The sequence below is a fragment of the Novosphingobium sediminicola genome, assembly GCF_014196525.1.
Lineage (GTDB): Bacteria > Pseudomonadota > Alphaproteobacteria > Sphingomonadales > Sphingomonadaceae > Novosphingobium > Novosphingobium sediminicola.
This window is the reverse complement of record NZ_JACIDX010000002.1, coordinates 171,910-229,580: the sequence shown is the minus strand read 5'-3', so window position 1 is coordinate 229,580 and position 57,671 is coordinate 171,910. Positions and strand designations below refer to the sequence as shown.

Sequence of the window (57,671 nt, the reverse complement as noted above, 5' to 3'; positions counted from 1 at the left end):
CTTGCAACCGGTGATGGGGGGGCTCTCTGATCGGATCGGGCGGCGGGCCAATATGCTGATCTTTGCCATTGGCGGCGCGGTGATGACGGTGCCGCTGGTGGGCGCGCTGCACCGGGCCGATGGTCCGTTTCAGGCGGGCGTCCTGATCACTCTCGCGCTGGTTGTGATCAGCTTTTACACCTCGATTTCGGGCATCATCAAGGCCGAGCTGTTCCCGACGCAGGTACGCGCGCTGGGGGTGGGGTTCGCCTATGCGCTGGCCAATGCGATCTTTGGCGGGACGGCGGAATATGCCGCGCTCTTTGCCAAGAGCATCGGCCATGAAGGCGCGTTCTATTGGTATGTCAGCGCGATGATGGTGATGGTGTTTTTCGTAAGCTGGCGCCTGCCCCGCCGCGCGCCCTATTTGGGGGAAGCGGCATGATGCGGCTGGACAGGCGCGCGGCTCTGGGCGCTCTGGCGGCGCTGCCTCTGGGCGGGGCGCTGGCGGCGGAGCGTTCGGACATTACCGGCATTCTGGCCCGCCATATGGTCGCCTCGCGCGCTGCGGTTCTGCCGCCGGCGGTGATGGAGGCGGCGCGGCATCGGATCCTCGACACGCTGGGCGCGATGATTTCGGGCGCGCGGATGCGCCCCGGCCTTGCCGCCCTGCGCTATGTCCAGGGCCTGGGCGGAAAGGGCGAGGCGGGGGTAGCAGCCTCCTCTTTTCGCACCAGCGCGGTCAACGCGGCGCTGGCCAATGCCATGTGCGCCCATGCCGATGAAACCGACGATTTCGAACCTGTCACCAAGGCGCATCCGGGCTGCTCCGCCGTCCCCGCCGCGCTGGCCATAGGCGAAAAGAACGGCGCCAGCGGCATGGACCTGATCCGCGCGGTGGTGCTGGGCTATGACCTGGGGTGCCGGTTGCTGATGGCGCTGGGGCCGGACAGCGTGCGCGCCGGGCATCGCAGCGCCGAGGGCACATCCTCGACCTATTGCGCGCTGGGCAGCGCGATCCTTGCCCCGCTGGACGAAACGGGGATGCGCTATGCCCTGTCCTATGGCGCGCAGCAGGTTTCTGGCCTGTGGAGCTGGGTCGATGATGAGGATCACATTGAAAAGGCCTTCGACTTTGCAGGGATGGGCGCGCGCAATGGCGTGATGGCGGTCACCATGGTCGAGGCCGGGCTGACGGGGGTGCATGATGTGCTGGACGGCACGCATAATCTTCTTCGTGCGCTTTCGGCGCGGCCCGATCCGGCCGCGATGGTGGCGGGGTTGGGGCAGGACTTCTTCATCACCCGTTCCGCCATCAAGACCTATACCGTGGGCTATCCCAACCAGTCCGCGCTTGACGCGCTGCTGACGCTGCGGCGGGAACATGGGTTGAGCGCGGAAAGGATCGCGGCGGTGCTGGTCCATCTGCCCAGCGATGCGGTGGGGATCGTCGGGCAAAGCGCGATGCCCGATGTCAATTGCCCGCATCTGGTCTCGGTGGCGCTGCTGCGCGGGGGTGTGTCCTTTGTCGATGCCCATGATGCGGCATTGATGAAAGACCCCACCGTTCTGGCCATCCGCGCGCGGGTGAAGGTGGTGGGCGATGAAAGCCTGATGGACCCGGCAGCTCCGCGCGGGGCGATTGTCGAAATCACGCTGAAGGACGGCACGGTGCTGCGCCATCACACGCGCTTTCCCTCGGGCACGCCGGAAAACCCGCTCTCGGCGCAGGCGGTGGAGGCCAAGGTGATGGATCTGATCGTGCCGGTGCTGGGGCGCTCGGCCTCGCAACGTTTGGTCGATACTGTTTGGGCGCTCGAACGCCTTGATAATGTGCGAAAACTGGCCGCCCTGATGCGGGCCTGATTGGGGGAGAAATGTCGTGAAGGTTTTGAACCGGCTGTTGGCCGCCAGTCTGCTGTCGTTGGGGATGGCCACCAGCGCCCATGCGGCCACTTCTTGCGATGTGGCGGTCAAATCCGCGCTGCCCAAAGGCGAGATCCTCTCCGGCGTGATCGTGGCCAAGGGCGGCTTTGTCCCGCCCGCAGGGGCGGGGGGCAATCCGGCAGCATTCCGCGATCTGCCCTCTTTCTGCCGGGTGGAGGCGCGGCTGTTTCCATCGCCCGATTCCGACATTCGCGTCGAACTCTGGGTTCCGCTCGATGGCTGGAACAACCGCCTGCAAATGCTGGGCAATGGCGCCTATTCGGCCAATATCCAATATGGCGATCTGGCCATCGGCCTTGCCAAAGGCTATGCCGTGGTGGCCGGCAACACCGGCCATACCAATGATCATAATGGCGATTTCTGGGTCGGCCACCCGGAAAAGGCCACCGATTGGCAGACCCGCGCGGTGCATGAAACGGTGGTGGCGGCCAAGCAGATCCTTGCCGCGATGGCCGGGGCGGCCCTGCGTTTCACCTATTGGAATTCATGCAGCACCGGCGGGCGTCAGGGCTGGATGGCGGCGCAATATTTCCCCGATGATTTCGACGGTCTGGCCATCGGCGATCCGGCCAATCCGATGACGCGGCTTCAGGCCAATTCGATCTATATCACTCAGGCCCTGAACAAGACCCCCGAGAGTTTCATCCCCGCGCCCAAGTGGCAGATGATCCATGATACGGTGCTGAAAGCCTGCGACGCCAAGGACGGTTTGGCCGATGGTTTGGTGGAAAATCCGCTGGCTTGCGGTTTTGATCCCAAAAAGCTGCTGTGCAAGGCGGGCGATGCCGAAATTTGCCTGACCGCGCCGCAACTGGCCGCACTCACCGCCATTACGCAGGGCAGCCGCAATCCAAGAACCGGCGAGCAACTCTATCCCGGCTATCCGCTGGGTGCGCGCCTGTTGCCCGGCCCAATCGCGGGCAAGACCCCCGATACTTCGGCGCCGATCACCTTTCGCATGCTCTTCAACGACCCTTCGTGGGATTATCACAGCTTTGATTTCGACAAGGACACCGCCCGCGCCGATGAATTGGGCCGGGGCCGGATGAATGCGGTGGAGCCGGAGCGGCTTGCGGCGCTCTTTGCGCGCGGGGGCAAGATCCTGACCTATCACGGATGGGACGATTCTGCGATCAGCCCGCTGATTGCCATCAAACTGTATCAGGACGCGCTGGCCGCCAATGGGGCCAAGGCGGTCGATGGCATCCGCCTGTTCATGATCCCGGCCAAGGGCCATTGCGGCAATCCATTCGATCAGATGGAGCCGCTGGTCAAATGGGTTGAACAAGGCATCGCGCCCCAGACCATCACGGTCAGCTATAAACAGACCGGGCCGGACGGGCAGGCGCAGGAAAGGCTGCACCCGGTCTGCGCCTATCCCAAGGTGGCGCATTATACCGGCAAGGGCGGCCCTGATGATGTCGCCAGTTTTGCCTGCGTGGCCCAGAAGAGTTGAGGAGAAAAGCCATGAAGCGCATATCCATCGGGGCGCTTTGCGCTTCTCTCGCTCTGGCCGGACAGGGCATGGCCCAGTCTGGACCAGGGCCGGGTTTGGGGCCGGGCGCGCCCAAAACTCTGACGGTGGTCAGGCCGGTGTCCGCTTGCGGGCAACTGGCGCATCTGGGACTGGAGGGCGTGACCGATGCGCCCGCCCGGATCACCTCGGCCACGGAGGTGGAGACGGAAAAGGGCCGCTATTGCCGCGTCGAAGGCACCGTCGATCCGGCCATTGCCTTTACCGTCTCGCTGCCCATGGAGCGATGGACGCAGCGTCTGCTGGAAAATGCGATGGGGCGCCAGACGCCGTCGCAGGCGGGGGACTGCGCGCCTGCGCTCAATGGCGAGATGGCGGTGGCATCGGCGCGTTCGGTGGCTTCCTCGGGCATGGGCGATGCGGCATGGACCGACAATGCCCAGATGCGGATCGATTATGCCTATCGCGGCAATCATCAGACCGCGCTGGTGGCCAAGGCCTTGATCCGGGCCTATTATGGTCAGGCGCCGCGCTATTCCTATTTCATGGGCTGTTCGGAAGGCGGGCGTCAGGCGCTGATGGAGGCGCAGCGCTATCCCGATGATTTCGACGGGGTGAGCGCGGGCGCGCCGGTGGCCATCGACAGCATCCACAATGCCTTTTACCACCCGTGGGAGGACCATGTGAACCGCCGCGCCGATGGTTCGCGCATTCTGGCGGCGGGGCGTCTGGGGCTGCTGCATGATGCGGTGATGCGCCATTGCGCGGCCGTGTCCGGGGTGATTGACGGCACGTTGCAACAGCCCACCGCCTGCCATTTCCAGCGTGCATGGGTCGAATGCGGCAAGGGCGCCGATCCCGCCGCCTGTCTGACGGCCGAGGAGGTCGGTGTGGTCGAGCGGCTCTATGCGGGGCCATCGGATGGGCAGGGGCATTATTTCGAGATTTCGGGCTGGCCGCTGGGGTCGGAGAAATCGTGGAAATTGTCCACAGCCACGCAATTTGGTGATCGCGAGACGAAGGAAGGTTTTGCCCTGCGTCGCCTGTTGTTTGATGCCGACAGCATGAAGCCTGCGAGCCAGCTCGACAGTGAATTTGCCTATACGCAAGGCTGGTATGACAGGCTGCTGCCTGCCGCCGGACTGTTCAACGCGGCCAACACCGATCTGGCCCCGTTCCGGGCGCGCGGGGGGCGGCTGATTCTGTGGCATGGGGCGCAGGACGTGACGGTGCAGCCCGCCATTTCCATCGCCTATTATCAGGGCGTGCAGCAGGCCATGGGCAAGGTGGCGGCCGATGAGGTCATGCGCTTTTTCCTGTTTCCGGGTATGGCGCATTGCGTGGGCGGCGAAGGGGCGACGCAGATCGACCTGCTCAGTCCGCTGATGGCATGGGTGGAGGGGGGCAAGGCGCCTGACAGAATTTTGGCCGATGCGGTGGAGAGCGGCCCGATGGGCGGCGGCGGGCCGCAGGCGGGGCCTGCGCTGCCCTATGCGCCCGAGGGCAAACCTGCGCTTTTTTCGCGCCCGGTTCCTGTCTTTCCCGATGTGGCGCGCTATGATGGCAAGGGGCCGGTCAAGGATGCGGCCAGCTATGGCGTGGCCCGCTCCACGCTGCGCCTGCCCCAGACCTTTCCTCAGCCGGCCGCATCGCTGATCGCGCCGAATAATCAACCCGCCTATCGCGCGGGTGAGAAGGGCATACCGGTCATCTCGACCCGCTCCTAATTGCGCAGGCGGATGCCCAGCGTGAAATAGCGGCCCACAATGTCGTCGCCCTGCGCAAAGCCGCCCAGATAGTTCATCTGGGCCGAACCGCCCGAACTGGCAAAGGGCGGCGGGGCGGCGTCGAACAGATTTTTCACATTAAGGAAGATGTTGAAATTGGACGATAGCTGGCGCGATACGGTGATGTCGGTATAGCCGATGGGGGCCACATTTACGTCGACGAAATGCAATGCCGGATTGCCGTTCTGGCGCAAGGCGCTGCGCCAGCGCTGGCGCAACCGCAGCGAGGTGCCGCGCCACGGCTCAAGGCTGAGGCTGGCCAACAGCTTGACCGAGGGCAGGGGCGGCAGGCCCGGCATGCCATCGGCCGCCCCGCCCACATCGACCCAGCCCCCCGGCCCATTGTCAAAGATCACATGGGGCTGCCAATTGGCCAGAAACCGCAGCGAGACGGGCATGGTGCGGATGCTGGCGACATAGTTCAGCTCCAGATCGACGCCCCATGCCCGCGCCCGCGCGACATTGAGCGCCTCGGACAGCAATTGCGTGGGGAAATTGGCTGCGGATGTATCGGCATAGGGCAGCGGGCGCAGGATCAGCGAGCATATCGAGGCCGCTCCGCCTGATGCATCGCAAAGCGCGCTGACCGAGGGTTGATAGCCATCGACCTGTGCAATCGCATTGCCGATGGCGATGTTGTAATAATCCACCGCCACGCTAAGCCCCGGTGCGAAACGCGGCGTATAGACCGCCCCCAGCGTCCATGTGTCGGCGCGTTCCGGTTTCAGATCGGGATTGCCCTGCGTGATGAAGGTGACAAAGCCGGATGTGTTGGTGTGGGTGTCGATGAAATTCTTGCGGTAATAGGTGCCGGGGGCAAACAGGTCGGCAAGGCTGGGCGCGCGAATATCGCGTGATCGGTTCATGCGCAGGCGCAGATCCCGGCTCACCTGCCAACGGGCCGAGATCTTCCATGTCAGCGCATCGCCGCTGGTGTTGTAATGGGTGAACCGCCCCGCCAGATTAAGCCCGAAAACCTGGCCCAGACGCGATGAGGCCATCAGCGGCAGATCGAGTTCGGCGGCTGTTTCGGCCACAATCTGGCTGACCGGTTCGCGCACCGAATTGGCCCCGCCCATATAGGGCGCAGCGCCGGAAAAGCAGTTATAGGCAATGCCGGTGCAATCGACCTTTTCATTGCCCGAAGCATCGCTGCCCACGCGGTAATGCACCCGCCGCCATTCGCCGTTCACGGCCAGTTCGACCGGCCCCGCCCCGGAATGGCCCAGCGTGCCCTTCACCGTGGCGCTCAGATCGTCCATGCCGACGCGGGTGGTGGCGTGGGTGGCCTGTTCGATATATTGGACGGCGGCCTCGCTGGCCGAGGCGGTGCCAAAGATGTTGAGCGGCACGCAGCCGCCATAGGCCCCCGGGTTGAGCAGGGCCGCCCGGCACACCGCTGCGCCACGGCCATCGTCGACCGCATCAAGCGCGGCAAGCAAGCGGCCCGTGTTGATATTGTTGTAATTGGTCGTGGTCATGCGCGAATCCGATCGCGTGTAATCCACGCTCCACCGCATGCGCCCCAATTCCCCCTTCGCGCCCAGCGCGGTCTGGCCATAGCTCTCATCAAAACCGAAATGGTAATTGGGCAGGTCGGTGGCGATCTTGCCGATGCGCATGCTGGCCCCGGTGGGCTGGGCGGCGATGATGCCCTGATATTCGGGTTGGATGCTGGCCAGAAATGGATTGGCATAGCCGACGGCCAGCCCGTTCAGGAATGGGTTCTGTCCGGTATAGGTCTGGTGAAAGCGCGATACGGACAGGCTGGCATACAGCATGAGCCGGGGCGAAAGGGCAAGTTCCGCGCGGCCATATCCGCTTTGCAGATCCTGCGCAGGGCTGAGCGAGCCATTGACGAAATGGGCGCCATCGCCGCCGATCTCGATGCCCGGCGTGCCGGTGGCGGCGCCATGCGCAAAGGGGATGAGTTGCCCGGTGCTGTTGAATTGCAGACCGGCCAGCGGCCCCGAATTGATCAGCCCGCCATAGGAGGCCGTGCCCAGCACCGCCCCGCGCACCAACTGATAAGGGTTGCCCGCTGTGCCCGGCGTTCCGCCGCCCGGCACCGATCCCTGTTCGGACCAGAGTGCTTCGGACAGCAAGGGCCGCCGGTTGCGGTTGCTGATCCCTTCGGAATCGCGCCATTGGATGCCCGCGACAATATGTCCCCGGTCCCCCGCGAAATCGCCGCCCCATGCCGCGCCTATGTCGAATTTGCTGTCATCGCCATATTGCGAGAGGCCCCGCTGCAAATGGGCCTTTACCCCGCGAAAATGGGTGTCGGTGATGAAATTGACCACGCCCGCCACCGCATCCGATCCATAGATGGCCGAAACACCCCCCGTCACCACGTCGACCCGTTTGAGCAGGATTTGCGGGATGACATCGGGGTTGACCGTATTGTCGCCCGAGGCTGGTCCGGCCCTTTTGCCATCCACCATCAGCAGCGCCCGCGTGACCCCGATGCCGCGCAGGTTGATCGCGCTCAGCCCGCCAGTGCTGATATTGCTGCTCGATGTGATCGAACCGAGCAGGGCGGGAAGCTCGTACATGCCCGCAATGATGCTGGACGGATCAGAGGCCAGCAATTCCGTGCTGGTCACCACGGTGACCGGGGTGGGCATGGTGTTGCCATTGGTGATGAGGCGCGATCCGGTGACCAGAATGGCGGAATCGTCGACCCGGGGCGGCAAGGGGACGGGCGACGGGCGTCGGCGGGTTTCCTGCGGCTGGGGCGGGGTCGGTTTTGGCGGTCGCAGCGCGGCTGGAATGGGGCGGGTGTCGATGGTGATGATATAGGTTGCCGGCGAAATCTGGCGGAACGTCAGGCCGGAGCCGGAAAGCAGCCGCTCGAAGGCCTGTTGCAGGCTCATCTCGCCTTCGATGGCGGGCGCATTCTTGCCCGCGATCATCCGTTCGGGCGCGACGATCTGGACATGGGCGGCGCGGCCAAGTTGCACCAGCGCCGAAGCAATCGGTTGCGCCGGAATGGAAAAGCGGGCGACCTGTGCATGGGCAGGCATCGCAAAACCCATAACCGATAAGGCCGCCCCCCATGGAGCGACCAACCTATTTCCCATCCCTCACCCAAATCTTTATCTATCCCCGCCGCCGGGCGGGGTATTTATCAAAATCCAATACTACCCGCCTTCATGACCGGCCATTTTCTTTTGCCGTGATGCGCACTTCGCCGGGTTGGCTGTTGTCCACCTGCAAGGCGAAACCGTCGCGCAGGGCGGCGATGAAGCCGCGCGGATCATCGATGCGGAAAATGCCCGCCATCCGCTCTCCGGCCACGCGCGGATCATTCACCACGATCTGCAATGTGTTGTAACGGTTGAATTCGGCCGCCGCCTCGGCCAGCGTATGGCCCGAAAGATCGATCATGCCATTGCGCCATGCCAGCGCCTGCTCGGTCGAACCATCGCCGCCCCGGTCGAGAAAGACCACGGCATTTTGCGTCACCAGCACTCTTTCGCCCGCCGTCAGCCGGGTGGGGGCGCTGTCATGGCCCATGCCCCATGTCTGAACCACGCCTTCGGTCACATTCACCTCGACCCCGCCCTCGCGCAGGCGCACGGCAAAGGCGGTGCCCACGGCCTTGGCCCTGACATCACCGGCGGCCACGACGAAGGGGCGGGTGGCGTCCTTGGCCACCTGAAACCATGCCTCGCCGCGCGCCAGTTCAATGTTGCGCGCATGGGCGCTCATCTCCACCGCCAGTTCGGAGCCGGAATTGATCATCATCACCGAGCCGTCATTGAGCGGAACGCGCCGGATTTCCCCGGTTCTGGTGGCAAAGCTCTGTCCGCGAGGCCAGAAGCGCGCCGCCCCGACCATGGCCGCCACACCGGCTGCGGCGGCCGCCAGAAAGCGCCGCCTGCGCCAGAGGGGCGAGGGCAGAGTTTCGGCCACCGGTTCGGCCTGATCCAGCATCATCCAGCAGGCCTGCGTTTCCAGCAATTCGGCATGGCGCGCCTTGTCATCGCCCAGCCATTGCCGCAGCGCGGCCTCGTCCTGCGCGCTCCACTCGCCGCTGTCCATGCGGGCGGCCCAATAGGCGGCATCAGGCGTTAGTGGGGGTGGATGGGGATGGGGATGGGTCATCGCTTCATGCCTCGCCGTTCGATGGCTTCCAGACGCGCCTCTCCTGCACTCTCTCCCTTGCGCCAAGCCTCGCGTACCGCACGTATGCCCAGCCAGACCTGCTTTTCAACGGCCTTTTCTGTTATGCCGAAATGCTGCGCTATTTCCTTTTGCGACCAGTTCTCGACCTTGCGCAGCTCGACAATCGCCCGGCAGCGTTCGGGCAGAGCCGCGATCATCGCCCGCACCTTGTCATAGCTGAGCCGGATATGGACCGTTTCATCAATCGGGCTTTCCATGCCCAGATGCGCGCTGTCCATTTCCGAGAGTGTTTCAAAGGGCACGACCGGGAGCTGTTTCAGGCGCTGAATCGCAAAATTGCGGGCGATGGAAAAGAAATAGGCGCCCGGATTGGCGATCGGTTCAACCTCGTCCAGCTTGGCGATCCGGTAATAGGCCTCCTGCATCGCCTCGTTGATGTCATCCTCGCTAATGCCCCGTTTGCGGAACCAGTTGCGCATTTGCAGGTCATGCGGAAAGACATGCTGGCGCACCCAGCGGGCGCGCGCCAGACGATCTTCCAATCCGCTATGATCCTGAACTGACGTGACAGCCTCCTCTCTTCTGCCCCTCTGAGCGTGGGCTGAGACAAATCCTTCCATGAAAATGCGGGGGCGACCCGATTGCATGGCGGTGCCCGCCGATTGATTTCGCGGCGTGACAGGCGCGCGTGGGCACACCTTCGGATATGTTTTGCCGGAACGAGAGAAGGAAAAGGCGCGCAGGAGGCTCAGAGCCGAGAGGATGCGACGCATAAGAGAGAGGATGGCCGGAATGAAGGCGCAATTATGGGCGATAATGGCGGTGGCGCTGTCGGCGGATGGCGCGCAGGCGCAGACCGTGCAGGCAAAGCCAAAGGTTTGGGTGGAGGGCGGCGCGATAGCGGGCAGGCGCGACGGCCCGACCGAAGCCTTTCTGGGCATCCCCTATGCCGCGCCGCCGGTGGGCGCGCTGCGCTGGCGTGCGCCTCAGCCGGTGCGTTCGTGGCAGGGCGTGCGTCCCGCGCTCGCCTATGGCCATGACTGTATGCAGGAGCCTTTCCCCAGTGATGCCGCCCCCCTGGGCACCAAGCCTGCCGAGGATTGTCTGGTCGCCAATGTCTGGCGCCCGGCCGGAGCGAAGGCCGGGGCAAAGCTGCCGGTGATGGTATGGATCTATGGCGGGGGCAATGTGAATGGCGGTGCTTCGCCCTCGGTCTATTCCGGGGCGCCCTTTGCGCGCGACGGGGTGGTGTTCGTCAGCTTCAACTGGCGCGTGGGCCGCTTTGGCTTCTTCGATTTCCCCGGTCTGGCCAAAGCCGGGCAGGACGACGGGCTGAAGGGCAATTTCGGCTATATGGACAGCATCGCCGCGCTCAAATGGGTGCGGCGCAATGTGGCGGCTTTTGGCGGCGATCCTTCGCGTGTGACGATCTATGGCCAGTCGGCGGGGGCGGGACAGGTGGCGATGCTGTTGGCGACACCTTTGGCGCGCGGGCTGTTTCAACAGGCGATCATCCAGTCGGGCGGCAATGCATCGAATGATCCGCGCCCGTGGGAAGGCGGGCCGGGGGTGGTCGGCATCGAGCAGGCCGGGATCAATTTCGCGCGCCGCTGGGGCATCGAGGGCACCGGGCCGGAAGCGGTTGTCCGGCTGCGCGCCCTGACCGCCGAGCAGGTGACTGATGGCATCCATATCGGCACATCGTCGGCCCAGCGTGAGCGCTTTGCCGGACCATCGCGCGATGGGCGGATCGTGACGGAATCCCTGCTGAAGGCAATTGAGGCCGGGCGGGCGGCCAAAGTCCCTTTGATCATCGGATCGACCGGGGCTGACAATTATGCCGGGATGCGCGAAACGAGTCTGGAAAACGCTTTTACCAAGACCTTTGCCAAGGGGCAGGATCAGGCCCGCGCCGCCTATGCCGCGCTGGCCAATGGCAATGCCGATTATGCTCTGCGCGAAATGGGGCGCGATATTTCCTATCGCGAACCGGCGCGGCGTATGTCCACCCTGCTGCGCGCGCAGGGGTTGCCGGTCTATGATTACCGCTTCAACTATGTGGCCGCATCGATGCGCCAGGAATGGCCCGAAGGCCCGCCCCATGCCACCGACATTCCCTATTCGATGGATACGCTGGCGGCCAAATATGGCTCGTCGCTGACGGCGCAGGATCGGGGCGTGGCGCGGGCGCTTCATGCCTATTGGGTCAATTTCGTGAAGAAGGGCGACCCCAACGGGCCGGGCCTGCCGCATTGGCCGGTCTTTGAGGCGAAGGATGATGCGATCATGCAATTTGCCGCCGATGGCGCCAATGCGGCCGCGCCCGATCCGCTCAAGGTGCGCCTCGATGCCGTCGCCACCGCGCGTTATCCCTGATCAAGCCGGAGAAACCTGTGAAGATTCTTCTTTCCGCAAGTCTGTTGGGGCTTATCCCGGCGCTGTCCTATCCGGCGCAGGCCGCCACGCCGCAAGCGCTGGTGGCGGGCGCGACCAGAGTGGACATTACCCCGCCCGAATCCGCGCTGGAAAATGGCAATACGATCCACGATCACATCTATGCCCGCGCGGTGGTGATCGGCAATGGCGCAAGTTGCGCAGTGCTGGCCACGCTCGATCAGGGCGGCGTGCTGCCCGAAGTGTTTGCCGATGCCTCGGCCCGCGTGGCCAAGGCAACCGGGTGCCCTTTGCAAAACTTCCTGATCTCGGCCACGCATACGCATAGCAGCAGCACCCGCAGCATTCCCCTGCCGGGGCAACCCGATGCGAAAACCGTGGCCGATGCCGTGGTCCGCGCGGCCACCGAGGCGAAGGCGAAATGGCGCCCCGCCCGCATCGGTTTCGGCACAACACAGGTGGCGTTCAACACCAACCGCGACGTGTTCGATGGGCATAGCTGGTATCAGGGCACCAACCGCGATGGCCCCTCGGATAAAACGCTGGCGGTGATGGAGGTGCTGGGCGAGGATGGATTGCCCATCGCAGTTTACATGAATTACGCGATGCATGCGATCAACTTCTACCTGTCGGGCGTGATCAGCGGCGATGTGCCGGGGGCCGCCTCGCGTTATCTGGAAAGGCGCTATCCCGGCGCGGTGGCGCTGATGACGCAGGGGGCATCGGGCGACCAGAACCCTTTGTTGATCCGCCCCATGCTGGAATTGTCGGGCATCCGCACGCAAATGCCGGACGCCAAAAATAAACGCATTGATGCGCCCGATCAGTGGAAAGTGTCGGCGGGCCTGCCCAATGCCTTTACCTATCAAAACGGCTTTATCGCCAAGCCTTTGCCCGAAAGCGACCGCGCGGCCTATGCGGCGGCGCTGGAGGAAACCGGCGATCTGGTAAAGGCCATGGGTGTCATCATCGGGGAATCGGCGATTGACGTGATGCGCAATCTGACGCCCCGGACATGGGATGACGGGCCGATTGAAAGTCTGCAAAAGGACATCACCTGTCCGGGGCGCATCCGGTTGGACGAAGCCGCGCGGCAGGGCACCTTGCCCCCCTATAAGGACGGTCCCGATGCGGAAATGAGCGTGGGCCTGTTGCGCATTGCGGGCGTCACGCTGGGCTGGTTTAATGGCGAGGTTTACAGCCAGATCGGCACGCGGATGAAGCGTGAGGCGCAGTCGCCCAATTATATGGTCGTCACGCTGGCCAACAAGCGGGGCACCTCGGGCTATGTCGCCTCAAACGAGGCGGGTGCGCATCTGACATTTCAGGTGATCGGGTCCAAGCTCAAACCGGGCTGTGCCGAGGATGCCATTGCCGGGGCCAGCGCCAGCCTGTTTGGCCAGATGCGCCCCTGATCGGTTTCAATGGAGGGCAGAAGGTGGCGGCGGCACGGCATGGGAAACCCAGTTGGTCAGCCGCCACACTTTGCCCTGTCGGACATAGACCGCGATATAGGCGTCGAGCAGGCGCCGGTCGGGCAATTGCCGGGCCACCAATCCGCGCACAATGCCTACTTGTCCATAAAGCCGGGCATGGCGATCCGTCGGCTCGATGGCGGTGAAGGGCAAATGAGTGAAGCTTTGCATCAGAGATGCCTTGTCTTCATGCTTGCCGTTGAAATGGGTGTAGGTCACCTCCGGCGCCGTCATGCGATCCAGCGTGGCGGCGTCATGGGTCAGTTCGGCGCGAAACCGGGCATCTTCGGCCTTGAGCAGGGCGATCTCGTCAGCATTTTGCGCAAGAGCAGGAGAGGCGCATAGGATCAGCGCCAGAGCCATGATTTTCATAGGGAAAGTTCCTGAAATAGGGGCGCTCACCAAAAGAGTGCCCGTTTGCCATTGCCCGCGCGCCGCCGCCACATCCGCGCATACATCACGATGCCCGACACCGAGAGATAGAGGATGCACAGCCCGCATATCAGGCTGATCCAGCGCCCCGTCAGGCCGATCAGGCTGCCGTTATGGACCTGTTTGGCCCATTGATGCGCCTGCCAGCCAAAGGGGAAATTCACCGGGGGATAGCCGGGCTCGGTCTCGGTCATGGTCGCGCCGGTGCGGGCGTTATAGACCAGTTGCCCGGCATCCTGCCCACCGCTGACCACCACGCCCTGACCATAGCCGCCATAGGCGCGCAGGCGCAGCAGGCGGGGAGGAGCGTCGGGATGGCCAGCCTCGTAAGCCGCCAGCGTGGTGCGGGCCCATGGTGCGGCATCCTCAACCGCCAGCGTGCCGAAACCATCCACGATACTTGCTTTGCGCTGGGCCATCTGGGCATCCATCCTTATGCCAAAGACCAGACTTTCCACCGCCAGCCAGGTGCCGCTGATGGCAAGGATCAGCAGGAACAGGGCGCAGGCCGCCGAAAAAACGCGGTGCAGCGTGCGCCACCAATCCTGCGCCTGCCAGAACAGAGCCTTGCGCCCCATGCGCGCCCGCGCCCGATATTGCCGGACATAGACCCATACCCCCGTGACGATCAGCGCGACCAGCGCCGGGCCGATGACGATATTGATCCACAAGGCGCCATTGCCGAAAGTGGTCATCCGGTGCAGCGATTTGACCTGCACCCGCAAGGCATCGCGCGGCTCCTCATTCTTGCCCGACAGGGCGGGCAGGGGCAGTCGCGCGCCCGTGATCGGATCAAAGGCTAGCAGCGGACGCTGGCGCGCGCGCAAAGGCCCGTCCAGTTGCGCCACGCCCACCGCGCGCCCATCCACCATACGCAATTCGACATAGCGCAAAGACACCGTTCCGGCGGCGACCTGCGCCGCGCGGGCGGTGGTCTGCATCATGGCAGCCACATCGCCTGACAGGGCCCGCGCGTGGTAGTCCATCGGGCCGATCACGGCATAATCGCCCGGCCCGTTAATATCGCCGCGCATCGCCTGCATATTGGCGTCATAGGGCGAGGCATGGGTCACCAGGCCCCGAAGGTCGATCATCTCGATCAGCGATCCGGTCGCGCCCAGATAGAGGCAGACCACCACCGCGCATATCGAAAGCCAGCGGTGGAATTTGAGCAGGGACATGCGGTTTACCTTTGCGCCGCGCTGGGGAGGAAAAGGCGGGGAGGGCATCGTGGCCCTCCCCGCCGGGGCATCAGAACTTCATGCCCGCCCGCAGGCCGAACAGACGCGGCGCGGTGGTATAGAAGGCCAGATTGTTAGCCGGATCAGAGGCTTCGTTCAGCACCGAATTGTTGTTCGTGCCGCCATAGGTTCCGGCATAGGTGCCACCGATTATGCTGGTGCGCTGAACCTTGTTTTCGATATTTTCGACAAAGAGTTGCAGCGTATAGCGCGCATCGTCCAACTCATAGCTGATGCTGGCATTGGTGCGGGTGAAACCGTGCTGGCGATAGCGGACGGCGGCGTTGTAATCGGAGAGCAGATAGGACGCGCTGTATTTCGTATTCAGCCGCAGACGGAGCGCGCTGTGATCGTCGATGGTCACGCGGCGGCTGATCCCGCCCAGCAAGGTGAAGGAAGGCGCCAGATCGACCGCTTGCCCGGTAAAGGACACGCCATTGCCGATCAGCGAATTGGCGCCGGTGATGAAGTTCGAGAAGCTGGTGTGTTCCAGCGTCATCGAGGCATCGATCGAGGTGTCCCGGTCGATCTGCCAGTTCAGCTCGGTTTCCCAGCCATAGAGCTTGACCGGCGTGGTCACGGTATAGAGCGCGAAATTGCCGCTGGGGAAATTGACCCCGCTGTTCACCTGAAAGCGCGAGAAATCGTAATAGAACAGGTCGCTCGACAAGCTCAGCCCTTCCAGCGGGCGGCCCTTATAGCCCAGTTCATAGGCGGTGAGCGAGGCGGGCTGATATTGGCCGGTGCCGCCGGTGGCCGGGTCGTAATCGTTAAACCCGCCACCCTTGAAACCGGTCGCCACCGAGGCATAGAACAGGGCGCGCGGGTTCATCTGATAATTCAGGCCCACGCGCCATGTGACCTTGTTGTCCTTTTGCCCGCCATTGTTGACCGCGCCCGCGCAAGTGTCGGGATAATGGCAGATCGCATTGCCATTGCTGTCGGGATAGGGCGGCGGGGGGAAACCGGCGGCGAAATTATAGGGCAGGGCAAAAGTGCCCACCCGGCTGACCTCATCATGGGTATAGCGCGCGCCCAGCACGACGCCCAATTGCTCGGTGGCGTTCCATGTCGTCTGGCCGAACAGGCCATAGGCCTTGTGGGTGGTCACATTGACCGGCCCGGCCTGAAACACATAAGTGCCGGTGTCGAGCGGTGCTGCGATCTGGGCGTTCCACGACTGGCCGTTTTCGCCCGCCGCCTCGTTAAAGTAATTGGCGCCCAGCACATAGTCGAACCGGCCCTTGTCGGCGTTCGAGATGCGGGCTTCGATCTGGTCGGTTTTTACATGGTTCTGCTGGTAATAAAGCTGGAACGTCGGGCCAAAGGGCGGCAGGCCTGCCGCATTGGCGTTGCGCACATCGCACGGATTGCCAAAGCAGGGATAGAGCGCCCCGCCGCCATTGGCTGCGGCATCCTGAACGCTGGCGTTCTGCTGCTTGAAATTCATCACCTGATGCGAGGCGATGATGTCGATCTGGGCCGGGCCAAAACGGTAATTGAGCGCAGCGTCATATTGCGAGAAATTGTTGCGCAGGAAGGATGGCACCGGATTGGCCAGCCCCGCCAGCGCGGCCGCCCCCGTATCGCCATGCGCGGCCAGTTGCGTTTCAAGCGCAGGCGCGCCGCCCACGCCGCCCTGATGGCCATAGGTCGCGTTCAGACGCAGGCTGAAGGCATCATTGGGCTTGAACAACAGCGAGGCGCGGCCCGTGGCGTCATTCTGATCATTGCGGGCGCGGGCCTGCGCGGCGGAAAAGTGGTAGGTCGTGCCGAAGAAGACCGGATTATAATCGATGGGCCGCGAATAGCCGCTGCGATCATTAAACGAACCGGCCAGCCGGATCGCTACCGTATCGCCCAGCGGCAGGTTGACCGCTGCCTGCGCGCGCTTGGTGTCGAAATTGCCATATTCGGCTTTGATATAACCGCTGGTTTCGCCAAGCTTGGGCTTGCTGGTCACGACATTGATCGCCCCGCCGGTTGAACTACGGCCATAAAGTGTGCCTTGGGGGCCGCGCAAAACCTCGACATGATCGACATCGAAAAAGGCCCCGCCGCGCGCATTGCCGCGCCCGATATAGGCGCCATCGACGCTGAAGGCGATGTCCTGCTCGCCCTTGGAAGAGGTATCGGTGGTGGTCACGCCGCGGATCGCCACCTGCACGCCGTCGCGGCCCTGCGCAATGGCAACGCCGGGCGCAACATTTTGAATATCGGCCAGATTGACCACACCCTTGGCCTGAAGATCGGCGCCCGAGACGACGCTGATCGCCGCCGGGGTTTTCAGCAGCGAGGTTTCTCGTTTGAGCGCGGTAACAACGATGTCGGGCGCATCGGCATTTTGGGCCAGAGCGGCGGCGGGCATGGCCCAGATGCTGACCCCGGCCAGCATCCATGCGCAAGAGCGCGATCCCTTCATAAATATCCTCCCCCGGTGGCACTTGCGCTTCTCTTTGGGGGCAAGGCTGGAATTGACGTGAACTATCGGCGCAAACCGGCACGCTTGGCGCCGGAGCCATGGGGGCGCTATCACCGGGGATTGAAACCCAACCTAAATGAAACGCGGCCTCACAACGGCAAATTGAGCCGCGCCTTCAATCCGCCCCCATCCGCGCTTTCTAGGATCAGCGAGCCGCCATAAAGCTGGGCCAGATCGCGCACGATGGACAGGCCGAAGCCATAGCCCTCGCTGGCATCTTCCAGCCGGACGCCGGGCGTCAGCGCATGGGCCAGTTCGTCGGCCGGGATGCCATCGCCATCGTCCTCCACCGTCAGGATCAATTCCTCGCCCTGTTCCTGCGCGCTGATCGTCACCCGCGAATGGGCATAGCGCGCGGCATTATCGACCAGATTGCCCAGCATCTCGGCCAGATCTTCGCTGTCGACCGCCACGGCGCAAGGACTGTCGAGCGCCGTGGCAACGGCGATGGCGCGATGCCGGTGGATCAGGCGCATGGTGGAGACCACCTCACAGGCCACCGGAGCGACCTGGGTGCGGGCGCGCGGGCCAAGGCGGATGGCGGCGCTGCGGGCGCGGTGGAGATGATGGGCCACCCTTTCGGCCACACTGGTCACCAGCGCGCGGGCCTCCTGGCTGGCATCCTCATGTTCGAGTTGCAGCATCAGCGTGGCCAGCGGAGTCTTGACCGCATGGGCCAGATGGGCCGCATTGAGCCGCGCCGTTTCCAGCCCCGCCCGGTTGCGATCGACCAGAGCGTTGATCTCGCTGGCCAAGGGCTGAATGTCGGCGGGCTGGCGTTCGGGCAATCGCGGGGCCTGACCATTGCGCACCCGCGCGACATCCTGCACCAGTTTGCGCAAGGGGCGCAGGCCAACTCGCAATTGCAGCGCCGTGGCCACGATCAGCACCAGCATGACCTGCGCCATCACCTTATAAACCTCGCGCAGAACGCGCGTCAGTTCGCGGTCGATCAGATGGCGCGGGCTGATCACCAGAATGCGCGTGCCGGGTGAGGAGGCTCCCGGATCTATCCGACGGATGCGGATCAAATGGCCATCGTTGCTCGTGCCGCGTCCGCTGTAAATGTCACCATCGGGGTGAATACGCGGGATCGGATATTCCACCGCGCCGGGCATCACGCCGCGCGCCCAATGCCCGCCGGGCGTCTGCACATCCCATCCCCATCCCGCAGGCGGATGATCCAGATCGACATAGGCATGAAGCGCAGCGGGCATGAGCCGCTGGCCGCCATCAAGCGCATGCGACAGGATGCGGATCTGGGTGTCCATTTTAACGTCGATATTGTCGGCCACCGCCCCTTCGATCACGCTGCTGATCGCGCCCACGCTGAAGGCGATGACCGCCGCCACCATCGCCATCGCCAACAGCGCGATACGGGCATGAAGCGAAAGCGGCAGCTTCATGCGTTTTGCGCGGTCAGCCGATAGCCATGGCCGCGCACCGTCTCGATCATGTGATGGCCGATCTTGCGCCGCAACCGCCCGACCAGCACCTCCAGCGAGTTTTGCGGCACATCGGCCTGAAATTCATAGGTGGCGTCGAACAATTTCTCGCGCTCCACAACATGTTCGCGAAACAGCATCAGCCGGGCCAGAATGCGAGTTTCAAACGCGGTCAGCCGCAGAGGCGCGCTGTTGAGTTCAAAGCCGCCGGTGATGGGATCATAGCCGAGCGGACCGCAGCGCAGGGTTTCGGCCTTCAGCCCCCGCGCCCGGCGCACCAGCGCGCGCATCCGCAGCACCAGTTCGTCGGGCAGGAAGGGTTTGGTCAGATAATCGTCGGCGCCCGCCTTGAAGCCCGCCGATTTGTCGGCCCAGGCATCACGCGCGGTCAGGATCAGCACGGGAAAATCGACACCCCGCCCGCGCAGCCCTTGCAGCACCGCCAGCCCATCAATCACCGGCAGGCCCAGATCGAGCACGATCACATCATAGACCCCGGTGCAGGCCAGATGCAGCGCATCCTCGCCATTGTCGGCATGGTCCACCGCAAAGCCATGGCCATGCAGCACCCGCAGCAGCTTGCGCGCCAGTTGCTCGTCATCTTCGGCCAGCAGAACCTTCATCGCCCGACCACTCTCCCATTTTTATGGCCATAGATTAGTAGCCGATGGTGATGGCTGGGGGCACGCCGATCTGCGCCCAAAGCGATCACTTATGCGGCCATCACAGCGCGGATCTAAGCGCGTTTCCCTAGGCGCCCCAACCGCAATCCTTTGCCCATCATCCTGTAATCGGGGGTCTTGATAAGCTGTTTTAGGCGCAATTGAGGTGGTTTGGGTCAAACTGACGTCGCACTTATCCGGTTCACGGCTGGGCTTGCGCCTGTGGCATGATCGCGCGGGCGCGGCGATGGTGGAATTCGCCCTTGTGGGCCCTGCCTTTATCGCGCTGATCGTGGCGATTTTCCAAACCACCTTCACCTTCATCGCGGGGCAGGGGCTGGAAACCGCCACCGAGGCCTCGGCCCGCCTGCTGATGACCGGACAGGCCCAGAGCGCCAGCTATACCGCCGATCAGTTCAAGACAGCCGCCTGCGCCACCTTGCCGCCCTATCTGTCCTGCAACAACCTCTATATCGACGTCACCACCGCCAGCAGCTTTTCCTCCGCCAGCCTTGCCGCGCCCACCATCACCTATGACAGCAGCGGCAATGTCTCGAACAGCTTTTCCTATACGCCCGGTTCATCGGGCGCGATTGTCGTGGTGCGCTTTTTCTATCTCTGGCCCACGCTGACCGGCCCGTTGGGCTTCTCGCTGGTCACCACCGGAAAGAGCCAGCATTTGCTGGTGGCCACTGCGCTGATGAAGGCGGAGGGCTATTGATGCGCGGCTTGGTAATCCGGCTGATCCATTGCTCGCGCGGGCTTGCGCTGGTGGAATTTGCCATGGTGGCGCCGGTGCTGCTGATGCTCTATCTGGGCGGCTATGTCGCGCTCGACGCGCTGACCTGCAACCGCAAGGTCACGCTGGCCGCCCGCAGCATGGCCGATCTGACCTCGCGCTATTCCGCCGTCACCACCAGCGATCTGACCACCATCGCGGGCGGGGCCACGCAGATCATGTGGCCCTATGGATCGTCCACCAGCATCACGGTGCGCATCAGCCAGGTGCTGGTGACATCCTCGACCGCCGCCACTGTGGTGTGGAGCCAAGGCCAGAACATCACCGCCCGCACCACCGGGGCCAGCATGATCATTCCCGGCAATCTGGCCGCGAACGGTTCCTATCTGATCCTTGGCGAGGTCGGCTATGCCTATACGCCCCCGGCCTCCTATCGCGGGTTCGGCTCGGTGGCGCTGCAACAGGCGATCTATATGGTGCCGCGCATTTCGACCTCGGTGAGCAAATCATGATCCGGGCATTGCTGCGCCTGTTGGACGCATTCCGGCGTGATGCATCCGGCAATGTCCTGATGATGACCGGCTTTGCGCTGGTGCCGATGATTTTCGCCACCGGCTTTGGCGTGGATTACAGCCGGGCCATGCGGGTCAAGACCATCCTTGACGCGGCCGCCGATGCCGCCGCCCTCTCGGCGGTGTCCAATCTTGCGATGACTCAGACCGCCGCTCTTGCCCAGACCGTCGCCCTTGCCAATTTCAAGGCGCAGGCCAGCATGTTGACGGCAGTGACGTTCAATGCGGCCAACGACCTGACCATTGCGGTGGCTGACACATCCAGCACCAGCGGAACCGGGCGGCAGGTGGTGGTGACATGGCGGGCCAAATCCACCAATATCTTCTCGACCATATTGGGCTCCTCCAGCCTTGCCATATCGGGCAGCGCCACGGCCAGCGCGCTCAAGCCGCCCTATGTGAACTATTACGTGCTGCTCGACACCAGCCCCTCGATGCTGCTGCCCACCACCAGCGCGGGGCTTTCAGCGATCCGGTCGGCCACATCGGCCATGGCAAATGCGCCCTATGGCTGCGCCTTTGCCTGTCACACCAAAAATCCCCACAGCGACAGCATCTATATACGCAACACCGCCGGGCAGGACATCTGGCTGGATTCAAGCGGCAATGCATGGCCGATTTCCAGCGTCTGGAATGGTTATGTCTATAGTCCGAATTATGCGAACGGAACCCAGCCGCTTGCCCTGCAAAGCAGCGGGCAATATGCCGATGGATATTGGCTGACACGCAACTATGCCAGCCTTTATGGCGGATCGCTCTCGATCCTGCTGCGCATTGATGAAGAACGCAGCGCCTCGCAAAATCTGATCACCACCGCCCAGACCTATGCCACCAGCAATCAGGTCAGCTATAAGATGCAGTTCTACGGCTTTAACTGGACTCATTCGGGTGCTTCCAGTCCGCTGACCGCGCTGACCAGTTCGATGATGGATGTGAAGAGCCTGTCGACCAGCAGCGTGCCTGATCTTTATGCCGCGCAGGACAATTGGTACAAGAACAACTGCCCCTATTACAATTTTTGCAACAGCGACATGGGCACCGAATTTGCCAATGCCATGTCCTCGCTCAACGCCGTGATGCCCGCGCCCGGCGATGGTTCGACCGCCGCCACGCCGCAGGAAGTCTTGCTGATCATCACCGATGGCGTGCCCGATGAAACTTATAATGGCGGGCGCTGGGCGCGTGAATTGAACCCGACCGATCTGGCGCAATGCAGCGCGATCAAGACCAAGGGCATCACGATAGGCATCATCTACACCACCTATTCGGCGGACTCGATCACCGGCGATACATGGTCGCAAACCGTTGTCGGCCCGCATCTTTCCAGCGTTGCCAGCACCTTGCAGAGCTGCGCCTCAACATCGTCGGCGGGCGCCCCGTTGTTTTTCGAGGTGGGCACTGACGGGTCGATCACCAATGCGCTGGCGGCGCTCTTCGCCATGACGCTGCAAACCGCCCGGCTGGTGAAATAGGTTAGGCCGCATAGCCACTGTGCCTAATCGGCCACAGTGAGAAAAATCGTCGCCCCGCCTGCGGGATTCCTCCCTCCTGTCCACTCAGCGTGGCGAAGTGCCGAAAACGCGCTCCGGCGATCGCGCCCGGCCTTCGGCCCTTTTGGGGCCATTTCGAAACCAGGCCTGCCAAATCGCAGGGGGAGGACACATTGAAGACCCACCACGTATCAGCGCTTCTGCTGCTGAGCGCCAGTCCGCTTGCCTTGTCATCACAAGCGCATGCCCAGACGGCCCAGCCCGAACAGGAGATCATCGTCACCGGTTCGCGCATCATCACCAATGGCAACAACAGCCCCGCGCCTGTCACCGTGGTCAGCACCGAGCAATTGTTCCGCGCCCAGCCTTCGACGATTGCCGACGGGCTGAACAACATGCCGATCTTTGCCAGTTCGCGCGGACAATCGACCAATGTCGGCAATGGCGGCCAGAATGGCGCGGCCAACGTGCTCAATCTGCGTAGCCTTGGGGCGCTGCGCACGCTGATCCTGTATGACGGCCACCGCGTTCCTCCCACCACGCCCGATGGGCAGGTCAATGTCGACATGATCCCGCAAACGCTGCTTCAGCGGGTCGATCTGGTGACGGGCGGCGTGTCGGCGGTCTATGGTTCGGATGCGATGTCGGGCGTGGTTAATTTCATCCCCGACACCACCTTCACCGGCCTCAAATGGAACGCTCAGAGCGGCATTTCCCAGCGCGGCGACGATAACAGCTTTCAGGCGGGCGCAGCATGGGGCACCAAATTTGCCGATGGTCGCGGCCATTTCGAGGCCAGCTATCAGTTCAACAACGATCCGGGCATCTTTGACAAGAGCAACCGCCCATGGGCATCGTCCACATGGACCGTGCAGGGCAATGGTTCGACGGCCAATCCCTATCATCTGGTGCGCGACACGCGGCTCTCGACCTATACCTATGGCGGGCTGATCACCAATGGCGCGCTGGCCAACCAGAGTTTCGGGGCGACAAACACGCTGCATCCCTTCGTCAATGGCGCGGCCAGCGGCACCACCGGCATCCAGTCGGGCGGCGAGGGCGCCTATTACAATATGGCCTCGCTCAAGAGCGCGCTGCGGACCCATCAGCTCTTTGCGCGCCTTGATTACGAGGTTTCCGACCATGTGAAGGCCTATCTGCAAGGATCGGGCACGTTCAACTGGAACCATAACAGCCACCAGAACATCCAGATTTCCGGTACGCTGAGCACCAGCAACCCCTATCTGCCCAGCGCCTATCAGGCGGCTATGGCCCCGGCCACGACCTTCACTTTCAACAAGATGCTGCAAGGTGTGGCCTATCAGCCCGAAAGCCAGTCGAACCAGTTCTTCTTCCTTGGCGGGTTCAAGGGCGATCTGGGCGGATGGAAATGGGATGTGGGCGCCACCTACAGCAAGGCGACGCAAAAGACGTTGTTGCCCAACAATGTGAATAATGGCCGTCTGGCCGCCGCGATGGATGCTGTGACCAACCCGGCCAATGGGCAGATCGTGTGCCGCGTCACGCTGACCAATCCTTCGGCCTATCCCGGATGCGTGCCGATCAACCTGTTCGGCGCGGGGGCGGAAAGTCAGGCCGCACTTGATTACATCATCCAGCCCACCAGCTTTACCGCCACCACCACGATGAAGGACGTTTCCGGCAGCATCACCGGCGCGCCCTTCCGCAGTTGGGCGGGCGATGTGAAACTTGCCTTCTCGGCGGAACTGCGCCAGCTCTCCCTGAAAATCGACAGCACGGCCCAGCCCACCGATCATCCCGACTGCACGGGCCTGACCGCTAATTGCACCGCCACCACTGCGCTCTATCGCAGCAATACGCAGGCCAACATGCCGCTGGCGCGTCAGACGGTGAGCGAGGCGGCCATCGAGGCCGAAGTGCCGCTGCTCGCCGATCACTGGCTGGCCAAGGCGCTCAATATCAACGGCGCGGCGCGGTTCGCTCATTATGACACCAGCGGCAATGCCTTTACCTGGAAACTGGGCGGGGTGTGGCATGTGAATGATGAATTCACCCTGCGCGTCACCCAATCACGCGACTTTCGCGCGCCCAACCTCTATGATCTTTTCGCGCCCACACAGGTCAATCCGGGCAATATGTACGACCTGCATACCAACATGACCTCGGCCTCGTATCAGATCAACGCCAGCAACCCCAATCTGAAGCCGGAAAAGGGCAATACGATCACGATTGGCGCGGTGTACAAGCCGCACTGGTTGCCGGGCGCCAGCCTTGCGGTGGATTATTACAATATCCGCATCACCGATGCGATCCAGTCGTTGGGCGGGGGCAATCTGGCGGTCCAGCGTCTGTGCGAGGCGGCGGGGGGCAATTCGCCCTATTGCTCGCTGCTCGACCGCCCGCTGCCTTTCAGCAACACCAGCGCGGCCAATTTCCCCACTGCCTTCTACAACCGCTCGATCAACATTGCCTCGGCGCGCACCAACGGGCTGGATGTTGAGGCCAATTATAACAGCCGCCTGTTCAACCTGCGCCTGCTCTACACCTACCAGCCCCATATCCGTTACCTGATCCCCGGCATTCAGGATCTGGACGCAGGCGGCGCGGGCTTTGGCGCCCCCAATCAGGCGCTGGCCAGCCCCAAGCATCGCATCACCGCGATGATGCGCTTCAATGTCACCAGCGATTTTACCATCGATGTGATGGAGCGTTTCCGCTCGGGCCTCTCGTGGAATGCCGATCCCACCTTCATCTATTCCGAAGCCCCGATCAAACCGGCCGCTTATACCAATCTGACGCTGACGCATAAGGTGCGCACGGCGGCGGGCAATGGCGATGTTTTCCTCACGGTCCAGAACCTGTTCGACCGTGCGCCCTCGATCGGTTCGCAGCCCGCATGGGGCGCGATCCCCGGCCTGTTCACAGCATGGCCCAATGGCGACGATCCGATCGGCCGCTACTTCACCCTTGGGGTGCGGATGAAGATGTAATCTGACGCGCGCTTTGTCCGATCGCCCCCTGCGCGGGGCGGTCGGGCATAGTCTGCTGTGTCAACGGGCGCTCGGAACGCGCCAGATGGGAGATATCCGAGTGCGCAGGCTTTTCCTTACTGCAAGCGCGATCCTGCTTGCCCATGGCGCAGCGCAGGGTGCGCGTCCGGCGCCCGATGATGGTCTGCAGGCCGGTGCGGCGGTGCGTGACATCACGCCCCGGCCCGACATGCTGCCCATGGAGCGCCCGCCCAAGGTGCAGATCACCGGTTTCCACGATCCGGTCCATGTCCGCGTGATCGCGCTGGCACAGGGTGGGCGCAAGGCTTTGATCGTGTCGACCGAGACGGGCAAAGGCCCCTATGCCCCGCAATTTATTGCCGCGCTTTCCCGCCATACGGGCATCCCGGCCGATTCGATTTTCTATACCGCCACCCATTCGCACGCGGTTCCCGAAATTACCGCTCCGGTCAATCTGGCCCATCGCACCGATGGTTCGGAAACGCACACCGAGCGTTGGGGCCAAATGGTGATGGCCAATATGCTTGACGCCGCCGGCGTGGCGCTGCGCTCCTTGCGCCCCGCCACCATCTGCATCGGCTATGGCCAGAGCTTCATCAACGTCAACCGCCTGACCGATTATCGGCGCAAGGATGCGCAGGGCAACTGGGTGCCCGCGCGCAATCTGGGCTTTAACCCCACCGGCGTCAGCGACAAGACGCTGGCCGCGATCCGTATTTCCGGCGAGGATGGCAAGCCCATCGCCATGATTATCCATCACGCCCTGCATGGCACGGTGATGCATGCCAACACGCTCGACCATGGCAAAACCGCGATCAGCGCCGATGTGCCGGGCGTAGTGTCCTCCGCGCTGGAGCGGGAATATCCCGGCGCGGTGGCCATGTGGCTGAGCGGGGCGGCGGGGGATCAGAACCCGATTGTTCAGAATGACTTCTACTGGCGCGACCCGCAAACCGGCGAATTTGTCGAGCATTTCGCAGGCGATGCCTATCTGCTGGACTATCTGGGCGCCATTCAGGCACGCGATGCGCAACAGGCGCTGGCGGCGGTCCGGCCCGTGGAGGGCAGGCCGGAACTGGCCGTGGACTATATCCGATCCGCCATTCCGGGCAGTAATGGCGGCGATTACCGGGTCAACCTGCGGATGCTCCGGGTCGGGCCGATAGCGCTGATGGGCTTTTCGGGCGAATTGTTCACACAGCTCGGGCTGGACATCAAGAAGGCCTCGCGGCTGCCCGATACGCTGGTGGTCAATCATGTGTGGGGCGAGGTGGGAGAAATGACCGGCTATCACGCCGATGATGCGGCCAAGGCACTTGGCGGTTTTGGCACCGATGGTCGGTATCAGCCTGGCCATATTGCGCAGGCACTGAGCGGCATGGCGCAGACCATGCTGGCCGAAAGCGAGATGTGGGAGCTGGCGGGCGATGGCGTGGCGGTGCATCGCGGCGATGGGCATGTCGTGCTGACCGGCCCCGATGGGCGGCCGGGCACGCAGGATGATGATGCCATCGTCAATCCGGCGGGCAAGGTGCTGCGCCGGGGCGTGACCACGTTTAAGGACGCGCAGGGGCGCCATTATGTCGCACTTGGCCGTGGGCTGCGGCTTTATGCTGGCGAGGATGGCCGATTGGGCACAGGCGACGATGTGGTGCGGGGCTTTGGCCGCTATCGACAGGAGGCCGGAGGCGAGATGGAGCCGCTCGACTGGCGTATTCTCGATATGTCGGGTGACCGACTGACCTTGATCGCCGCGGCGATTGTGGATGCGGTGCCTTTCGACCCGGCGGATCGCAGCAATGGCTGGGAGAGCAGCAATCTGCGCAACTGGCTGAACAGCCGGGGCGGGCGGGATGCGAAGGGGGACAGGCGCGGATTTCTGCGTCTGGCCTTCGATGCGCGGGAACGGGCGATGATGGTTCCCAATGAGATGCCCGCATCGGCGCAAGGGTTCATCGCTTTCAACAAACTGGACGCTGCCCAGCCCTGGGGGCGTCAGACCACGCCGTCGCCCGCCCCCCGCGATCTGGTCACGGTGTTGAGCGGCGAGGAACTGTTCCGCTATTTCGGCCCGAGCCGCATCGCCACGCAGAGGGAATTGGGCCATGATCCGGCCAATTATACGAACGCCTATTTCCGCCCCACCCGATGGGGCATCGCGCAGGGGCTGAAGGCCAATATCGGCCATAATGGCGCATCCTTTGTCGGCTATGGCGATGCATGGACCCGGTCGCCGGGGGCGCAGGCCAGCGATGGCCATGCCTATGGCACGTTTCTGGGATCAACCGGCTCGCTCAATATCGGGCGCAGCGTGGCCTCGCCCTATGGCGCATTGCCGGTAATCAGCGTGAAGATCGGGCGATAGGTATGGGGATGAAGCAGAGCAGGCGCGATGTCATGATGGGGGCGACGGCGATGCTGCTGTCGGCCCCATTGGCCCATGCGGCCTTGTCGCCACGTCCGGTCGTCCGCAGCCGTATGTGGGGCCAGACGCCCGGCGGCGCGCAGGCCATGCTCTATACCGTTGAGGCAGGCGGCATCAGGGCGGAGTTTTCCGACTATGGCGGGCGGATCGTCGGCCTCTATCTGCCCGATGGACAGGGGGGCTTCGATAATGTGCTGGTGGCGCCCTCCGATCCGGCGCGGTTGACGGGTCTGTGGGCGGTGGCTGGGGCGATGATGGGGCGCTATGCCAACCGGATCGGCGGGGGTCGCTTTGCCATCGATGGACAGGTTTACGACCTCGACCGCAACCAGCGCGGCAATACTCTGCATGGCGGGGGCAGCGCGTTTCACACCCGGATGTGGCGGGCCGGAGCCTTGGCCGACGGGATGGAAATGCGCCTGACCTCTCCTGACGGCGAGGCGGGCTTTCCGGGGCGCTTGGAGGTGGTCTTGCGCTATCGATTGGCGGTTCGCGCCGGGCGGGCGCGATTGACGGCGACTTTGCAGGCGACCACCACTCGGCCAACCCATGTCAATTTCACCAACCACGCCATTTTTAACCTCAATGGCGCGGGCAAGGATCTGTCCGGCATGGATCTGCGGATCGCGGCCGCTCGCTTCACGCCCGTTGGCGAGGACGGCCTGCCGCTGGGCTCATTCTTGCCCACGGCGGGGCAGGGTTTCGATCCGGCGCGGTTCCGCCCGGTGGCAGAGCTGATCGCCCATGGCGGGCTGGATGTCAGCCTTGCGCTCGACAATCGTGGCGCAATGGCACCGGTGGCATGGCTTACTTCCATGCGCAGCGGGCGGCGGATGACGGTGTACAGCGCCGAGCCGGGCCTGCAATTGTTCATCCCCGCGCATCTGCCGCAAAGGGATGGGGAGGATGGCGGCTATGGCCTGTGTCTGGAGCCGCAGCATTTCCCCGATACGCCCAACCACGGCGAATTTGCCGCAACGCTGCTGCGCCCCGGCCAGACGCGGCGCTGGGAAAGCATTTATGAATTTGCCTATTAAAAAGGGCGGCGGCCGGAGCCGCCGCCAGAGGCGGCAAGGGTGAGCAACAGCTTGCCGCCATAAGGCGCCTCGGGACATGTCGAAGCGCCCCGCCAGAGCGCTCAGAACTTGCCGCGAATGCCGAAAGTGAAATAGCGCCCGATCACATCGTCACCGGCGACAAATTCGCCGAACTGGCCCGGATTGGGGTTGCCCCAGAAACCGGCGACCGGTGGCGTGACATTGAACAGATTGGAAATGTTGAGGAACATCTGCGCCTTGGCCCGGCCCATCGGCACATCAAGGCTGGCGCCAAGATTGGTATAGGCCACATCCTTGATCGTGTCGGGCGCGGCCACCACCACCGTCGGGCTGGAATGGTAATGCAGTTTCGCGCGCCAGCGTTCTGAGATGTTGATGCTCAGATTATCGGTGACCTTATAGTCGAGGAAGGCGGTGACGCGCCATTTCGGCGTCGCCTGAACCCCGTTCGAGCCAAAGGCCGCCCCGGCATAATCATTATCCACAACGCCCGCCTGTTTGAAGCGCACATGGGGCTGCCATGTCGCCATCACGCGCAGGTTAAGCGGCTGATGGTTGAGGCTGGTGCGGTAATTAAGCTCGATATCGGCGCCATAGGTGGTCTGTTCGGCAATGTTGATCGGCAACTGATACCATGTCGACACCGCATTGGCGCTGCTCAGCGCATTGGCGGCATTCGCATCGTAAATACCAAGCCCCCGCGCCACCAGCGCGCAATAGGGCGAGGTGCCCTTGCTGTCATAGCACACCTGTTGCGGCTCGGTGCTGTTGCCCTGCACCAGATAGATGAAGTTCTTCACCTTGATGTCGAAATAGTCGATGGCAAGGCTCAGCTTGCGGGTGGGGCGAAACACCGCGCCCAGCGAGATCGTATTGCCGATTTCGGGCTTCAGATTGGGATTGCCGCCATTGACGGTGGGCACGTTGATCGTGTTGAGCGGGCTTTGCGCCGGATTGGCCGAGGCGGGCAGATAGTCGAAGAAGCCCGAGGTGAGCGAGGTGGCTTGCGGGCGGAACAGTTCATCCAGCGTCGGCGCGCGGAAATCGCGCGAGCGCGTGGCGCGCAGGGTCAGGAAATCGGCCACTTCCCATGTTGCGCCGATTTTCCAAGTATCGGCATCGCCCGCCCGGTCATAATGCGCATGGCGATAGGCCAGATTGAGGTTAAGCGATTTGGCAAAAGCCATGTCGCGCAGCAGCGGAATATTGCCCTCGACCGCGAATTCGTAAACCGTGGTGGTCGAATAGGGCATATTGGCGACATTGCCGCTATAAAGCGACTGGTTGGCGTTGCAGGCCCCCGTCGTGGTCGAAATGCCGCTGCCCGCACAGACCACGCGATTGGTGGGCAGGGATTCCGAGATCACCTCTTCCGAGCTTTTGCGCCATTCGCCCGACAGCGCGATATTGACCGGCCCGGCCCATGTCGAAAAGGGTGAGCCCATGATATTGGCCGCCAGATCATCCATCTTCAGCTTGGTGGTCCAGCCCACCTTGTGGAACAGATAATTGGCCATATCGGGGGTGATGCTGCCGGTGCCAAAGATGTTGATGGGCACGCAATTGGCATAGGCGGCATTGGTCAGCGCGGCGCGGCACACTGCCTTGCCGCCCGACATGACCGAATCGATCCCGGCGTAAAAATGGCTCATATCCAGCGCATAGGGCTGATCGACGCGGAAATTGGTGTCGCCATGGGTGAAATTGGCGTCCCAGCGCCAATGCTCGCCGATCTTGCCTTTCAACTGGCTGATCGACACCAATTGCTGCGAACTGGTGACCAATTGGGTGCGGGGCAGGTCGGTGAAGATCTTGCCCATGCTAAAGCTGGTCTGTCCGGCATTGGTCATGGCCGTTACGGCCGATGCGGGCAGGAAGGCATTGTCGCGGTTGATCGTAATCGCCTGATTGGCGATCCAGTTTACCGTGCCGACGCTGTATTTGTCGACATAGGACAGGCTTTGATTGAACTGGAGATTGTCGGTGATGTCCAGATCAAGCCGGGCAAAGAACTGTTTCATGTCCAGCGTGGCGCGGATCTGGCCATTGTAATAGCCGCCATCGCCGCCGCATTCATAGGGCAGGCTGGTCGGGATCGTGCCGCCGGCACAGCTCTTGCTGCCATGGTTGAACGCGCCCAGCGTGCCGCCCGCCAGAAATTGCTGATCGGCCAACACGCCGCTGTTGATCTTGCCGCCAAAGGTAACATTGTTCTGGCGCGCGCCGTTCATCGGGAAATAGGGCGATGCCGCCGTGCCAGCCCCTTGCAGCGTGCGCACATCATTGCCCCAGGCCCGCGCGAATTTGGAATCGATGCCGTCATCCTTGCGCCATGTCGCGCCCAGCAGGACATGCGCGCGATCATCGAAGAACTTGAAGCCGCCCGCCAGCCCCATATCCACCGTGCCGCCGTCGCCGTAGGTGGATATGCCCTTTTGGATGTTGAATTTGACGCCGTTGAACCCGGTATCGGTGACGAAATTGGCCACGCCTACGATCGCGTCCGAACCATAGACCGCCGAGGCGCCGCCCGTGACGACATCAACGCGCTTGAGCAGCATTTGCGGGATCGTGTCGATGTCGACAAAGCCTTCGGGCGTGCTCATCGGCATGCGATGCCCGTCCCATAGGATCAGCGAGCGGGCTAGGCCCATATTGCGCAAATTCAGCACGTTGAGTGCATTGGTGCTGGTGGCGGGCGCGCCTGCCGCGCCGCTGGTGCCGGTGTTTGAATATTGCGAGCGCGACCCGGCAAAGATCGGCAATTCGCTCAGCGCCTCGGACAGATTGGTCGGATGGGCGGCCAGCAGGTCCACCGCGCTGACCACGGTGACAGGCGTAGGCTGGTTATTGCCATTGGCCACCACGCGCGATCCGGTAACGATGATGGCTGGGTCGGTGGCTGCATTGGCCGGCTTTTCCGGTTTGGTTTGAGCAGCAACGGGTGTGCAGATGGCAAGAATGCTGACGGATGCGGCCAAGGCCGCGCATAAGCGCAGTTCCATAAATCCCCCCTCCAATTGCCGCCGCCCTGTTTTGGGCGGTCGGTCAAAACGGTCCTTGCGGACACTCCATTGGTAAGGGCGATCAGGAATGAGCTAATATTGATTTGAGTGACAGATATATTGAAAATACGGAAAACGCCCCGGTCCGCCACTTGGCAGTCGGGCCTGACCTGCTAGCCTTTCCCTATGAAATCTGCGGCGCAACAAGCCGTCAGACGGGTTGAGGGGAGAGATTTATGCATCACAAGATTTCGATGGCGCTGGGGGCTGTTATCGCCTTGGCGATGGTGCCATCGGCGCAAGCTCAAACGGCGCCCCAGTCCGCGCCGCCTCCGGCCAAGCCCGTTTCGGCCGCGATGATCACGCTGGCGCAGGCGGTCAGGATCGCCCAGAACACGCTGACGGCCTGCGCTGCGAAACAGGAAACGGCGGCGGTGTCGATCACCGATGCGGATGGCAATCTGCGCGTGGCCCTGTCTGCAGATGGGCTGAATCCGGTCGGTTTGCGCACGGCTCCGCTCAAATCGACCACCGTTATGCAATTCCGCCAGTCAACCCGCGTTCTGGGCGAGCGGCTGGAAAAGGATGCGGCGTTTCGTGATGGTCCGGGCAAGGACCCGCGCTATTTCTTTCATCCCGGTGCGCTGCCGCTCTATCGTGGGGGGCAATTCATCGGGGTGCTGGCGGTGGGCGGCGGCCATGACAAGGATGAGGCCTGCGCTTTGGAAGCTCTGGCCAAGGAGCCTGATCTCAAGGTTGCGCCGTGATGGAGGCGTAAAACCAATTCTTGGGGCCGAATTTTAGATACGTTCGATGAACCAAGCATCCCGCCCGATAAAGGTTCAGGGGGAGGCGCCCATTTCGAAGATGGGCGCCTCCCCCTTGAAGCAACAAAACTTTACCTTAAATCCGCTCAGCGATTTTCAGTCGGCGCCGAGGCTGGCTTTTCAGGGCGCGGGGCCGGAGCGCCCACAAAGGTGATTTCAACCCGGCGATTTTGCGCTTCGCGTACGCCCGGGGCTGTGGCCACACGCGGCGAACTGGCGCCATAGCCCTGAACGCTCATGACCTCGCGGGGGACGCCATGACCGGCCAGATAGGCCTTGACCGATTCCGCCCGGCGCAGCGACAGTTCCTTATTATAGGCTTCCGTCCCGCTGGTGTCGGTATGGCCCGCCAGTTGCAGGCTGGCATAGCCGGTCTGTTGATAAGAGCTGCTGGCCTTATCGAGCGTGGCGGCTGCCTCGCTGGTGATGTCGGCGCGGTTCCAATCGAAGAAGACCAGATAGGGGCCCGGATTTTCAACCGCGGCTACGGGCGAATAGGCCATGCTGGGCGGCGGGGGCGGCACATAGGCCGGGTTGGTCGAACCATCCGGGCGCAGGCGGCACGGACGTCCAAGGGCATTGTAAACCTTGAAGACTTCTTCGTCCGAGCACATCAGTTCGCGCGCGGCATCGCGGTCGCCGATCGTCTGGGCCAGTTCGCGCGCATTCAGGCGGCGGACGCAATGATGGTCCTGCCATGTCGTGCCGCCCGATGCGCCAAAGCCCAGCACAGAAACGCCCAGCGAGCTGGAACCCATGCAGGTTTCCGTCAGCGTGGTGGTCAGCGCGGGGGCCACGACGGCCGGTGCGGTCTTGATGGTCTGATTGGCCGGATAGACCGAATTGTTGTTGATGGTCTGGCTGTTGCCCTGCGTCGACTGGTTCGTCGACTGGTTCGAGGAACTCGAACTGGTGTTTGCGGTTGAAGTGGAACCGGATGTCGAATCAGCGGTCGTGTTGGTGATGTTGATCGGATTGGACACCGAATTGGAATTGGAATTGGCCCCAGAGGTCGATCCCGACACCGAACCCGACGTGGTGGTCGTGTTCTGAACCGGATTGGCATTGGCGGCGGCATCCGAACCCGAAACTGCGCCCGCATTTGAACCCGAAGTGGAGGTGCTGGTTTGCGCCAGCGCCATGGATGGATTGAGAGCACCGCTGATCAGTGCGACGGTGCTGATTGCTGTCCAGAGCCTATGCATAGTGATCCTCCTGACTGTGGCTCCGAGCGCCTGGCGCCGCCGGATCCCCCATGAAAGCAAGCGGACGTTGATCGGGCAGGCTGCTTGCCCCCCTGCTCGAGCGAACGAGGCACACGGGGGAGGAGGTCATCCTCCCCCGCTGCATTGTTCAGACTTAGTGGTGGCTGGTGCTGTAGGCGATGGCGCCAGCGCCATAGAGGCCGACCGCGCCCGTGGATTCGGTGGCCGAACCGCCACGACCGCTGGTCGAGGAGCCGCCGCCCTGCACCGCGCCGCCAATGCTGCCCGACGAGGTGGTCGCCGTGGTGCCGTGATGGCCGGTGGACAGCGAGGCCGAGGATTCCGAAGCGCCGCCGGCCAACACGCCGCCGCCAGCCATGGCCCCGCAATGCGAACCGCCGCAAGAGGTCGAGCTGGTGGAGCCAACCCCGGTGACCGACACGCTGCCGGCACCCACACCCGACTGTGCCATGGCGGGGGCGACGAAGGCCAGGCTTGCGCCCACAGCAAGTACATAGTAAATACGCATGAGGTATTCTCCATATTTTTGCATGCCATTAGTGCGGATGGCGTGCTGACCGCTTCATCCCCTGTTGGGAATTCTTGAAATTTGTGATTTTGTTCTGATCGTGGTCGATTGGATTGTTTTCGACCGATGTCAGGAAAAATAGGCGTTTCTCGGTAGGAAGTAATAAGTTTTTCATCCTAAGGGATAGTACGTAGTTCGAATCGGGGTGCTGATGACCGGGCCGATCGGCCTGATCAGCGCTAAATAGACGGCCGGACTTGGAAACTTGGCGATCACCGGCAGTATTACCCCATCGCCGCCCTATCGGCGGGCGGATTGAGTGAGGTGCGGCCGTCAAATGAGAATCGCAGCCCCTTATCTTTTCTTGATCGCAAGGAATGGAATCGCGGTTTGCAGGGCGGCTCAAGTAACCGCCATACCCGGATCTCCATTAAACTCTTGGCGGCTCCGCAACATTGCGGAGAGCGGTTGGCGCTTCACTGCTGGCACATGTGCTGCGACCAGAAAAAGGACTCGTCATGCACCACGCACTAATCATCGATGACAACATGGTCATCAGTCGCGCTATTCAGAGCAGGCTTGAGGCATTGGGCTTTGTTTCCTTTGACCTTGCCTGGACCCAGCAGCAGGCGCTGGCCGCGGCCGAACGTCATTGGCCCGATCTGATCGTTATTGGCGATGACATCGAAACCGGCTGTGCCGTCGAGGCCGCGCGCCGCATCACGGACCGCCATGCCGTTCCGGTGCTGATGGTGACCGGCGATTATGGCCGGGCCAGAGCGCGGCTGGAAAAGGAAGAGGCGCTGGTCGGTCCTTTCCTGCTCAATGAAATCGAGGCTGCGGTGGAGCTGGCCAACACGCGCTAGGGCGCCGGGCGGCGGGCCGACAGGGGCCATGCCCGTATCGCATCGGCAACCGGCGGGGGTCAGGAGGCTGCACATGGGCAATCGAGGCAAAGGTATAAGCAAGTCCGCCGGGCGTATGCCGGACATCTGGCCGTCCGGATTGTGACCCCGGCCATGCTCGCCGCCATCCCGCGCTTTGTCAGTGTCGGCTCCGGGCTCGTCCTGGAGGCTACGCTGCATGTGCCGAGCCTGGCGCGGGGGCTGGTGATTTTTGCCCACGGCAGCGGCAGCGCGCGTTTCAGCCTGCACAACAACCACGTCGCTGCCCGTCTGCGCGCCGATGGGTTGGCCACGCTACTGCTCGATCTCTTGACGACCGAAGAGGAGGAGGCGGACCGCAGGCTCGTGTTCGACATTGATCTGCTCGCCTCGCGCCTGCGCCTTGCCACGGCATGGGCCGCGATCCAGCCCGACACGTGCCATCTGTTGCCCTGCTATTTTGGCGCGAGCACGGGCGCTGCCGCCGCTTTTGTGGCCGGGGCGGACAATCCGCGCATTGCGGCCATTGTTTCGCGCGGGGGGCGGCCCGATCTTGCCGGAGAGGAAGTTCTGGCCCGTGTGACGGCGCCCAGCCTGCTGATCGTGGGCGGGCGCGACGAGGTTGTGACGGATCTCAATCTGATCGCCTTCAAACATATGCGTTGCAGGCGCGATATTCAGATCATCCCCAAAGCGGGCCAGTCCTTTGAGGAGTTCAGCACGCTCGATCAGGTGGTGACGCTGGCAAGCATCTGGTTTCGCCATCATCTGGGTGAGAAGCTGTGATGGCGGCCCTCATCGCAGTCTGAGGGCCGCCCTTCGCTTTACCGGAATTTGTGGCGCAGGATTTGGAGAATGGCCCCGCTGCGCCTGTTTACCAGCATGGCATCATTGCCATAGCGCACCCAAACGCATTCCCATGGCGGGGCCTTGAGCGCAAAAAACCAGTAATTATCGATCCAATAGCCGCGGCCCCAATAGACACGGGGCAGCACGCTGCCCACCGCCCAGGCCTGATAATGAAAGCCGGGAGGAGGACTGTAGGTCGAGGTGTATGTTGAGGTGGACATCGAAGTGGACGTCGAGGTGGATATGCCCGTGGATGTATAGCTTGTGCGCGAGGGCATGCCCGGATGGGTTTCCGACAGGACCGGGGGCGCCATCGGTTGGCGACAGCAGGTGTCATTGTCTCTTTGCGTCGCGGGCCGGGCCGGTTCGACCGGGTTCTGTATCTGGGGCGGCACGGGGATGACGGAGCGAAAGCTCTCGCCCGGACGCGGCTGCGCCCAGAGCGGGCCGGAAAACAGCATCAGCCCGAAGGCCAGCGCGAAGGAATAGAGCGAAACACCCTCCGGTCGAAGATCGCGTTCCGGCCCGGTCATGGTGATGGATAAAGGCTGTTTCATCGCAGGCATTCCTATCCGGTTGGCCTATTCGGCGGGAGCGTCGGCAAACATTGTGTTGTTCCAGACGGTCTGACCAAACTGCCCAAGGCCGATGCCGGGGGATATTGGGAATGTCCCCGATAGGCGCGCGGCTATTCGAGGTGTGCGGCGCTTTTTATTTTGCGCGGGGCAGCGTGAAGTGAAAGCTTGTGCCCCGTCCTTCGCGGGTTTCCAGCCAGATTTTGCCTTCGTGGGCCTCGATAATCGTGCGGCAGATTGACAGGCCCAGACCCATGCCATCCGGCTTGGTGCTGGAAAACGCCTTGAACAATTGATCATGAATGGCGGGCGCGATGCCGCAGCCCGAATCGCTGATCGTCACTCTGGCAAATTCGGTGCCATAGGGATGGGCCTCGATCCGCAGTCGGCGTTCGGCACTGTCGGCCATCGCTTCGCAGGCATTGCGGATGAGGTTGATGATAACCTGTTGAATTTGAATGCGATCAGCCAGAACCGTCAAGGCGTCCGGGCCCAGATCGAAATAGGTGTGAACGCCCTGTTCGCGCGCGCCCATCAGCGCAAGCGCGCATGCCTCGTTGATGACGGAGGGCAGCGTTTCAACCGTGCGCTCGACGGTGCCCATCGTCACAAAGGCGCGCAGGCGGCGCACGATCTGGCCTGCGCGCAGGGCGTTCCGGGCCGCATCGTCAAGCGCTTCGCGCATGGCCGCCAGATCCCAGTCCTGCGGTCCTGCGATCTGGTTATGGGCGGCCTGAACATAATTGACCACGGCGGCGATGGGCTGGTTCAACTCGTGGGCCAGTGTGGAGGCCATCGCCCCCATGGCGCTGATTCTGGAAACATGGATCAGTTCGGATTGCAGCGATTCGAGGCGTTCTTCGGCCTGAAGCCGCTCGGTCAAATCCTGTAGAAAGCCGGTGAAGATATGTTGCTCGCCATCGCGCGCCTCGCCGATCGACAGGGTGACGGGAAAGGTGGTGCCATTCTTGCGCTGGGCGAAAACCACGCGCCCCTTGCCGATGATCCGCTTTTCGCCGGTTTCAAGATAACGGCGCAGATAGAGATCGTGGCGATGGCAATCGGGGGCGGGCATCAGGATGCTGATATTGCGCCCGACAACCTCCTGCGCCTCATAACCGAACATCGTCTGGGCCGCATCGCTGAAGGAGAGGATCACCCCGTGGGCATCAATCACCACCATGGCGTCGGGCACGGTCGAGAGGATCGAGGTCAACAGGCTTTCGCGGGCCAGCAGGGCATTTTCGTCGGCGCGGCGCCGGGTGATGTCGGAAACGATCTCGGCAAATCCGCGCAGGCTGCCCTTTTCGTCATAAAGCGCGGTGATCGAGAAAGCGGCCAGAAAGGTGGTGCCATCCTTGTGCAGCCGCCATCCTTCGCCTTCGATACGGCCTTCGCTGCGGGCCTGCGCCAGATCCGTCTCCGGCCTGCCCGCAGCAAGCAGGGGGGCGGGATAGAAAATGGAAGTATGTTTGCCCAGAGCCTCTTCTTCGCTCCACCCGCTCAGGCGCTGGGCGCCCTTGTTCCAGATCACCACCCGGCCGCTCGGGTCCAGCATATAGATCGCAAGTCCCGGCGTACCGTCGATCAGCAGGTTGAGCTCTTCGGCGGCCTGCGCGAACTGCTCGGCGCGCCTTTGTGATTCCAGATTGGTTTGAATAAGTTTACGACGGTACGTATTGGCGATTTCGCCAACCGTGATTATGCCGCCTGCTGTCGCCAGAAAAAGCGTGGATTGAACGAGTTCGCTCATTCCCACGCTTTCGCTCTGGGCAAACAGAAAGCCGAAGCAGAGCGAGAGCACGCTGGTCAGAAGCGCAGGCCCCGGACCGCACCACAGGACCGTGATCAGGACCACAAGCGTAAAGGGAAGATAGGCGGCTCGCTCGCCGATGAACGGGTCCATCATCAAGCGCAGGATAGCCGCAATCAGCACGCTGATCACGGCGATGCCGTAGCGAAATCTGACCGAGTTGTCCCATCCTCCTATCGCGATGGCTTTGTCTCCCCCGGTGCGGCGGGCCATGCGGTTGGCAGGGCGCAGCGATCCTCTCCAATACGGATAAAAATACATCCATTTTGGATAATCGGCAATGCCGCCCCCGCATTTCAGCGACGGACGGACACCGCAATGCGTCGGTTTATGGGCGGCGATGAAGCCGCCCGTGCCGCTGGGGAGCCCTAACCGTTGGCCTGACGCGGCGGAGAGGACAGATGCAGGCGTGCGAATTCATCGATCGAACAGGGACGGCCGAAATAATAGCCCTGTCCCTTGTGGCAATGGCGCTGTTGCAGAAAGCGCAGGGTGGCCTCATCCTCGATGCCTTCGGCAATCACCTCCAGCCCCAGCCCGGCGGCGATGGCGATCAACCCCTCAACGACGACCTGATCGCGCGGCGAGGCCTGTCCCAGTCGGGTGAAGCCCTTGTCGATCTTGATCGCGCTGATCGGATAGGTGCTGAGCAGGTTGAGCGAGGCAAAGCCGGTGCCGAAATCGTCGAAGGACAGGCGGACGCCGGTTGCGCGGATCGCCCGCAATTGTTCCAGGATGTCGCTCTGATCGTTAAGGATGATGTTCTCGGTGATTTCCAGCTCAAGCGCATCGGCGGGCAGATCGTGGCGCAGCAGCGCCGCGGCCACCACAGCGGGCAGATTGCCTTGCTTGAACTGGGCTGCCGACAGATTGACGCTGATGCCGAAGTCGGGCTGTTGACGGCGCCATTTTGCCGCCTGCGCGCAGGCGGTGTCGAGCACCCAATTGCCGACTTCCCCGGCCAGCGACCCGGCCTCCAGCGCATCGAGAAAGGCACCGGGCAGCAGCAGGCCGCGCACCGGATGGTGCCAGCGGATCAGGGCCTCGGCGCTGGTCACACGCTCGTCGACCATATCGATCTGGGGCTGGTAGAACAGTGCGAACTGCCCGTCCACAAAGGCATGGCGCAGTTCCATCTGGAATTGCCGCCGCGTAACCGCCTGCGCCCGCATCTGGGGCATGAACAAACAGACATGGCCGCGCCCCAGTCCATAGGCCTGATGCAGCGCCAGTTCCGCATCGCCCACCAGTTCTTCGGAGGTGAATTCGCGATCCGGCGCATCGTTGCAGGAAAACTCGCGCTCCGGTGTGCTTTGGGAATTGGAGAGCCGCTTTGGCGCAATGGCCATCCCGCAATAGCTGCCGATCAGGACTTCCTGCCCGGCAATGGCAAAGGGTTCGGCCAGAGCCGCGTTGATCGCCCTTGCGATGTGCCCCAAGGCTATCGGATCGCGCGTCTTCAGCACTGAGGCGAATTTGTTGCCGGTCTTGCGTGCGACCAGCGCCGCCTCAGGCGCGCTGGCCCGGATGCGTTCGCCCACCTGGCGCAGCACCTGATCGCCCAGAGCATGGCCCAGCGTATTGTTGACATCGCTCATCCCCGACAGATCGGTGATGATCATGGACAGGTCTTCGCCGCGCCCCAGCGCCTCGTCAATATGGCGGAACAGCAGGCTGCGATCAGGCAGGCCGGTGGTATTGTCGTAATGGACCAGCCGGTTCAGCGTGGCGCGATCGGTTGGGGCATGAGACAGGTCGCGCACGATGATGCCAAAGGCGGTCTGATCGCCTTCCTGCCAGTGCGACCAGTGCAATTCGACGGGAAACTGGCTGCCGTCCTTGCGCCGGGCGACAAGCATGGTCGTGTCGGCCTCGGGCATACGGCCTTGCAGGGCGCGTCGCATTCCGGCGCGGGTGATGCTGCGGTGTTCCTCGGTCAACAGGTGGTCGAAGGGCGCACCGATCATGTCTTCTTGCGACCAACCGAACATCAGCGCCGCTTCCGGATTGCAGGCGGTCAGAAAGCCTCGCTCGTCGCAACTCAGGATTGCGCTGGGCGCGGTGGCGCGGTTTGCCTGCAGAAGCAGGCCCGAGCCTTCGCTTGCGCTGATCGCGATCCGGCGCAATTCCAGCCGGTCGGACACCATTTCGGCCAGTTGCAGCAGTCTTTCGCGGTCCTGTGCATCAAAGGCGCCGTCCGCGCGGGGGGCCGGGTCAAGCAGGCACAGCGCGCCCAGCGCATGCCCGGATGGAGAACGCAGCGCGATCCCGGCGTAAAAGCGCAGCATGCCCGCCATCACCAGCGGATTGTCGTGAAAACGTTCGTCCTTGGCCGCATCAGGCACCAGCATGATGCCGTCCTGATTGATCGCATGGCCGCAGAAACTGGTTTCACGGGCAAGGCGCGATGGGCAAATGCCGAAACTGGCGGCATGGGTGACGTTGTTGCGCCCCACCATGTTCACCCCGGCCCCGGCGCAGTTGAACAGGCGGGCGGCCATATCGACGATGGGCTGAAGACTTTGCAGACCTTCGGCCGGGTCGACCTGATATTCGGCCAACGCCAGCAACCGTTCGTTTTCGTCTATCGCAACCTCTGGGTGCTGCATCACCCTTCTCCTCATCCCACTCGGAGCGCCGTCTGTTCTGTTTGGGGAGGCGCCGCCCGATCCACTCGATATACCCTGCACATCCACTTATTTCCATGTAAACATTCGATTGCACATCTAATTGTTAAGTAATGTTAAGGATTTAAGTGCGCGCATATTAACCGGACATCCGCTCTGAATGCCTCGTTGCAGGGTTTGATTTTCGCCTCGTGCAGAGGGCTGCATCATATTTTTTGCATATATGTATTTCGAAAACCTCAGCTTTTTCTCGGCCCTCTATTCCATTACGCCAGCCACCATCGCGCGGCTCCGCGGACATGGGCCAGCGCCTCGTCCGCCTGTCGGATTAGCTTTTCGCAATTGCCATTTTGCAAAGAAAGCAATCTTTTTAGCTCCGCTGCCATCTGAGCCGTCGCGATAGGGTCAGGATTATCGGCAAAAAGGCCGAATCGGTCTGACGTAATCGCATGGTCGTGGAGCTTGCCCAGCTTGTCCTGCAATCGTTCGAGGCAGGAAATGAAAGGTTTTTTTCCGCTCTTTTCCGCCGATTTGGGCCATAAGGATCGGAAAAAGCAGGCAGAGTAGCGCATGTCCTTTGCCCGAATGCGCAGGCGATGGATCTTGCGTCTGCCCAATGCGTCGATTCGCCGGTCTTCGAACACCAATTGGTGCCGCTTGCGCGACAGGCATTGCGCGGCAAAAGGGCCCAGCGGCAAATCACCCTCCCTGTTGCCCGGATTGCCCGTCTCTATGCTCAGCGCCAGTTCGAAAAGCAGCCGCTGAAACGAGGTGGAGGCCAGTACACGCGCGGCTTCCTGCACTGCTTCGCCCTGCGCCTTGTCGATGACGGCCAGCACGGCCTGCGCCCCGGCATCTTCGGCGTGCTCCATCAGGCGCAGATGCAGGACGTGGAGATCGCGCGCCTTGCCCAGAACGCCGCCGACCGCTTTGATGCCTGCTTTCAGCCGGTGCCTTTCCCTTTCCGGCAAACATTGGCCAAAGAGGTCAAAGGCAACCCGCATCCGCCGAATGGCGATGCGGCATTGGTGGATGGCCTCATGGTGGCCGCTGGCCACAACCAGCGGATAATTGGCCAGCAATTGATAAAGGCAGTTCCAGCCGATCGCGTGAAAGCCCTCGGTCACATTCATCGCTTCCGACAGGATCGGTTCCTGTGCTGCTCTTTCCATATGGCCGTTCGCACAGGTCCGCCATGCGCATCGCTTGGACTTGCTGACCACCGACCATTGGAGATCGGGGCCGAGCGGTAGGTCCAGCGCAAGCCTCAACAGATCGCGGAGGCGCCCTTTGACCAGTTCGAGTTCCAGTTCGCAAACCTGTTCGGTCTGATCCCCTGCGGCAAGGGTGCCGGTGTCAAAGTCGACCTCGACGCTCGAGTCGCCGGCCTGAATATGGCGCGTAAGGCGCGTAATCCGGCTGATCGAGGTGGGGCGGACATCATTGTGGCCCAGAATACGGCATAATCTTTCGCGGATCGGCGCGGGAAACGTCTCGATCTGGGGCATCTTGCCGGTCAGCGAGGTGGTCCATTCCTCGCGATGCACGGTGCCGCAGGGCAGCGACATGACTTTGGCGGTCTGTTCTCGTTTGCCCGGACGGGACCGGATGCGCAGACTGATGCCCGCCTGTTCGAGCAAGCGGTCCGATGTGTCGAAATAGGTCGTGATGAAACGGCCGCTCCTGCCGCTTCCCGCAAGGCAAGGATGGCGTTCCAGCGCCGCCAGCATGGCGGGTGAGGCATTCAGTTTGATCTCGATCTCGATAGGAGCATTCTTCATGACGTCTTTCGCAAGTTCGGGAACCGGGCCGCCATTCTGCATCGCGGTGCCTGCTCATACCTTTTGAAAATCGGCGAATTATTCCTTTGGGACCATGCACAAGGCACGGTCCCGCCTGAACCGGCATCGGGGGAAACGCCATGTACAGTCTTCTGCCCGAGCAAAATTTGGACAGCGCAAATTGCGCTTGGTAGCAGGCAATCCGCATGGCGGCGGGGGTGGGGGCGATGCGAATTACCTGCCGCCTGCAATGTGCCCGCCCACTTCCTGCCTAGCGATCCGCAAACATACGAGGGGAGCGGGAATGGGCATTTTGGGCGCGGGCGCGGGGCAGGAACCCGTCTTTTTCCCGAGAGTGGGCTGATGGCCCTGCGCGCAGAGGCCGAAAGGGCTTCTGCGCGTATGGCGTTAGTATCCTGGGTCATGACGAGGGGAAAGAAAAGCAATGAAAAATAAGAGATTGTATTGATTAAACTGCGTCTCGATCTGCAAATTTGTTAGAAAGACGCCGCTTCATTGCGATCCTGACAGGATAGCCAAAATGATGACTCTGGACCTCGATGGTTAATGCTATTATGTCTTTACCTAGCAATAATACGGATAGCCACACGCCTCTCCGCGTTTCACCGGTTATATCCGCATTTGGTTGGTTGGCGCTTGAGGAGGCGCCCAATCACCAGGTCGGGGCGGCGTCTTTGAAATAGCGAGTGGAGATTGCTCGAAAAGCCCGGACAAACGGGCCTCGAATAAAAAGCGGGGGGGCAGCGGATGGTTTTGGGAAATCTTGAGATTGCGAGACCGACATGGGCGTTGTTTCTTGAACATGTCCCTGCCGCCGTTGCGATGTTCGACCGCGACATGTGCTATATTGCGTGCAGCCAGCGTTGGCTGACGGATTACGCACTTGATGGCCCTTCGGTAATAGGGCGCTCTTATTATGCGTTTTTTCCCGATGCCGATGACCGCTGGCGCGACATTCACCGTCGCGCACTGGCCGGAGAAACGCTGCATTGCGAGCTGGAGCGCTTTCGGCGCGGCGATGGCTCATACGATTGGGTTCAATGGGAAATCGTGCCCTGGCGCCTGCCCGAAGGCGGTATTGGCGGGGTCATGCTCTTTACCCAGAAGCTGACAGGGAGCGTCGAGAATGACGAGCGCGCGCGCGCCGTCAAGCGGCAGCTCGACCTGTTGATCGACAATGTTCAGGACTACGCGATCTACATGCTCGACCCGGAAGGGCGGGTGTCGATGTGGAATGATGGCGCGCGGCGGCTCTTCGGCTGGGACGAAGAGGAAATGCTTGGCCGTCATTACGAGCGATTGTTCGATGCGCTCGACAATGCCGCCGGGCGCCCCCGCCATCAGTTGGCAAAGGCGGCGCGTGACGGCTCGTTTCGGGATCGTTCGCTGCAATTGCGCAAGGATGGCAGCCACTTTCTGGCCGATGCCACGCTGAGCCGAATTCGCGACGAGCATGGCGTGCTGATCGGCTTTGGCCGGGTTGTGCATGACATCACCGACGAGGATGAATGGCGGCGCATGATCGCGGCCAATGAAACCCAGATGCGCCTTATTCTCGAAACCATCCCCGACGCGATGGTGGTGATCGACGAAAAATGCGCCATCCAGTCCTTCAGCGCGGCGGCCGAGAAACTGTTCGGCTACAGCGTGCCCGAAGTGCTGGGCCGCGACGTCACGATGCTGATGGTCGATGCCGAAGCGACCCGCAATGGCGACGATCCGGCCTGTTTCGGTGTGCCCGGCAACGGCCATATTGTGGGACAGCCGCGCCGGGTCATCGGACGGCGCAAGGATGGCTCGACGCTGCCTCTCGAACTGGCCGTGGGCGAGGCCAGACTGGCCGACCGGCGGGTGTTCACCGGTTTTATGCGCGATCTCACGCGGCGCGAGCGGGCCGATGCGCAACTGCGCGAATTGCAGAATGAGCTGGCCCGTCTGTCGCGGATCTGGGCGGTGGGCACGATGGCCACGGCGCTGGCCCATGATCTCAACCAGCCTTTGGCGGCGATCACAAATTATGTTCAGGCTTGCGCCCAGATGGCGAAACTGGGCGAGAACGAGGCGGCAGGCGCGATGTGCGATGCGCTGGCGGCGGCGGGGCAGGAGGCGTTGCGCGCTGGCGCCATCGTTCAGCGTCTGCGCGAATTCATCGCCCGAGGCGAATTGTCGCTGAGCCGCGAGCAACCCGATGTGCTGGCCCGGCAGACCTGCGCTCTTGTCATGCCGGGCGGGGCCTGTCCCGATGTGCGATACAATGTGGATATGTCCGCAGATATCAATCCGGTGCTGATCGACCGGGTGCAGATCCAGCAGGTTTTGGTCAATCTCTTGCGCAACGCGGTCGAAGCGGTGGGGCCGGGCGGCGCGATTACCGTCAAAGCCACCGAGCAATGGGACATGATGTGTTTGTCGGTGATCGACAATGGGCCCGGCATTTCCCCCGATATTGCCGATGCCCTGTTCGATCCTTTTGCCACAACCAAATCGACGGGCATGGGGCTTGGCCTGTCGATCTGTCGCGCGATTGTCGAAGCCCATGGCGGCAACCTTTGGCACGAAGCTGTGCCGGGCGGGGGAACCGCCTTTCATTTCACGGTTCCGATGGTGATACGGGGTCCAGGGGAGTTCAGCGATGACTGAGAGGCAGATCGTTCATGTTGTAGATGATGAAGATTCCATGCGGCGGTCGCTTGATTTTCTCTTGCGCAACGCCGGATATGCCGTCGAACGCTGGCCCGATGGCGAAACCTTTCTGAAAGGCGTCTCGCGGGAGGCGCGGGGCTGCGTCCTGCTCGATATACGCATGGTGGGGATCGACGGGCTGGAGGTGCAGGCGCGCATGGCCCGCGAAGGGCTGGATTTCCCGGTCATCATGCTGACAGGGCACGGCGATGTTCCGCTTTCGGTGCGGGCGATGAAGGCCGGGGCAGTCGATTTTCTCGAAAAGCCATGCGACCGCGAAAAGCTGCTTCAGGCGATCCGAAACGGTTTTGGCTATCTGCACGACCGCGAAACGCGCGCAGAGCAGCAACTGCTGGCCAAGACGCGCATCGCCGGATTGACCGAGCGCGAGCGGCAGGTGCTGGACGGTCTTGCCTGCGGCTATCCCAACAAGACCATCGCCTTTGATCTGGGGATCAGCGTCAGGACGGTGGAGGTTTACCGCGCCAATCTGATGAGCAAACTGGATCTGACCAATTTCGCTGACACGCTGCGGATCGCCTTTGCTGCGGGTCTGGGGTCGGATGACGCATGGCAGAGGACCTATCGCATCGCCACAAAACGGGGCCTTGCGCCGGTCCGGGCGGCGGCATCAGGGGTCTTTCATGATCGCTGAGCGGGCCCTTGACAGGCTTTCCCGACTGGCGCGCGGGCGCCCTATTGGGAATGTTACGAATAGCGCCGGGAGTCGCGGCGTTGTCAGTAGGTTGGCAAGGCCGGACCCGAGCGTGAATCGCGCTTCGGGACTGGCCTGAGAACAGAACGGGTCTGCACGGACAACTGTCATGATGTATTTTAGCGGCATTCTACGCCGATGAACCACATGGATGATCCCGTTACCTTGGGCGACGACAAGGTCATGCGCCACAGGCTGATGGAGGAAGCCATCGAGCATGTCGACGAGGCGTTGATGGTGTTCGATGTTCATGGGGTCGCGGTGGATTGCAATTCGGCCTGCGCCCGTTTCAACCGGTTTCCAAACAAGATGGAATGGAAACTCGCGCTGCAGGAGGGCTGGGGCCCGATTGAGCGCGTCGCGCTGGGCAAGGGATTGCCCAATGACAGTTATGAGCTGGTCAAAAGAGCTCTGGCCGGGGAGACCACGCGCGGCGCCGATTATCGGATGCGCCGCATCGACACGGGCGAGCAATGGCTGGGCCGTTATACAATCGGGCCGGTGCGCGATGGCGAGGGGGCGATCATCGGCGCCTTTGCGGTGGGCCGCGATGTGACGGCCGAACAGGCGCTGATCGACCGGCTGACGGTCAACATGCGCTATCACACCTCGATCCTTGAAAGCGTTCCTTTTGCCACCACGCTGGTGGACGACGACTGGATTGTCACGGCGGTCAGCCGCAAGACCGAGGTGTTGTTTGGATGGAATGCGCAGGATCTGATCGGGCAATCGGGCCTGATCCTGCTGACAGAGCTTTCACGTGTGCTGATCAGGCAGCGTTACGATCATTTGCGGGGCACGCCTTTTGAAGGCACGATTGAGGTCGGCGCGCTCGAATTCCTGCGCAAGGATGGATCGACCTTTACCGGCCGCACACGTTTTTCCAGGTTCCGTTATAGCGGCGGGGCCACTTACACGATCTATGTCGAGGATATCACCGAGCATCTGGCTGCGCAGGCGACGATGGAGCGGTTGCAGGCGCAGGTCACGCATCTGTCGCGAGTGAACGCCATGGAGACCATGGCCAGCACGCTGGCCCATGAGCTGAACCAGCCGCTGGCCGCGATCCTGCTGAACAGCCAGACGGCGCGGGCGCTGTTGCCTTCGGAAACGCGCGATGATGTGATCGCCTCGCTCGATGAAGTGGCACTGCTGGCCTCGCGCGCGGGCGATATCATTCGCAAAATGCGCTCCTTCATCCGCCATGGCGAGATCGAGAAAGTGCCCGCCCGCCTCGATGCCATCGTGATGGAGGCGCTGGCTTTGTCCGAGCCGCATGCAAGGGAGCATGAAGTGTTTGTTGAGGCCGCGCCCTATGAGGGCGAGGCGCGCGTGCTGGTCGATCCGATCCAGATCGCACAGGTTCTGGTCAATCTTATCAGCAATGCGGTCCATGCCGTTTCTGGCCGCAATTCGCCCTATGTCGATGTCTGCATCAAGGATCACGATGACCATTTCCTGCGGGCCGTGGTCACGGATAATGGTCCGGGGCCTCATGTCGATGGCCGCCATGCGCTGGCCGGATTTGGCGGCAAGCTGAGCGCTTCGGATCAGGGGCTGGGCCTGTCGATCTGCCGGACGATCATTGAATCGCACGGGGGGCAGGTCTGGCTCGATCATGTTCCTTCGGGCGGTTGTCTGGCCTGTTTCACGCTGCCTAAGATGAAGGCCTGATAACCCGTTTCCGGCTCCCCCCCTTGGAAGAGGCGGAGCCGGAAAGAAGCAGTCAGAGATCGGCCCAGAGCGGTTCATCCTCGATCAGCACGCGGTTGAGCAGGCGGGGATAGTCGCCGTAATTGCGCACCGCGTAATGCACCGCGCCGCGATTGTCCCAGAAGGCTACCGAGCCGGGGCGCCAGCTGAAGCGGACCTGAAATTCGGGCCGCTTGTATTGCAGCAGGACCGCTTCGAGCAATTCCTCGCTTTCGGCCAGATCCAGCCCCAGAATCTGGGGGTTCTGGGTGAAATTGACCCACAGGATCTTTTCGCCGCTTTCGCGATGGGTGCGGATGACGGGATGCGAGACGACCGGATAATCATGGCCCGCCACCTCCAGCGCAGCGCGGAAATCATGGGTGACATAGGCGTGCTCCAGCCTCGCCTTGATGTCCTCGGGCAGGCCCTGATAGGCCAGATGCGCGTCCACCCAGACCGTATCGCCCCCCACCGGCGGCAGATCGACTGCGGCCAGCACCGCCCCCCATGTCGGCACAAGGCGCCAACTGGTGTCGGAATGATAGGCCTCGCCCGGCTTGATCCCGCGCCGCTTGGCCAGTTTGTCATATTTGGCGTTTTCCTCCGCCGCGATCTTGTGGATGGGCGAGAGGTCGGGGGCGGCCTGTTTCGACGCGGTGGTGGTGGGATGGGTGTAGAGCGGACCGAATTGCGCGGCAAAACGAGCCTGCGTTTCAGGTGTCAGGGTCTGATCGCGGAAAAAGACGACCTTGTGACGGATCACGGCGGCCCGCAGCGCTTCGCGTTGGGCATCGCTGAGCGGTTGGGACAGGTCGATACCGTGGATTTCAGCGCCGATGGTGGGCTGCAGCGGGCGGATGTCGAGAATGGCGGGGGTATGGGTTTGGGATAGAGACATGTTGTTCTCCTTCGTGGCGAGAGATCACCCTTTTTGATAAGGGCATCATGCCGAAGGAATTGGTGGGGAATAATTCGATGTTATTTTTGATGTATTGATTTTTAAAATCTTATTTAATTTGCAAATGAGCCGATAAAATTATTTTTAATTTTCTATTCATTTGTAGATTTGGAAAATCTAATAGACGCCCACTCTGGGGTCGAAGATCAGATCGCCGTTGCCGATGGCGCGGATGAAGAATGTGTTGGCCAGCGGGGCGATTGCAGGCGGATGGCCGTTATGACAATGTCCGGCGCGGCGGCGCGGCTCTGCGCGCCGCCGCGCCGAAACCTCAGCGCTTAACGGCGGCCTTTGACGGCTTATGGGTATAATAGCCGAAATAGGCGATGACCGCATAACACAGAGCCGGCAGCGCCAGCGCCAGCGGCAGGCTCGCGGTGGCGTCCGCCAGCGCTCCGGTCAGGATCGGCACTAAAGCCCCGCCGAAAATGGCAATGTTGATGATGCCCGAACCATCGGCTGCCCTGCGCCCCAGCCCCTTGCAGGCGAGGCTGAAGATGGTGGGAAACATGATCGAGTTCATCAGCCCGACCAGCAGCAGGCTGGCGGCGGCCAGATGGCCCGATGCATTGGCCGATATCAGGATCAGCGCGATGGCGCCCAACGCATTGCAGGCCAACACCTTGCCCGGAGACACCGCCCGCAGCATCGCCGATCCGATAAAGCGGCCGACCAGCGCCCCGCCCCAGTAATAGGGAATGTAAAGACCCGCCCCGGCATCATCGAGGCCCAGCACTTTGGGCTGTTTGAGATAGTTGACGATCAGCGAACCGATCGACACCTCAGCCCCGACATAGAGAAAGATGCAGAGCGCCCCCAGACCAAACCTTTTGTCACGAAGCAGGGCAAAGCTGGCGACCAGCGAGGAGCTTTCGTGATGTTCGTCTCTCAAGCGATGCCGGTTGGCCCAGACCACGCCCGCCACCACCAGCAACGCCAGCGCCAGCACGGTGTAAGTATGCACCACGGTCTGGGTTTCGGCCATGCGATAGGCCGCCAGCGCCGGTCCGGTGAGGGCATCGGCCTTGACCGCCTTAAGATCGCCAAGGATCAGGCTGGCGCCCACGGCGGGAAAGATCACCGTGCCAAGGCTGTTGAAGGCCTGCGCAAAGGACAGGCGGCTATGCGCGGTCCGCGCCGGGCCAAGCAGCGAGATCAGCGGATTGGTGACCACCTGCACCACCACCACGCCGCTGGCCAGCACGAAGAGCGCGAAGAGAAACAGGCCATAGGTGGCGCTTTGCGAGGCGGGGATGAAGAGCAGGCAACCGGCCATCATCGTGAGCAGCCCCACCACCGCCCCGCGCATATAGCCGATCCGCTTGACCAGCGCCGCGCCGGGCAGGCCCATCACGGCATAGGCGGTGAAAAAGCAGAACTGCACCAGCATCGCCTGCATATAGCTGAGCGTGAAGAGGTCTTTCAGCTTGGGGATGATGACATCGTTGAGGCTGGTGATGCCGCCAAAGATGAAGAACAGTGCAAGGACGAAGATGCGCAGTTCGGGTGCGTCAACATGCGTGCCTTCCGCCTCCTCGGTTTGCAGGTCGCGCTCGGCGGACAGATTGGGGGCCAGTGCCATGGGGGCCTACCTTACGCCTTGGGTTCGAGGATAAAGACCTGCGCATCGCGCGGGGCCACATGCAGCGGCAGGGCATTTTGTGTGTCGCCCACGTGCTTGCCGGTCCATGCATCGATCAGGTTGAAATGATGCTCGCCGATCTTGGCGAAGGTCTGGTTCAGATCGTCGCCCAGCGGTTCTTTCGACCAATCCAGCACATGGCTTTGCGCCACGGACGAACGGTTGAGCGCCGCAATAGCCCAGCGATGGCCCGAGAGCGGCCGCGCCCAGATTTCCAGTTCGGCACCGCGCTGCCATGCGAAACCCTGAATGCCCAGCGCGTCCTGATCGATGGCGACAAGGCGCGGGTTGGTCAGGATGCGGGTGATTTCAGGCTTCAGGCCCGCAATATCGGCCCCCACGATCAACGGCGCGGCCAGCATTGTCCACATTGCGAAATGCGAGCGGTTTTCGTTGAGATCGCTCAGATTGCCGACCTCGAGCATATCCGGGTCGTTCCAATGCCCCGGCCCTGCATAGCGGCGCAGGCCCTCCTGCTTGTCGAGGATCTCCATCACACCCAGACTGTTCCAGCTGCCATGGCCCAGTTTGCAGGACCAGCAATTGGCGATGTCGCCCGTGGTGCGCCACAGATTGCCGATGCCGGTGGCCCATTCCCACGGCTTGCTGTCGCCCCATTCGCAGATGGAAAAGACGATAGGGCGGCCCGCCTGATCCAGCGCGGCGCGCATCGTGGCATAGGCCTCGCGCGGGTTGCGCTGGGCCGCGCCGGCGCCGGTGTTGCACCAGTCATATTTCAGGTAATCTACACCCCAGCGGGCATATTGCGTCGCGTCCTGAAATTCATGGCCCTGACTGCCCGCGCGGCCGCCGCAGGTTTTCGTGCCCGCATCGGAATAAATGCCCAGTTTCAGCCCGCGCGCATGGACATAATCGGCCAGCGCCTTGATCCCCGAGGGGAAGCGCGCCGGGTCGGCTTGAATGAACCCGTCCTTGTCGCGCTCGCCTTGCCAGCAATCGTCGATGTTGACGTAGGCATAGCCCGCGTCGCGCATCCCATTGGCCACCATCGCATCGGCCACGCCGCGGATCAGGCCCTCATCAATGCGGCAGCCATAGCGGTTCCAACTGTTCCAGCCCATCGGCGGGGTCTGGACCAGAGGGGCGGCGCTTTGGGCCAAGGCGGGCGCGAAGGCGAGAAGGGCCAGAAGCGCGGCAAGAAATTGGCGGAAGCAAAGGGATCTCACAGGGTTTCTCCCGAAGGGATCGGTTGAGCGATCAGGAAGCGCGTGGCGGGCGCGATGACGAGGGCGTTCAGGTCGGTGACAAGGGCGCAATCGCCGGGGCTGGCCATACCATCGCCCGCGCGCAGCGGTGCGTTGAGGGGAATGATGAGCTTAGGCTCCGAACCATAGGCCGCCAGCGTGACGGGCAGGAGCGGACCTTCGCACAGATCGAGCCGGAACAGCGGACCATCGACCAGCGACAGGCTCCCGGCTTCGGGCAGCACTTTGTGCATCCCGGCCATGTCATAGGTTTCCGGCAGAGCCACCGCCGTGCCCTCGTCCAGATGCAGCGACCTGGGGCGGCCATAGTCATAGAGGCGGTAGGTGATGTCGCTGTTCTGCTGGATTTCCAGCACGGTCACGCCCGCGCCAATGGCATGGATAGTGCCCGCCGGGATATAGAAGAAATCTCCGGGGCGGACCTTATGCCAGTCCATCATCGCCTCGATCGAGCCGTCGAGCGCGGCGGCGCGCAGGGTTTCGGCATCGGTGGCTTCGCGCAATCCGATGCCCAGCCTCGCGCCGGGCTGGGCCTCGATGACCAGCCAGCATTCCTCCTTGCCCTGCGCGCCCAGCCCTTTGGCGAGGGTTTGCGCATCGCTGGGGTGGACCTGAACCGAAAGGTTTTCGCTGGTGAAGATATATTTCACCAGCAGTTCGCGCAGCAATGGCGGCGGATCGAACCAGATCTCGCCGGTCTTGCCCTCCGGGGCGGGAGTAAAGGGCGCGGGCAGATCGGCGCGGCCCCAAGGCTTGTCCACCGCGATGCGCGGCAGCAGATCGAGCAAACTCATGCAAGGTCCAGCTTGGTAAGGATAGGAAGGAGCACGCTGTTCATCGCCGCATAACCGGCAGGCGTGGGGTGAACGCCATCGACGGCCAGCCCTTCGCGCATCGCGCCATCGGGCCCGGCAAGAACCGGGTGATAATCAACCCACACATGGCCATGGGCCCATGCATAGTCGCGCAGCCAGATATTATGTGCGGCAATCGGACCTTTGGTTTCAAGACCCGGACGCCATGGGAAATTACCCGCAGGCGGGATCGAGGCCAGCAGCACGCGGATATGATGCGCCTTGGCCAGCGTGGCCATCGCGTCCAGATTGTCGCGGGTCATCTGGGCGGTCATTGGCCCTGTGTTGCCCGCAATGTCGTTCGTGCCCGCCATGATATGCACCGCGCGGGGGCGCAGCGCGATCACGTCCTGCATCATGCGCAGCAGCATTTGCGGCGTGGTCTGTCCGCCGATGCCGCGATTGACACGTCCGGCGGGGAAGAATTCCGGGTTCTTGTCGCGCCAGCCCTGCGTGATGCTGTCGCCCATAAAGACGATGCGGGTGTGCGACCCTTCGGCCAGCAGGCGGCGATTGTCCTCGCCATATCGAGCAAGCCAAGCGAAATCGGTATGGGCGCGGGCGGCCTCGGGGCTTTCGGCGGGGGCGGACTGTGCCCATGCCGGGGCGGCAAGGCCAAGGGGGGCAAGTGCGCCCAGACCTTTGAGTATGGCGCGGCGATGGGTGGGGGTCATGGCTGGATCATCCATTGGCAGGGGGATGCCTCCTGCGTCTGGACCGACGCGCCCGAGGCGGTGAAGAGGACGTGCTGCTTGTTTGGGCCGAACGCAGGCCATGGCGGGCGGGCGTCATCATTGGGATCGCCGCTCTTGGCAAAGCTCAGCCAGTAATCGGCCAGCGAGAGCGAGCCGAAACGTGCATCGCTCAGCACATAAGAAATATCGGACCCATGAAACGAGAGGCCACCATTGGCGGCCAGATCGAACTCATAGCGCCAGACCTTGGATCCTGCGCGCGAGAGGACATCGGCCCATTGCCCGGCGGGGCAGCGGAACAGAATGTCGGTGGCGATGCGCAGGTCGCGATTGCCCAGACGCGGATCGGCGGGGGGATCGCTTTGATCGAGGTGGTAAAAGGTGCGGGCCTTATCGGCATTGGGGCCAAAGGCGGCGTCAACGCCCGCATCGCGATGAGGGCGCCCGCCCGGCAGGCCGAATTCGGCGCGGTTCGATCCGATGATCACCGGTCTGGGCAGAGTATGGGCCATCAGCGCGGCGGGCGTATCGGGCAGAACCATGCCGTCGATGGTTGTGCGCAGCCACAGGAAATCATCGCTTTGCAAGGCGGGATCATGCAACGCCCTGTCTGCCTCCAGCAGCGCATGAGCGGATGCGGCGCGCAGAGGTTCGATGCCGCCATTTGTGCCCAGCACGGCGTCAAGCTGATCCCCGATCCGCAAAGCCTCGGGCAGCGGGCGCCATGTCAGGCCGAAGGAGGGCGTGCCGCTTTGCAGAATGGCGCGGGCGAAAAGCCCCTGCGTGCTTGGCGCAGCCAGCAGCAGACCGACATCCTGCCCACCGGCGGATTCGCCAAAAATCGTCACATTGGCCGGATCGCCGCCAAAGCGGGCAATATTGGCCTGAACCCAACGCAGCGCTGCGATCTGGTCCATCAGGCCATAATTGCCCGTATGCCCACCCTGTTCTGAGGCCAGTGCGCGGTGAGGCAGGTTGCCGAAAATCCCCAGCCGGTACTGGATCGCCACCAGCACAACCCCGCGCTGGGCCAAGGGTGAGAGTACCGTATCGCCGGCTGAGCCTGCCCGGTTGCTGCCCCCATGGATCCACACCATGACCGGGCGTTTGCCCGTCAGCGCAGCCGTAGCGACGTCCAGCGTAAGGCAATCCTCAGACGCGCGGACATAATCGGCATGGTTCCAGCCATAGTCATTTTGCAGACAGGAGGGAGCCGCCTTTGCCGCATCGCGCAGCCCTTTCCATGGCGTAATGGGCGCGGGTGGGCGCCAGCGCTGTGCCCCAAGCGGCGGCGCGGCATAAGGAATGGCGCGGAAGATCTGCGTGCCATGCGCGTCGGTGCTGCCCTGAACCGTGCCGCCTGTGATCGCCACGGAGGGCGGGGCGGCTTGTGCGGCCCCCGCGCTCAGCAGTGCCGCCAGCCATAAGGCGCGCCATCTCATGGCAGGCGCGCCTCGGCCTCAACCACATTCCATCCGCGCAGCGCTACATGCGGCGCGGGGCCTTTACGCGCGGGATAGCGGATGGTGATGGTCTGGCTTTCCCCGCCGGTCAGCGAGACGTAATTGTCGCTGTAATAGGCGGGCAGGATGCGTTCGCCCTTGGCGTCGAGCAGGGTCAGCTTGGCGGCAAGGGCAGGCGTGGCGGCGGGGTTGGTGATGGTGACGCGCAATTCCTGCTCGCCGCCGATGGCGGCGGGCGGGGTCAGTTTGGCGCGCAGGGCCACCTTGGGCATGGCGTCCAGCGCGCGATAGCTGGCCTCATCGCACCCGCGCCAGTAGAAATTGGATGAGACAAGACGGCCCGAAGCATCGCTCAGGCTCTGCGTCACCAGCACCATCGGATGATCGGCCAGCACCTTGTCCAGCGGCAGCGGGGCCAGCATCGTATCGGCATTGGCCGAAGCGTCGAGCCGGTCGGTGCGGGCGAAAAGCTCCTTGCCGTCCAGCCCCAGAATGCGGCTGGTGGCGACAAGGCCGGGAGCCGTATCGCGGGTGGTGTTTATGATCACAACCTCATTGCCGGGCAGGTTCAATTGCACATGGACCGGCTCGGACGCCTTGGCGATGCCGTAATAGGCAGCATGGGTGTCGTAATCCGAACTGTAGATCTGCCATGCGTTCGAGGTCCATGACGGATGGGTCATCCACAGCAAGCGACCCGAATTCTTGGTCCACAGATGGCCGAGGAAGCCCTCGAACATGGCCTTGTGGCCTTCAAGGTTCATCATCTGCGCCTTGCGCTCGAAATCGGCAAAGCTGGTGGCGGGGCCGAAACGGGTGTTCAGGCTGGCCATGAAGGTCTTGGTGTCGCCATTGCCGGAAAAATGCCAGTCGTGATAGGCCAGCGTGTCGCTGAGCGGCCATTGGTCCGCCTTGGGCACATAGGCGGCAATCGCTTCACGCGTGGCCAGCGAAGGCGTGCCGGTTTCGACCGAAAAGCCGGTGGCCAGATCGGTGAAATAGGCTTCGGGCTGGCGGTAATTATAGGGACCGGAACCTTGCAGGTTCACCGTGTTCGAGCTGCCCGTGAACCAGCGCGTGCCGTCGAGGCGGAAGAGCAGATCGTCGAGCCCTTCATTAAGCAGCGGATAGGGCACGCCCTCGTTCCGCCCGAACCACACCACGATCGAGGGATGGTTGCGATAGCGCTTCACCGTATCCTCGGCATTGGCCAGAAACAGGGCGGGGTCTTGCGGTTCGACCTGAAAATTCTGGGTCGATTGCCAGAAATCGTTGAGCACCATCATGCCATATTCGTCGGCCAGATCGAAAAACTCGTCCTCGGTGTTGTTGCCCATCCAGTTGCGGATGATGTTGAGATGGGCGTCCTTGTGCAGGCGGAAATAAGGTTCCAGCCGGGCGCGGTCATGGCGTTTGAGCGCATTGTCCATGCCCCAGCTGCCACCGCGCGCGGCGATTTTTACGCCATTGACGCGGATGGTCAGATGCGGTTCGGGCATCGTGTCCTCCGCCCCCAGATCGCGCACCGCCGGGGATGTCTCCCCCGCCGCCGTCAGCGATTCCACCCAGCCCTTGGGGCTTTCCTTGATCGCCTCGTGGCGCACGTCGATCAGCTTGACGCCCGCCTGCCGCCCATCGGTGGGCTGGACATTGACGCGGCGCAGATGGCCCGCCTTGTCCATCAGCGAGAGGTCATAGGATACCTCGCGAATGCCAAAGCGGGTGCTCTTGGTATCGGCGCTCTGTCCATCCACGCTGGCTTCGAGAAGGAGCGTGTGGAGCGCCGGATCGCCATAGCCATTGGGCCACCACAGGCGCGGGTTCTTCACATGCAGCGCGGCAAATTCGGACGGGGCAAAGCGCGCCTCGCTCTGGCCGGGCGGGGCGGTGATCTCGCGGCTGACGCGCACATCGTCGAAACTGGCGGTGATGGTGACGTGGCGGAGCTGGGCGCTGTCGTTAACGACCGGCACTGTGATGGAGATGTCGGCCTCGTCTATGCGCGGCAGGGGCAGATCGGTGATGATCTGCGGGTCGCCAAGGCGCACCGGGCCGGTGGCCTGAATTTCCACATCCTGCCACAGGCCGGTGTCGCGGTCGCGGATGCCGGGGATCCAGTCCCAGCCCTCGGTGGCGATAAAGGTCGGGCCGTCGATAGCCAATTGCCCCCCGTTTTCGCCCACGCCCGCGCTGATCGATTGTTCATGCGGCGTGCCGGGGTGCGGGGGCGGCGATACGCGGATGGCCACAGTATTTTCGCCCGCCACAGCCTCGAAGGTGAACCGGCCTCGCGTGAAGGCGCCTTTCGTGCCCCCTGCCTGCGCGCCGTTGATATAGACCTCGCTGGTGTAATTCACGCCGTTGAGGACAAGCGCGAGGCGCTTGCCGCTGGCCGAGGCGGGCAGGGTGAAGCTGGTGCGGTACCAGTAATCCTGCCGGGCGAGGCTTTCCGGGATTTTCAGATTGTTGAGGCCGAAATAAGGATCAGGATAGACCCCGCGATCGATCAGCGTGGTCAACACCGTGCCGGGAACGGTCGCCGCGCGCCAGATGCCTGCGGGCTTGCCGGGGCGTGAGAGGGCCGCGCCGTCCTGCGCCACATCGGGCGCGGCGGCCAGTTGCCAGCCATTAAGCCGCCAGCGGTCGGGCGCGATGGGTTCCATGGCGGGGCGGGGGATGACGGGTTTGGCGACAGGCGCGGTGCCTTCGCCCTTGGCCATGGGCAGGGTCCAAGGGTCCTGCGGTCGCCAATAGCCGGTGTTGGCGGTCTTCTGAAATTCCCAGCCCACGCCCACCTGCCACATATGGACGAGGTCAAAGGCGGGGCGGGCGGCGGCCTGTGCGGCGATGGTTTTGGCGCTGCCCGCAGAGGGTGCGATTTGGGCGGAGACGAGCGAGC

Annotated in this window: 40 protein-coding genes (2 of these 40 only partly in view); 18 read left to right on the top strand and 22 right to left on the bottom strand. The window is 62.5% G+C overall.

Going from position 1 to position 57,671, the window contains the following annotated elements; all coding sequences use genetic code 11:
* The 4 genes in view from GGR38_RS03535 to GGR38_RS03520 are tightly spaced (at most 16 nt apart) and all read left to right on the top strand, a layout consistent with a single transcriptional unit that may run on beyond the window.
* Nucleotides 1–424 carry the end of an MFS family transporter gene (locus GGR38_RS03535; protein ID WP_343058971.1) on the top strand. 866 nt of this gene lie to the left of the window's left edge, so only the last 424 of its 1,290 coding nucleotides appear in the window; its start codon lies beyond the left edge, outside the window; the stop codon is at nucleotides 422–424.
* The gene (locus GGR38_RS03530) at nucleotides 421–1,845 is read left to right on the top strand and encodes an MmgE/PrpD family protein (RefSeq protein ID WP_183622706.1); all 1,425 of its coding nucleotides are present in this window, start codon (nucleotides 421–423) and stop codon (nucleotides 1,843–1,845) included. Before GGR38_RS03535 ends, GGR38_RS03530 begins: the two co-directional genes overlap by 4 nt.
* A 16-nt stretch (nucleotides 1,846–1,861) precedes the next feature.
* Nucleotides 1,862–3,382, top strand: a complete 1,521-nt coding sequence (locus GGR38_RS03525) for a tannase/feruloyl esterase family alpha/beta hydrolase (protein WP_183622704.1) — start codon at nucleotides 1,862–1,864, stop codon at nucleotides 3,380–3,382.
* 11 nt (nucleotides 3,383–3,393) lie between these two features.
* Nucleotides 3,394–5,127: a tannase/feruloyl esterase family alpha/beta hydrolase gene (locus GGR38_RS03520; RefSeq protein ID WP_183622702.1), complete on the top strand. Its 1,734-nt coding sequence runs from the start codon at nucleotides 3,394–3,396 to the stop codon at nucleotides 5,125–5,127.
* Here GGR38_RS03520 and GGR38_RS03515 read toward each other — a convergent pair.
* The 3 genes from GGR38_RS03515 to GGR38_RS03505 form a co-directional block, all read right to left on the bottom strand.
* On the bottom strand, nucleotides 5,124–8,213 hold the full coding sequence (locus GGR38_RS03515; RefSeq protein ID WP_183622700.1) for a TonB-dependent receptor: 3,090 nt from the start codon (nucleotides 8,211–8,213) through the stop codon (nucleotides 5,124–5,126). The two genes, GGR38_RS03520 and GGR38_RS03515, sit on opposite strands and share 4 nt — an antisense overlap.
* Nucleotides 8,214–8,340: 127 nt before the next feature.
* Nucleotides 8,341–9,297, bottom strand: a complete 957-nt coding sequence (locus GGR38_RS03510; protein WP_183622698.1) for a FecR family protein — start codon at nucleotides 9,295–9,297, stop codon at nucleotides 8,341–8,343.
* Nucleotides 9,294–9,860, bottom strand: coding sequence for an RNA polymerase sigma factor (locus GGR38_RS03505; RefSeq protein ID WP_183622696.1), 567 nt, complete (start codon nucleotides 9,858–9,860; stop codon nucleotides 9,294–9,296). The genes GGR38_RS03510 and GGR38_RS03505 overlap by 4 nt, the downstream gene beginning before the upstream one ends.
* A gap of 241 nt (nucleotides 9,861–10,101) precedes the next feature.
* Here GGR38_RS03505 and GGR38_RS03500 point away from each other — a divergent pair, with 241 nt between their 5' ends.
* Together GGR38_RS03500 and GGR38_RS03495 are read left to right on the top strand one after the other, a co-directional pair.
* A complete protein-coding gene (locus tag GGR38_RS03500; protein WP_221226988.1) occupies nucleotides 10,102–11,694 on the top strand; it encodes a carboxylesterase/lipase family protein in 1,593 nt (530 codons plus the stop codon).
* A 17-nt stretch (nucleotides 11,695–11,711) separates the two neighbouring features.
* Nucleotides 11,712–13,127, top strand: coding sequence for a hypothetical protein (locus GGR38_RS03495; RefSeq protein WP_183622694.1), 1,416 nt, complete (start codon nucleotides 11,712–11,714; stop codon nucleotides 13,125–13,127).
* A 6-nt stretch (nucleotides 13,128–13,133) separates the two neighbouring features.
* Here the strand turns inward: GGR38_RS03495 and GGR38_RS03490 are convergent, their stop codons facing one another.
* From GGR38_RS03490 to GGR38_RS03470, 5 genes are all read right to left on the bottom strand, one after another.
* Complete coding sequence (locus GGR38_RS03490) at nucleotides 13,134–13,559, bottom strand: nuclear transport factor 2 family protein (RefSeq protein WP_183622692.1); 426 nt, start codon at nucleotides 13,557–13,559, stop codon at nucleotides 13,134–13,136.
* A 26-nt stretch (nucleotides 13,560–13,585) separates the two neighbouring features.
* The gene (locus GGR38_RS03485) at nucleotides 13,586–14,800 is read right to left on the bottom strand and encodes a PepSY-associated TM helix domain-containing protein (protein ID WP_183622690.1); all 1,215 of its coding nucleotides are present in this window, start codon (nucleotides 14,798–14,800) and stop codon (nucleotides 13,586–13,588) included.
* A gap of 70 nt (nucleotides 14,801–14,870) precedes the next feature.
* A complete protein-coding gene (locus GGR38_RS03480) occupies nucleotides 14,871–17,282 on the bottom strand; it encodes a TonB-dependent receptor (RefSeq protein WP_183622688.1) in 2,412 nt (803 codons plus the stop codon).
* Between the two features lie 149 nt (nucleotides 17,283–17,431).
* Complete coding sequence (locus GGR38_RS03475; protein WP_183622686.1) at nucleotides 17,432–18,748, bottom strand: sensor histidine kinase; 1,317 nt, start codon at nucleotides 18,746–18,748, stop codon at nucleotides 17,432–17,434.
* A complete protein-coding gene (locus GGR38_RS03470; RefSeq protein ID WP_183622684.1) occupies nucleotides 18,745–19,410 on the bottom strand; it encodes a response regulator transcription factor in 666 nt (221 codons plus the stop codon). Before GGR38_RS03470 ends, GGR38_RS03475 begins: the two co-directional genes overlap by 4 nt.
* Nucleotides 19,411–19,615: 205 nt before the next feature.
* Between GGR38_RS03470 and GGR38_RS03465 the strand changes: the two genes are divergently transcribed.
* The 6 genes from GGR38_RS03465 to GGR38_RS03440 all read left to right on the top strand — a co-directional run bounded on the left by GGR38_RS03465 (nucleotide 19,616) and on the right by GGR38_RS03440 (nucleotide 28,705).
* Complete coding sequence (locus GGR38_RS03465) at nucleotides 19,616–20,170, top strand: TadE/TadG family type IV pilus assembly protein (protein ID WP_221226987.1); 555 nt, start codon at nucleotides 19,616–19,618, stop codon at nucleotides 20,168–20,170.
* The gene (locus tag GGR38_RS03460; protein WP_183622681.1) at nucleotides 20,170–20,700 is read left to right on the top strand and encodes a TadE/TadG family type IV pilus assembly protein; all 531 of its coding nucleotides are present in this window, start codon (nucleotides 20,170–20,172) and stop codon (nucleotides 20,698–20,700) included. The genes GGR38_RS03465 and GGR38_RS03460 overlap by 1 nt, the downstream gene beginning before the upstream one ends.
* A complete protein-coding gene (locus GGR38_RS03455) occupies nucleotides 20,697–22,232 on the top strand; it encodes a TadE/TadG family type IV pilus assembly protein (protein WP_183622679.1) in 1,536 nt (511 codons plus the stop codon). Before GGR38_RS03460 ends, GGR38_RS03455 begins: the two co-directional genes overlap by 4 nt.
* A 191-nt stretch (nucleotides 22,233–22,423) precedes the next feature.
* Nucleotides 22,424–25,222 carry a TonB-dependent receptor plug domain-containing protein gene (locus tag GGR38_RS03450; protein ID WP_183622677.1) on the top strand — a complete coding sequence of 933 codons (2,799 nt, stop codon included), beginning with the start codon at nucleotides 22,424–22,426 and terminating at the stop codon, nucleotides 25,220–25,222.
* Between the two features lie 100 nt (nucleotides 25,223–25,322).
* Nucleotides 25,323–27,608, top strand: a complete 2,286-nt coding sequence (locus GGR38_RS03445; RefSeq protein ID WP_183622675.1) for a DUF6273 domain-containing protein — start codon at nucleotides 25,323–25,325, stop codon at nucleotides 27,606–27,608.
* An 8-nt stretch (nucleotides 27,609–27,616) separates the two neighbouring features.
* Nucleotides 27,617–28,705, top strand: coding sequence for an aldose epimerase family protein (locus GGR38_RS03440; RefSeq protein ID WP_183622673.1), 1,089 nt, complete (start codon nucleotides 27,617–27,619; stop codon nucleotides 28,703–28,705).
* Between the two features lie 101 nt (nucleotides 28,706–28,806).
* Here the strand turns inward: GGR38_RS03440 and GGR38_RS03435 are convergent, their stop codons facing one another.
* Nucleotides 28,807–31,731 carry a TonB-dependent receptor domain-containing protein gene (locus GGR38_RS03435; protein ID WP_183622671.1) on the bottom strand — a complete coding sequence of 975 codons (2,925 nt, stop codon included), beginning with the start codon at nucleotides 31,729–31,731 and terminating at the stop codon, nucleotides 28,807–28,809.
* Between the two features lie 236 nt (nucleotides 31,732–31,967).
* On the opposite strand from GGR38_RS03435, the gene GGR38_RS03430 reads away from it, so the two are divergent.
* On the top strand, nucleotides 31,968–32,498 hold the full coding sequence (locus GGR38_RS03430; protein WP_183622669.1) for a heme-binding protein: 531 nt from the start codon (nucleotides 31,968–31,970) through the stop codon (nucleotides 32,496–32,498).
* Nucleotides 32,499–32,644: 146 nt separating this feature from the next.
* On the opposite strand, the gene GGR38_RS03425 is transcribed toward GGR38_RS03430, so the two are convergent.
* Both GGR38_RS03425 and GGR38_RS03420 read right to left on the bottom strand, forming a co-directional pair.
* Nucleotides 32,645–33,763 (bottom strand): OmpA family protein, encoded by a 1,119-nt coding sequence (locus tag GGR38_RS03425; RefSeq protein ID WP_183622667.1) that lies wholly within the window; start codon nucleotides 33,761–33,763, stop codon nucleotides 32,645–32,647.
* 154 nt (nucleotides 33,764–33,917) lie between these two features.
* Nucleotides 33,918–34,292 (bottom strand): hypothetical protein, encoded by a 375-nt coding sequence (locus GGR38_RS03420; RefSeq protein ID WP_183622665.1) that lies wholly within the window; start codon nucleotides 34,290–34,292, stop codon nucleotides 33,918–33,920.
* Nucleotides 34,293–34,810: 518 nt separating this feature from the next.
* On the opposite strand from GGR38_RS03420, the gene GGR38_RS03415 reads away from it, so the two are divergent.
* A complete protein-coding gene (locus tag GGR38_RS03415; protein WP_172342717.1) occupies nucleotides 34,811–35,158 on the top strand; it encodes a response regulator in 348 nt (115 codons plus the stop codon).
* A 153-nt stretch (nucleotides 35,159–35,311) separates the two neighbouring features.
* Nucleotides 35,312–35,962 carry a dienelactone hydrolase family protein gene (locus GGR38_RS03410; protein WP_183622663.1) on the top strand — a complete coding sequence of 217 codons (651 nt, stop codon included), beginning with the start codon at nucleotides 35,312–35,314 and terminating at the stop codon, nucleotides 35,960–35,962.
* 38 nt (nucleotides 35,963–36,000) lie between these two features.
* Here GGR38_RS03410 and GGR38_RS03405 read toward each other — a convergent pair whose 3' ends face one another.
* The 4 genes from GGR38_RS03405 to GGR38_RS03390 all read right to left on the bottom strand — a co-directional run bounded on the left by GGR38_RS03405 (nucleotide 36,001) and on the right by GGR38_RS03390 (nucleotide 42,821).
* Complete coding sequence (locus GGR38_RS03405) at nucleotides 36,001–36,582, bottom strand: RcnB family protein (RefSeq protein WP_183622661.1); 582 nt, start codon at nucleotides 36,580–36,582, stop codon at nucleotides 36,001–36,003.
* A gap of 154 nt (nucleotides 36,583–36,736) precedes the next feature.
* On the bottom strand, nucleotides 36,737–38,545 hold the full coding sequence (locus tag GGR38_RS03400) for a PAS domain S-box protein (RefSeq protein WP_343058968.1): 1,809 nt from the start codon (nucleotides 38,543–38,545) through the stop codon (nucleotides 36,737–36,739).
* Between the two features lie 236 nt (nucleotides 38,546–38,781).
* Entirely contained in the window at nucleotides 38,782–41,022 is a 2,241-nt protein-coding gene (locus tag GGR38_RS03395; RefSeq protein ID WP_183622657.1) for a putative bifunctional diguanylate cyclase/phosphodiesterase, read from the bottom strand.
* Nucleotides 41,023–41,306: 284 nt separating this feature from the next.
* Nucleotides 41,307–42,821 (bottom strand): CYTH and CHAD domain-containing protein, encoded by a 1,515-nt coding sequence (locus GGR38_RS03390; RefSeq protein ID WP_183622655.1) that lies wholly within the window; start codon nucleotides 42,819–42,821, stop codon nucleotides 41,307–41,309.
* A 768-nt stretch (nucleotides 42,822–43,589) separates the two neighbouring features.
* On the opposite strand from GGR38_RS03390, the gene GGR38_RS03385 reads away from it, so the two are divergent.
* The 3 genes from GGR38_RS03385 (at nucleotide 43,590) to GGR38_RS03375 (ending at nucleotide 47,913) form a co-directional block, all read left to right on the top strand.
* Nucleotides 43,590–45,482, top strand: a complete 1,893-nt coding sequence (locus GGR38_RS03385; RefSeq protein ID WP_183622653.1) for a PAS domain-containing sensor histidine kinase — start codon at nucleotides 43,590–43,592, stop codon at nucleotides 45,480–45,482.
* Complete coding sequence (locus GGR38_RS03380) at nucleotides 45,475–46,179, top strand: response regulator transcription factor (protein ID WP_183622651.1); 705 nt, start codon at nucleotides 45,475–45,477, stop codon at nucleotides 46,177–46,179. The genes GGR38_RS03385 and GGR38_RS03380 overlap by 8 nt, the downstream gene beginning before the upstream one ends.
* Before the next feature lie 207 nt (nucleotides 46,180–46,386).
* The gene (locus GGR38_RS03375; RefSeq protein ID WP_183622649.1) at nucleotides 46,387–47,913 is read left to right on the top strand and encodes a PAS domain-containing sensor histidine kinase; all 1,527 of its coding nucleotides are present in this window, start codon (nucleotides 46,387–46,389) and stop codon (nucleotides 47,911–47,913) included.
* Between the two features lie 52 nt (nucleotides 47,914–47,965).
* Here GGR38_RS03375 and GGR38_RS03370 read toward each other — a convergent pair whose 3' ends face one another.
* From GGR38_RS03370 to GGR38_RS03340, 7 genes are all read right to left on the bottom strand, one after another.
* Nucleotides 47,966–48,832 (bottom strand): TauD/TfdA dioxygenase family protein, encoded by an 867-nt coding sequence (locus GGR38_RS03370; RefSeq protein WP_183622647.1) that lies wholly within the window; start codon nucleotides 48,830–48,832, stop codon nucleotides 47,966–47,968.
* Nucleotides 48,833–49,163: 331 nt separating this feature from the next.
* Nucleotides 49,164–50,474: a sugar MFS transporter gene (locus GGR38_RS03365; protein ID WP_183622645.1), complete on the bottom strand. Its 1,311-nt coding sequence runs from the start codon at nucleotides 50,472–50,474 to the stop codon at nucleotides 49,164–49,166.
* A gap of 11 nt (nucleotides 50,475–50,485) precedes the next feature.
* Nucleotides 50,486–51,721 (bottom strand): glycoside hydrolase family 27 protein, encoded by a 1,236-nt coding sequence (locus GGR38_RS03360; protein WP_221226986.1) that lies wholly within the window; start codon nucleotides 51,719–51,721, stop codon nucleotides 50,486–50,488.
* On the bottom strand, nucleotides 51,718–52,554 hold the full coding sequence (locus tag GGR38_RS03355) for a class I mannose-6-phosphate isomerase (RefSeq protein ID WP_183622643.1): 837 nt from the start codon (nucleotides 52,552–52,554) through the stop codon (nucleotides 51,718–51,720). Before GGR38_RS03355 ends, GGR38_RS03360 begins: the two co-directional genes overlap by 4 nt.
* A complete protein-coding gene (locus GGR38_RS03350) occupies nucleotides 52,551–53,288 on the bottom strand; it encodes a GDSL-type esterase/lipase family protein (protein WP_183622641.1) in 738 nt (245 codons plus the stop codon). The genes GGR38_RS03355 and GGR38_RS03350 overlap by 4 nt, the downstream gene beginning before the upstream one ends.
* Entirely contained in the window at nucleotides 53,285–54,751 is a 1,467-nt protein-coding gene (locus GGR38_RS03345; protein WP_183622639.1) for a carboxylesterase/lipase family protein, read from the bottom strand. Before GGR38_RS03345 ends, GGR38_RS03350 begins: the two co-directional genes overlap by 4 nt.
* Nucleotides 54,748–57,671: the 3' portion of a glycosyl hydrolase 2 galactose-binding domain-containing protein gene (locus tag GGR38_RS03340; protein ID WP_246404206.1), read on the bottom strand. Its footprint extends 544 nt past the window's final position; the window shows 2,924 of its 3,468 coding nt (coding positions 545–3,468); its start codon lies off the right edge, out of view; the stop codon is at nucleotides 54,748–54,750. The genes GGR38_RS03345 and GGR38_RS03340 overlap by 4 nt, the downstream gene beginning before the upstream one ends.

Bases quoted from the DNA above. Each gene is read 5' to 3' on its own strand.
- GGR38_RS03500 (WP_221226988.1), top strand. From the start codon at position 10,102: ATGGCCGGAATGAAGGCGCAATTATGGGCGATAATGGCGGTGGCGCTG.
- GGR38_RS03350 (WP_183622641.1), bottom strand. From the start codon at position 53,288: ATGACCCCCACCCATCGCCGCGCCATACTCAAAGGTCTGGGCGCACTT.
- GGR38_RS03475 (WP_183622686.1), bottom strand. From the start codon at position 18,748: ATGAAGCTGCCGCTTTCGCTTCATGCCCGTATCGCGCTGTTGGCGATG.
- GGR38_RS03460 (WP_183622681.1), top strand. From the start codon at position 20,170: ATGCGCGGCTTGGTAATCCGGCTGATCCATTGCTCGCGCGGGCTTGCG.
- GGR38_RS03345 (WP_183622639.1), bottom strand. From the start codon at position 54,751: ATGAGATGGCGCGCCTTATGGCTGGCGGCACTGCTGAGCGCGGGGGCC.
- GGR38_RS03510 (WP_183622698.1), bottom strand. From the start codon at position 9,297: ATGACCCATCCCCATCCCCATCCACCCCCACTAACGCCTGATGCCGCC.
- GGR38_RS03455 (WP_183622679.1), top strand. From the start codon at position 20,697: ATGATCCGGGCATTGCTGCGCCTGTTGGACGCATTCCGGCGTGATGCA.
- GGR38_RS03405 (WP_183622661.1), bottom strand. From the start codon at position 36,582: ATGAAACAGCCTTTATCCATCACCATGACCGGGCCGGAACGCGATCTT.
- GGR38_RS03395 (WP_183622657.1), bottom strand. From the start codon at position 41,022: ATGCAGCACCCAGAGGTTGCGATAGACGAAAACGAACGGTTGCTGGCG.
- GGR38_RS03365 (WP_183622645.1), bottom strand. From the start codon at position 50,474: ATGGCACTGGCCCCCAATCTGTCCGCCGAGCGCGACCTGCAAACCGAG.
- GGR38_RS03530 (WP_183622706.1), top strand. From the start codon at position 421: ATGATGCGGCTGGACAGGCGCGCGGCTCTGGGCGCTCTGGCGGCGCTG.
- GGR38_RS03440 (WP_183622673.1), top strand. From the start codon at position 27,617: ATGAAGCAGAGCAGGCGCGATGTCATGATGGGGGCGACGGCGATGCTG.
- GGR38_RS03425 (WP_183622667.1), bottom strand. From the start codon at position 33,763: ATGCATAGGCTCTGGACAGCAATCAGCACCGTCGCACTGATCAGCGGT.
- GGR38_RS03390 (WP_183622655.1), bottom strand. From the start codon at position 42,821: ATGAAGAATGCTCCTATCGAGATCGAGATCAAACTGAATGCCTCACCC.
- GGR38_RS03430 (WP_183622669.1), top strand. From the start codon at position 31,968: ATGCATCACAAGATTTCGATGGCGCTGGGGGCTGTTATCGCCTTGGCG.
- GGR38_RS03435 (WP_183622671.1), bottom strand. From the start codon at position 31,731: ATGGAACTGCGCTTATGCGCGGCCTTGGCCGCATCCGTCAGCATTCTT.
- GGR38_RS03515 (WP_183622700.1), bottom strand. From the start codon at position 8,213: ATGCCTGCCCATGCACAGGTCGCCCGCTTTTCCATTCCGGCGCAACCG.
- GGR38_RS03355 (WP_183622643.1), bottom strand. From the start codon at position 52,554: ATGAGTTTGCTCGATCTGCTGCCGCGCATCGCGGTGGACAAGCCTTGG.
- GGR38_RS03385 (WP_183622653.1), top strand. From the start codon at position 43,590: ATGGTTTTGGGAAATCTTGAGATTGCGAGACCGACATGGGCGTTGTTT.
- GGR38_RS03420 (WP_183622665.1), bottom strand. From the start codon at position 34,292: ATGCGTATTTACTATGTACTTGCTGTGGGCGCAAGCCTGGCCTTCGTC.
- GGR38_RS03375 (WP_183622649.1), top strand. From the start codon at position 46,387: ATGGATGATCCCGTTACCTTGGGCGACGACAAGGTCATGCGCCACAGG.
- GGR38_RS03520 (WP_183622702.1), top strand. From the start codon at position 3,394: ATGAAGCGCATATCCATCGGGGCGCTTTGCGCTTCTCTCGCTCTGGCC.
- GGR38_RS03485 (WP_183622690.1), bottom strand. From the start codon at position 14,800: ATGTCCCTGCTCAAATTCCACCGCTGGCTTTCGATATGCGCGGTGGTG.
- GGR38_RS03415 (WP_172342717.1), top strand. From the start codon at position 34,811: ATGCACCACGCACTAATCATCGATGACAACATGGTCATCAGTCGCGCT.
- GGR38_RS03470 (WP_183622684.1), bottom strand. From the start codon at position 19,410: ATGAAGGTTCTGCTGGCCGAAGATGACGAGCAACTGGCGCGCAAGCTG.
- GGR38_RS03480 (WP_183622688.1), bottom strand. From the start codon at position 17,282: ATGAAGGGATCGCGCTCTTGCGCATGGATGCTGGCCGGGGTCAGCATC.
- GGR38_RS03410 (WP_183622663.1), top strand. From the start codon at position 35,312: ATGCTCGCCGCCATCCCGCGCTTTGTCAGTGTCGGCTCCGGGCTCGTC.
- GGR38_RS03490 (WP_183622692.1), bottom strand. From the start codon at position 13,559: ATGAAAATCATGGCTCTGGCGCTGATCCTATGCGCCTCTCCTGCTCTT.
- GGR38_RS03380 (WP_183622651.1), top strand. From the start codon at position 45,475: ATGACTGAGAGGCAGATCGTTCATGTTGTAGATGATGAAGATTCCATG.
- GGR38_RS03370 (WP_183622647.1), bottom strand. From the start codon at position 48,832: ATGTCTCTATCCCAAACCCATACCCCCGCCATTCTCGACATCCGCCCG.